The organism is Marinomonas sp. UCMA 3892 (assembly GCF_012726345.1).
Taxonomy (GTDB): domain Bacteria; phylum Pseudomonadota; class Gammaproteobacteria; order Pseudomonadales; family Marinomonadaceae; genus Marinomonas.
Map to the genome: position 1 here is coordinate 1 of NZ_PTXN01000001.1, position 57,671 is coordinate 57,671.

Below are 57,671 nucleotides of genomic sequence, written 5' to 3' on the forward strand. Positions count from 1 at the left end.
TTATCAAAAAGAATTACAACGTAATAAAATACGACCGTCGATGACAGATGGCTATGACTGCTACCAAAATGCGTTAGCAGAAAGGGTGAATGGCATATTGAAGCAAGAATTTTTGATTGGAAGATGCAGAACTTTTAAAGAGTTAGAAAGGCATATTAGTGAGTCTATTGATATTTATAATAGGTATCGACCTCACTTAAGTCTAAATATGAAAACACCAGAAGAAGTGCATGAAAAAGCCAGTATGGAATCCATACTGGCTTAACAAAAATCGTCAACGTATTTTAGGACGAGACAGGGGGCTTAAATTACCATGAAGTCGTTTTATTTGAACGAATTTTAATACAAGCACAGAGTCCAGGGTGTGTATTGCTTAAAACTAACTCACCATTATGCAAAGAGACTATAGCTCGGATCAGAGTCAGTCCTAATCCGTGTCCGAATACGTCCTTTTTGGAAGAAAGCCTTTTGAATCTCTGAGTGACAAATTGCAGACTCTCTTCTGGGATGCCTTTACCTTGATCTGAGACTCTTATAAAGGTATTTCCCAATGATGAATCTATTTTTAGAGTGATAGTTTCACTTTCTGGTGCGTATTTAATAGCGTTATCTAATAGGTTTGCAATAGCCTGAAAAATAAGGATTTTATCAGCACAAAAAACATGTTTTTTTTGTGCTTCGAGCTTTATGTTAATTCCATAGTTTTCTGCTAATGGCTGATAATACTCATAAACTTCATGCAATATGTCATAAGCATTAATGTGGTCTTTTTGGTGGCTAACTTGCCCTGTTTCGACTTCAGAAAGTCGCATGATAGAGCGAAAAAGTATTTGTATCTGCTCGGTTTCTTTAATTGCTTGCTCTAGTTCGTTGAGCTCTTTTCCTCCTACGCGTTCTAATAAGTTGATCAACCTATGCTGCAGGCGAGTGAGTGGGGTTCTTAGTTCATGTGCAACATGGCTAGTAATGTCTCGAACTTCTCCCATTAGCCTCTGAGTGCGTTCAAGTACAATATTAATCTCTTGACTCAGTTGATCGAATTCATCTTTATTGTCGTTTGACTTAATTCTAACGTCGTGTTTGCCACTGGCATATTGCTCTAGAGTGTCAATGATGTGATTAACGCGGTAGAGATTGTGTCGACTAAAGCGTAGGCTAATGACTAAAATCATGAGTTGTATTGCCAGCAGCCCAGCACCAGTCATAAGAGAGATTATTTGAGTTTGTTGGTTCATTGGTTTTACGTTGTATGCGTTAAAATACATACCGCCATCATTTAAAGGTACTAATAGTCCCAATAACTCGACATTATTATCTTTTAACGAAACAAAGTTTGGCGAATTTATATTGTGTTTTTGTAAGTATTGGATTTGACTATCTGATACGTTCTGCTTATTTCCTAATAAAACTTTTCCATAAGCGTCAAAAATAAAGGTGAAGTGATCTTTTCTGCTTTCTTTATAGTTTTCATTTTTTAATTGTATTGATAAATCATTGCTGCTGTTAAATTTATTATTTAATTTTTGATTATCTATATTTTCAAAAATCATATTTTTAACATGACTTTTCATGATGTTGTCTAAAATGTAGTCACAAATAAAAATAGAAGCAGAAGATATCAATAAGCAAATAAAGGCAATGATAGTAGCTTGCCTAAAGCTGCTACTATGGGACAACGATTTAATAAACACAGAATCATCCTAAAGCATAACCAACTGAACGAATAGTTCGAATGATTGGATTTTTAGATCCACCATCTAGCTTATGTCTTAATTTGGAAAGGTGAACATCTAGGATGTTAGTTTGTGGGTCGAAGTGATATCCCCATGCTTTTTCTAACAACATGCTGCGAGTAACGGTTTGTCCTGGATGTTCGGCAAGTACATAGAGTAATTTGAATTCTTTGTTGGTTAAGTCAATCTTTTGTCCTGAACGAGTTACTTCGTGTAATTCAAGATTTATCATCATATCTTTGATTTTTATAAGATTGCTTGAAGCTACTTTTTTGGTACGGAAGTACAATCGTTCTAGGCGTAAAAGTAGCTCGGTAAAATCAAATGGTTTGCCTAGGTAGTCATCAGCACCTGCTCTGAGACCTTCTATTCGATCCGATATTTGATCGTTCGCCGACAGAATAAGTATAGGTGGGTGAGGAGTATCTCCTAGTAAACCGAGCAACTGGATACCGTCTAGTTTAGGAAGGACACGATCCAATAAAATGACATCAAAAACTTCTTTTTTTATCAAGCTTAATGCGTCTTCACCATTATCTACTAGCTTGCATATATGACCCGATACATGCAGCTTGCTGCTAATCCAATGGCTAACGGAAGCATCATCTTCTACAACGAGAATTCGCATATCTTCTTATCTCTATAGAATAAAAGTGGTAATGAGTGTTCAAAAGAGCATCAACATACTAGCATCAGTTGATAATGGTTATCAATATCGTATGGTTTGTTTTTTTGCTTTCCTTCTTTCTTACAATCTTGGTTGTTTTTTCTGTAAAGATTGTCCATCCTAGCAATTGATTGGTAAAGAGCTAGCTTTTATTTATTAAGCATTCTTAATACATTAATGGTTGAGTTATTAGATAGAATGAATGTTAATAATTGGTCTTGATATTTAATTTATTAATATTTGATAGATTAAATGTTAATAAATAATGTTTTCTGGAATTGAATGCATGTTTGTAAAAAATAAAATTTTCATGTATCAAGTTATTTCTTTTCTTAGCTTGATTATGGCCTTCGTGGGAATTATGGTTCCTGGTATTCCAGCTACTGAGTTTATATTGCTTTGCGCTTGGTCGTCATCAAAGGGCTCCCCTAGGATTCATCGATTCTTAAATAATAATAGATTTACAGGGCCTACTTTATATAATTGGAATAACGGTAAGGTGATTTCTAGAAGTAATAAAGTGATATCGTCAATAAGCATGTTTTTATGCGCTTGTTTGCTAGTATATAGCGGAGTTAGTTCATACGTTTTGTTTTTTGCTTTATTAGGAATGCTTGTTGGTTTTTTATGGATGTGGTCTAGGCCAACAGAAGTTAAAAATAAAATAAAGAAATGTTAGCTTTTCTTAATATAAATGAAGTGGCTATTTGGTAAGTTAGTTTTTATGATTGTTTAAGATGGATTTTGAATGAGGTCACATATGAAAACTATAGATAAAGAGCAAGAAATAGTAACTTTTTCAAAGCGTTTAAAATATTCCACACGCACTAATCACGATAGTGTTGATTCACTGGTGATGCAGTCTGAGCCATTTGCAAACGAAGAAAATTACAGAAAATTTTTGCGTTTACAGCATATTTTTCACCTGTCGGTTGCTCCCTTATATCAGCATGATGATCTGCAGGCATTGTTTCCTGGATTAGCTGAATTACCTAGGTTGTCTGCTGTTGAATCGGATTTGAATGACTTGGGCTTAAAGGCGGATGTTGATGCATCTTTGTTAGCTACGCCAACAGATCTGTACCAAGCCATTGGCTGGCTTTATTGTAGTGAAGGGTCGAATATTGGTGCAGCATTTTTGTATAAAGAAACACAGAAATTGAGCTTTGATGCAGACCATGGCGCTAGGCATTTAGCAGCACATCCTGAAGGACGAGCGCCGCATTGGCGTAAGTTTGTTGCTCAGTTAGATGCTTTGTCGCTAACGGAAGAGCAAGAAGCTCTGGCTATAAAAGGAGCGATGGACGCTTTTGCTTTTTATAAAAAAACACTGGCGAGCTTGAATTCCTAAGTGTTTCTCCGAGGCCAGATGAATATTATTTTTCATCTGGCTTTTTTGCTTTGGTATAGGATTTTGATAATTCGCGAATGGTCTCCATTTGTTTACCAAACTGACGACAAGGAGTGCAAATTGCAGTGTGCATTGCCAAGTTTATTTTTTCTTTGGCGGATAATGTTCGATCGAGTTTCTCCGAGAGCATTTGGGTCGCTTGTTTGCATTTTATCATTTACGACTTCTCCTTTTGAAACCAGTGATCTTCTAAACATTCCCGTAAACGTAGACGAGCACGATATAAAGTGACATTTAGGCTACTTACCGACACATCTTCGTTATGACAAATCTCAGGTGTATCCATTTCGAGAAATTCGCGCATCATAAATAATCGACCATATTTAGCTGGTAAAGCATCCAAACAAGCATCGAAAATACGCCAGAAGTGCTCGTTTTCAACACCATGCTCTGGCTGATCCCATTTTTTAGGGCGCTCGTCTTTTTGCCAATGGCCATTTTCCTCGAACAAGTGCTCGATTAATGCTTCACCGCTTAAATTGGGCCCCTCTTCGAGCTGACTGGCTGCCGTATGGCGTTTTTCCTTACGCAACAAATCTATGATCTTGTTTTTCAATATGGAAAATACCCAAGTCTTAAACGCCGCTTGTCGCGCAAAACGATCAATATTTTGATACGCAGAGAACATGGCTTCTTGTACTGCGGCTTCGGCTAATTGATTGTCTCGTACTTGAAGCTTGGCGAACTTCAGCATCTGCGTACGTAACTCTTCAATAAAAACAGCATCCTGAAAGACGTTAACTGCTGCTGAAGAGTCCATCTCAACAGAGAGGTTCGCATTGCTCATTTAAGCCTCGGGTTGTTTGTCTATTGTTAGACGAGGTTAGTTGGGACTTTATTACCACTCAACCGTGATGTTTATTTGTCTATTTGCTCGTGGCTGCTTCTGCCAAATACTCATCTTTCAGTTTGACGTAGTTAAGCCCGGCATACTGAAAATATTCGATTTCTTTGTCGTTGAGTGGACGGATTTGTTTCACAGGAGAACCCATGTACATAAAGCCTGTTTCTAAACGCTTGCCAGGTGGCACCAAAGAGCCTGCGCCTATGATGACTTCGTCTTCAATTACCGCGCCATCAAGGATTGTGGTGCCCATGCCGACTAATACTCGGTTGCCAATGGTGCAGCCGTGTAGCATGGCCATGTGTCCAACTGTCACGTCGTCACCAATGTTCAAAGGGTAGCCTTCTGGCTTGTAAGTGCTGGCGTGAGTAATGTGTAGGCAGGAATTATCTTGGACGCTAGTGCGCGCTCCAATACGAATGCTGTGCATATCGCCACGAATAGCCACTAATGGCCACACAGAGCTGTCTTCACCTATGGTAACGTCGCCAATAATAACGGCACTGTCATCGACCCAAACACGATCGCCTAATTGTGGTGTTTTACCACGGAAAGATTTCATCACCATAAATCCTCACTTAAAGGGGGTTTTGTTAAAACAAATGAAGGAACTATTAACACAATAGGCTTTTATGCATTGAAAAAGTGTTAAGACAACCTATCTTAGTAAGCATAGTATTGACCAATGCATTACAGCGTTCAATTAATATAAAAGGATATCACGATATGTCACAGTCTGTATGGGACGCGACCAGCTTACCGAATTTTAATGATATCGATGTTGCGAACATCGAAGCGGATCTAGAAAAACTACTCAAGTATAACCAAGAAGCGATTGATGCCTGTGTGAGTGAAAATACCAATCCAACATGGGAAAGCCTTGTTTTACCTTTGGATCAGTTGCATGACGATTTGAATAACTTTTGGTCTCCAATTAGTCATTTGAACTCTGTAAAAAACACCCCAGATTTACGTACGGCCTACAATGCTTGCTTACCAAAATTAACGCAGTTTTATACAGATCTTGGGCAAAACAAAGCCTTGTATCAAGCCTATAAAAACTTGGCGGAAAGTGAAGCTGCAAAAGATCTTAACCAAGCGCAAAGCGAAGCGCTTACACAAACCATCCGTGACTTTGAGTTATCTGGCGTTGGTTTGGAAGGCGAGGCGAAAAAGCGCTATGGTGAGATCAGTCAGCGTTTATCTGAATTAAGTAGCCAGTTTGGTGAAAATGTGTTGGATGCTACTCAGGCTTGGAGCAAGCTTGTTACCGATGAAAATGAGTTGTCAGGTCTACCCGAATCTGCTCTGGCACAAGCGAAGCAAATGGCCGAAGCCAAAGAAAAAGACGGTTGGTTGTTCACCCTAGACTTCCCATCTTACATGCCAGTAATGAGTTATGCTGACAACGCGGCTTTACGCGAAGAAATGTATCGTGCTTTTGCTACTCGCGCTTCTGATCAAGGTGGTGATATCAAATTTAACAACGCACCTCTGATCGACGAAATTTTAGCATTGCGACATGAAATGGCACAGATTTTAGGCTTTGATAATTATGCTGAATTGTCGGTTGCTACTAAGATGGCGGACAACGGTCAGCAAGTTATCGACTTCCTAGAAGACTTGGCGGCTAAGTCAAAAAGCTCGGCAGAACAAGATCTTGCACAGTTAACTGCGTTCGCAAAAGATGAAAATGGCGTGGAAAAATTAAACGCGTGGGACATGACCTATTACGCTGAAAAACTGCGTCAGCATAAATACAGTATTTCCCAAGAAGAACTGCGTCCTTACTTCCCAATGAATAAGGTTTTGTCAGGATTGTTTCACGTGGCACAAACCTTATTTGGCGTCGATATTCGTGAAGAAAAAGAATTTGATAGCTATAACAAGAGCTTGCAACTGTTCACTATCAGCAAAGACGGCGAAGACGTTTCTCGCTTCTATCTAGATCCTTATGCTCGCGAAGCAAAACGCGGTGGCGCATGGATGGATTCTTGCCGTACTCGTCGTCGTTTGAGCGATAACCGCTTGCAGCTGCCGATTGCTTACCTTGTGTGTAATTTCACTCCGCCAATTGGCGACAAGCCAGCCTTGTTGACTCACGATGAAGTCACTACCTTATTTCACGAATTTGGTCATGGTTTACATCACATGTTGACGCAAGTGGATGTTTCATCCGTATCCGGTATTAACGGTGTGGCATGGGATGCCGTCGAGTTGCCAAGTCAATTTATGGAAAATTGGTGTTACGAGCCAGAAGCGCTTGCCCACATTGCAGGTCATTACGAAACGGGCGAACCATTGCCTCAAGATTTGTTAGACAAGATGCTGGCAGCGAAGAACTTCCAATCTGGTATGCAGATGATGCGCCAGCTGGAGTTTTCTTTGTTCGACTTCCGTTTGCACATGGAATACCAAAAAGGCATTTCTGTTCAATCAGTTATCAACGACGTACGCAGCAAAGTAGCAGTAACGACGCCACCTGAATTTAACCGTTTCCAAACTAGCTTCTCGCATATTTTTGCAGGTGGTTACGCGGCGGGTTACTACAGTTATAAATGGGCGGAAGTCTTGTCGGCTGATGCATTCTCGAAATTTGAAGAGGACGGCATCTTCAATAAAGATACCGGCGCACGCTTCCGTGATACCATATTAGCCAATGGTGGTTCTCGTCCAGCTGCGGAGTTGTTCGCTGAATTCCGTGGTCGTGAACCAAGTACAGATGCCTTGTTAAGACACAGCGGTATCGCAGCTTAAGTTTTTATTCTGCAAGGAAGCAGCGTCTTATCTGATGATTAGACGCTGCTTTTTTATAACGTCGTTCAGGGCGTTACTTTATTAAAGGTAGCTAGGGTTATGACAGTAAAACGTTTTATCGCAGGGGCGGTGTGCCCTCGTTGTAGTGAGATGGATAAGATTCGTGCATGGCGTGATGATGACGCTGAAAAGCAATATCGTGAGTGCATTTCCTGTGGTTACACGGATGAGCAGTCTACGACGGTTCAAGCGCAACCAACTGAAATTCCAACGCGAGTGAATACGCCTCACAGCAGCGCTCCTCAAGCGGAAGAAATGGTGATTAATTTTATCCCGAATCCGGGTTCGACCAAGCACTAGATTATTACAAGTTAGAGGGATCTTTATTGTGAAAATGATAGTGGAAGTGATTGGAAAGGTTGAGCAAGGTTATAGCAATCCATATGAGTGTCTAGATGAGGATGGGAATTCTTTTATTGTTAAAGGCTTGCCTCGCTCGAGTCAAATTAATGAGTGGATATGTGCTAATTTAGCATCGGCATTTGGTCTTCCTATTGCAGAATACGAGCTGGTTGAAATACCTGAAGAACTCTATTTTGAATTAGATTTTGATACTCAGTTTGACCTAGGATGCGGCCCTATTTTTGGTTCGAAGAAGATCCAGTTGGCGCAGTGGTTTGAGCCTAAAACGATGCAGCATATCGTCACTGAAGAGGAAAAGTTAAAGATTTTTCTTTTTGATTATTGGGTGAAAAACGCTGATAGAAATAGTGATAATACGAACCTTTTGGTTAGTGATAGGCGTATCCGAGTTATAGATCACAATAATGCTTTTGATAAAAAATACACTAGAGATGATGTTTTTGGTCATCTTTTTTATGATCAGATTGACAGAAAATTGCTCAGCGATTTGGTTTTTAGAGCTGAGTTAAGTGGATAGATTGAAGATATTTTACTTAATTTAAATAACATTATTGGCTCTCTGCCAGAAGAATGGCAGTATAGTGATTCACCTATAAATACACTTAAAGCAGATGTTGATCTTGTTGCCATAGAGAACACTTTAAGCCGTTATACTGACGATGATTTTTGGTTTTTTGTATGAAAAAATATGCTTGCAAATACGTTGTTCTACGCTTTGCTCCCTATAGTGAAACTGGTGAGTTTGCTAATGTGGGCGTACTTCTTTATTCAAAAAACCATAACTCCTTCGTATTCAAGTTAGATACTACTGATATTGGTGCTAGGGTCTCAAAATTTTTTCATATTGATGATAGGCAAGTGTTCAAATTTGCAATGACATCTTATCAAAAAGAGTTGGCTTTTGTTCAAGAACAAGTCGTTCATCATCACATGACTGCAGAAGAGGCATTTGATTTTTTGGTTAAACCTCGTGCAACTTTGTTGCGTTTCAGTGAAGTTCGAACTGTTATAACGGACTCAATTGACGGAACACTTAATAGTGTATTTGCTCGTATGGTCAGTCATAGCTCAGCCTCTCAGGTCAAAAGTAGGCTAAAACTAGCTGGTATCTTAAGATCTCAACTTGATTCGCTTTGTCTTGAATACCCTTTTAAACGGCATAAGTTTTCAAAAAGCGTCTTTGAAGTAACCTATGACTTTACTCAGTTAAGTGAGCAAGGTGAGCCATTGAAGTTGATACAGCCTATTGAAATAAACGACAAACTTACTGCAAAAGAAATTTTTGAGGTAGTAGGTAACAATGAAGTTCGTTTAAATCGTATGGCTAGCTTAGACTTACTTCCTAAGAAGGTTCTTCTTCCGTTTTCTTTGAGTGAAAATAGGACTAAAGAAGCAGATGAGGCTTGGTCTATTGTTAAAAGCGAGTTGATAAATATTGGTGAATTAGTCGACATTCATAATAAATCTGCTATTGAGAAATTTGCAAAGCATTGATTAGATGTAGTCGAACATAAAAAAGCGGATCTACTTTATAGTAAGTCCGCTTTTTTGTATCCGTGAGAAAGCACTTAGTTATTAACCAACCAAAGGATATCTAACGGTTGAATAAGGCTTAACGATGGCAAATCAATGAATTCCTTGTTTAACAAGTTCATTGCAGTGTCTTGTCCGATCAGTTCGCTTAGTGATTTCCCAAGTGGTAGATGTTCGAGCGGTACTAGGTGTTCGCTCATGTTGGCGATGACTAATAGTGTTTTGTCGTCCATTTGTCGCCTAAAGGCGAATAGGTGTTCGCTGCCTAGGGAAACCAATTCAAATTCTTGCGCAGCGAAAAGTGGATTAGCTTTGCGGATCTGAATCATCTCTCGGATCATTTGAGCGATTTTACCCTGTGGTGCGCTAGTATCCTCTGCAAGGGTGAAGTCTTGCTTGGTGAGCTTCTTACGGTGCACCCAGCGGCTATCGTCTACTTTTGTCGGGTCGTTTAGGTAATCATCATTATTAAGCACGCCAAGATCGTCACCTTGATACAGCAATGGAATGCCCGGCATAGCGAAGTTGATACCGTTGAGCACTCGTATGCGTCTGATAGCATGATCAAGCAACAATGGATCGTTTGCAGCGATGGCATTTTCCACGCCCGCAAGAGACGCCAAGGTACCACAAACACGGCAATCGCCATTCACTGGGTTCTCTTGAAACGGCACACCTGCAGCAAAAGAGCCTTCGAATTGGCCAGTATAGAATTGATTCAAGAAGCGACGATGACCAATACCATCAATGCCAAGACGATCAGAAATGGCGTCATCCCATAACCAACCAATATCGTCATGACAGCGGATATAGTTGATCCAAGTCGTATGCTCTGGAATCGCGAAGCTGCGCTCAAGAGATTGGTACAACAAGTTGGTTTGGCGTGTCGCTAAACTTTCCCATAACAAGGCCATCATTAGTGGGTTGTAAGACAGTGTGCACTCATCGGCGCCAATGTATTTATTGACTTCATCAGGGTGAACAATTGCTTCGGATTTAAAGACGACTTGTGGTGCTGCGATGTCCAAGCAGGCTTTGAAAGCTTTGATCAGGTTGTGAGCCTTAGGTAAGTTCTCACACACTGTTCCTTTTTCTTTCCAGACAAAGGCTAAGGCGTCGAGTCGTAAGACATCACAACCGTTTAGAATGAGATGTAACATTTCTTCGACGACAGCGACAAACACCGCCGGATTGGAATAGTTTAAATCCCATTGGAACGAGTTAAAGGTGGTCCAAACATGGCGGTCTAATTCGGGCAAATAAGTGAAACTGCCGCGACGAATTTGAGGAAATATTTCGCGTACGGTTTGGTTGTATTCCATGGCGTCTTGCTCGCCCATGAAGTAGTAATAGCCTTGGAACTCTTGGTCACCTGATTTTGCTGCTTTGGCCCAACGATGTTCGTCTGATGTGTGATTAAACACAAAATCCAACACCATGCGTATGCCTTTTTTATGCAGTGCGGAAGCAAGATCTTTTAGGTCTTTGTTGGTGCCCAAATTAGGTGACACGGTACGGTAATCCGAAATCGCATAACCGCCGTCACTGTTGCCTTCTGGCGCTAAATAAAGCGGCATTAGATGAACATAGTTAATTCCTAAGGATTCAAAATAAGGGATCTTATCGATTAGAGAGCTGAGGTCGTCAGCTAATAAATCCACATATACGGCAATGCCGACATTTTGATTGGATTTGAACCAGAACTCTGATTTGTCTTTGATTTGGGCAGGGCGTTTTTTCTTATGAAAATCGATAAAGGATTGTAGCAACACCTTGAGATGATAATGAAGATCGAAGCACTGTCCATAAAGCGGGAAAAGCTGTTCGAAGAGTGGTGCAAAACCGTTCTCTAATCGCTTAACAAAGATCGCTTTTTGTTGAGAAGTCAGTTGGCTAAAATCTAATTCGGCTAACAAACGCTGTTGTGTTTTTTGTGCTTCAAAAGCGAAATTCATGACCATATTTTTGCCTTGTAAGACGTGCTCGTGAAAAACGACGAGTTCGGATTATTGTTACCTAGGCTGGAACCTTAGGCTAAAAGTTTGGTTGGAGAGTTCGCTTTAACAACAAGATCAGCGCGCTTCGTTTTCCATGGAGAAAACGTAGCCTAAGGGGTATGGCGGGTCAATATGGCGGCTTTCTAAATACTGACTTAATTTCCGATAAGCTCGCCCCTCGGAAATTAATCGTTAGGTTCGTTGTCAGCGTAACCGCTACCAATGGCATTAAAAGGCATATCAAGATTGAGTTCTGGGACCTGTAAGCCAATCCAGGTTGGGAAGGTGTTGCTGTTTGGACCAGGGAATACCGTGTATTCGTTTGCCCAAGGATAACGTTTCACTGCTTCGTTGATTTTTGGAATCAATGCTTCCGCTTTTGGGCCAATAATTGAAAGAATTTTTTCTGGTTTTGCGCCAAACCAATAGCGATCTGGTGTTGTGGTTTTATATTCAGATAAGGCTGAAAGTCCTCTATCTACTCTCCAACCAACAACTTCATGAACAGTATAATCGGACGCGTTCTTCTCTTTGGTTGCCACCCAAGTATGGACTGCAAACCAACCGCGCCAGCTGAAAGCATCGGCGGCATAAAATTCTATAACAGCGTTTTTTTCTTCTTCTGGAGATGGGGCTATGCCTGCGGGTTCTCGGCTTGCAGTGCGCCAGCTATCGTTAGAAGAGCAAGCGCTTAACAAAAGGGTAATGAAGAAGGGGCCTAGATATTTCACCATGCTTTGTCCTTATGCTGTTGTTGAGTTGTATCCCTATAACATACGCAAGTTTTGGTGTGTTTGGTTCATCATTTTTTGTCTATTGAGTGAGTTTTCATGCTTTTGCTAAGTTCAAATAATAGACAAAAAAAACGCCAGAAGACTGACGTTTTAGGTTTGTTGTTTCAACGAAACAGCAAATTAGTTCATTTCAGTAATAAAGTCTTCTGCTGAACGACGTACTTTTTTCAGGCCTTTTAACCAGTCGCCTTCATCTGCGCGGTAGCCTAAAGGAAGTAGAATCACAGAGCGAAGTCCGCGTTCAGTTAGACCTAGAATTTCGTCTACTTTTGCAGGGTCAAAACCTTCCATTGGTGTGCTGTCTACGCCTTCTTCGGCGGCCGCGATTAGTGCTGTTCCAAGACCTATGTAAGCTTGACGAGCAGCGTGTTGGTAATTCACTTCGGCATCACGAGGAGGGTAAGCGCCTAAAATCATTTGACGGTAGTTTTCCCAGCCTTCGTTTTTAAAGCCACGTTCGTCGTTTACTAAATCGAACATCTTGTTGATGCGTTCTTCTGTGTAGTTATCCCACGCGGCAAAAACTAATAGATGAGAACCATCAGTAATTTGCGCTTGGTTCCAAGCGTGAGGCACGATGGCTTCACGTAATGCTTTGTTTTTTACTACGATGACTTCATATGGCTGAAGCCCGCTAGATGTTGCTGTAAGACGAATCGCTTCTAGAATTCGGTCTACTTTTTCTTGCTCAACGGCTTTGCTTGAGTCCATTTTTTTAGTGGCATAGCGCCAGTTCAATTTATCTAACAAATTCGACATTTCAATTCCTTAGTAAGGTTTTTATATGTAAGCAATATGGGTCTAATGTCAGTTAAGTACAAGTGTTGTTTTAAGTAGAAAATGAGGAAGTTGAATGATCGGTTAAATGTCGAACTTGGTTGATATCGTGCAATAATTTCTCGAATAACGCCCTAAAATGGTTCATTTTTTTATCTAGATGCAGTAAGGTGCGATTCCGAAAACTTCAATGGACCCCTTTATAATGACGTTAGATCATAAACCATCATTACTACAGCGTTATTTGCGCGGTAGCTTAGTACTACAAATTGCTATCGGTATTATCTGTGGTGTCGTATTGGCATACATTTCACCTAACACCGCTCTATCGGCTAGTTTGCTTGGTGATTTTTTTGTTAAAGCGCTAAAAGCTATTGCTCCGATTTTGGTGTTTTTATTGGTAATGGCATCTATTGCTAATCATAAGCAGGCTCAACAAAGTCATATTCGTCCGGTACTTGTCCTTTATTTTTTTGGCACCTTTGTTGCGGCATTAACGGCGGTGGTATTTAGTTTTGTCTTTCCTACCCAGTTAAACCTAGTCTCACCAGATTTGAGCCAGAGCGCGCCTCAAGGCATTGGCGAAGTCTTGCATACATTAGTATTTAAAATGGTTGATAACCCCGTCAATGCCCTTGTTCAGGGAAATTATGTAGGCATATTGACTTGGGCTATTGGCTTTGGATTGGGGTTGCGTCATGCCTCCGAAGCTACAAAAGCATTGCTGCAGCATTTGGCGACCAGTGTGACAAGTATTGTGTCGGTAATTATTCGCTTGGCGCCGTTTGGTATCTTTGGTTTGGTTGCCAGCACCATAGCTGCGACAGGTTTTGATGCCCTGTTTGGCTATTCACACCTGTTAGCTGTGTTGATTGGTGCTATGTTGTTTATTGCTTTTGTTACCAATCCATTATTGGTGTTCTGGAAGATTCGTCGTAACCCCTATCCATTGGTCTTTAAATGTTTAAAAGAGAGTGGCGTGACGGCATTTTTTACGCGTAGCTCTGCAGCTAACATTCCGGTCAACTTAGATCTGTGTAAGCGTTTAGACTTGGATGAAGATACCTATTCTGTGTCTATTCCATTAGGCGCGACCATTAATATGGCTGGCGCTGCGATTACCATTACGGTTTTAACTTTAGCGGCTGTACATACCTTGGGTATTTCATTGGATTTTGGTACAGCGTTATTGCTTAGTGTGATAGCGGCTGTGTCTGCATGTGGCGCATCGGGCGTGGCTGGAGGTTCATTATTATTGATCCCATTGGCGTGTAGCTTATTTAATATTCCCAATGAGATTGCGATGCAGGTTGTTGCTGTCGGTTTCATTATCGGCGTATTGCAGGACTCCGCTGAGACTGCGCTGAATAGTTCGACGGATGTACTGTTTACCGCAGCTGCTTGTCTTTCGAATGACAAGAACTAGTCAGCTAAAGATAAGTATAAAGCAGTAATAGAAAGGGAGGCGGTTTGCCTCCCTTTCTTATTTCTATGATTTTCTTGTCAATTAGCTGTTTGTTTTAAAGCTTAAACTGGGTAACCAATTTATCAAGTTGAACCGACAGTTTTTGCAAGTTAGTACTTGATGCTGTCAGTTCATCAGCTATCTCAGAAGTTTCTGTTGTTAGCAGGTTAATCTCTTCGACGTTTTTGCTCATGTCATTTACCACAAGCGATTGTTCTTCTGTGGCGGTAGCAACCTGTATGTTCATATCGCTAATCTGACCAATATGCTTGGTGATTTGTTCAAGCGAGCTGTTTGCTTCGTTTGCTTGATCAACTACTGTAGTGCTTTGGTCTTGTCCTGATTGAATGGTCGCGACAGTTTTTGCTGATTGCTCTTGTAGCTTATCGATCATTTTTTGAATTTCATCGGTGGAAGCGGCAGAGCGGCTTGCAAGGTTACGAACTTCATCGGCAACTACTGCAAATCCTCGACCTTGTTCGCCTGCACGAGCTGCTTCAATGGCTGCGTTTAAGGCTAACAAGTTAGTTTGTTCAGAGATACTACGAATAGTGTCTAGGATGCTACCAATCGAATCTGTCTGCGTTGCTAATGAACCGATATCTGAACTGATGTGCTGTATTTCTGTAGATAACGTTGTCACGCCTTGGCGGGCACGTGCAACCAAACCTGCACCTTGATGAGCTTGTTTGTCGGCTTCTTGGGCAGCTCTTGCTGCTTGAGATGCATTTTCTGCGATATTTTCTACTGTAGCCCCCATTTCATGAATTGCCGTGGCAATCTGAGTAGTACGATCGCGCTCATTTAGACAATTTGTGTGTGTAGCCTTTGCTTTTGCTGCGACATCATTTGCGGTGTGAGCAAGCTGACGTGAGTTCTCGGCTACATTTTCGATGGCGGTACGTACTTTGGTAATAAACTGGTTAAAGTGCTGAGCAATGTCGCTCAGTTCATCTTTGCCATCTAGTTTCATTACGGTGCCAAGATCAAGTTTGTCACTGGCACTTGAAATGTGTTGCTGAAGGTAAGAAACACGGCTATTAAGACGGCGTAATATGAGCCAAGCTAAGATAATGGAAGCCGATAATGCTATGATGATTAAGGTAATCATGTTGTTGCGACTGTTTTCGTAATTGACTTGGCTTTGAGCATAGCCTTGCTGACCTTGTTCAAGTAAGTCATCAAGTATTTTATTGACGGCTTTACGCATTACACCATAGCTGTCCGCGTATTTTGTTTTGTATATTTCTTGAGCTGTGGTTAGGTCATTGTTTTCTATTGCCGTTAGCATTGGTGCTAGCTCATCACTTTTGACTTTAGTAAATATATCTATGACCTTTTGTACTTCTGCGCGCATTTTTGGGTTAACTTGAGAGTCCAGGGCTTGTTTGAGAGCCATATCCATCTCAGGAATATCCTCTGCGCGGGTTTCTTTTACGCGAGTGAGTGCGCCTCGTTTATCCTGCATGGCTGGGATTTCTTGCAGCAAAATAATATCGATACCAACACGCATGCGTGGAATACGTGAAGCAACTTCCGCAAGGGATCTCATTGGTGCGCTGGTGTTTTGGGCAAGCTGTTTTGTTTGCTCTTGCACGCTAGAAAGGCCGCGTAACCCCGCCCAACTGACAAGCAAGAGTACAAGGCAGGGTAGTGCGATCACGGATATAAATTGTGTTTTTAGAGACATTTTGTTGAAGATCACGATGTATTACCTGCTGATTATTTTTTGAATGTGAAATTACTGTGAAACTTTAAATCTTCTGTCGTTTTACAGGATAGGATGTGCTTCGTTAATTGTACAAGAAAGTATCTTTAATAAATGTTTTTACTCTCTGTTATTAGTTTGTCTTATGTTATATCCAATAAATGACACTTTTTAAGTGATAAAAGGATATTTCGTTGAATAGTCAAAGGAGTTTGAATTGAGCAGTACATTTCGGTCTCTATCCAATCCGAATTATCGGCTTTGGTTTGGTGGTGCGGCGATTTCGAATATTGGTGCTTGGTTGCAACGTACTGCTCAGGACTGGATCGTCATTGCTGAGTTGTCGGATAAAAATGCTTCGGCGGTTGGTTTGGTGGTCTTTTTACAATTTGCCCCGCAAATTCTTTTATTGCCGCTTACTGGTTGGACGGCAGACCGTATGGATCGACGTAAGTTACTCTTTATTACTCAATCCTTAATGGCGCTATTGGCTTTAGTGCTGGGCGTGTTGGTTCTGAGTGGACAAGTGGTGTTGTGGCAAGTTTGTGTTTGTGCGTTTGCTTTGGGTTGTGTTGCTGCATTTGATGCGCCTGCGCGCCACGCCTTTGTGTCTGATATTGTCAGTGAAAAAGAATTATCAAACGCGGTGGGGTTAAACTCGGTGGCGTTTAACTCGGCTCGTTTGGTTGGGCCTGCGATTGCTGGGATATTGATCGCGTTGATCGGTAGCGGTTGGGTATTTATGATCAATGTGTTGTCTTTTATTCCGTTATTAATTGCCCTGCATAAATTTAAAACACGCCTGCCAGCGGTTGTTGCTGATAACAGCAAAGCAGCGCCTGATATGGCGAAATTTTTTGATGGTTTTCGTTATATTTGGCAGCATCGAGAAATGGCTGTCATATTGGTAATGTCTTTCTTGATTTGTAGCTTAGGGATGAATTTCTCTGTGTATCTATCGGCGATGACGGTGCATGTATTTCAAGGCCACGCGGATCAATATGGTTTCTTAATTTCAATGATGGCAATTGGTTCTATTTCTGGTGCCATGGTGACAGCGAGCCGTCGCTCTTCGCCGTCATTTCGCTTTATGATTTATGTGGCAGCCATGTTCGCAGTTAGCTGCTTTTTGGTTGCTATTAGTACGTCGTTTTGGGCGTTTGCTGCGTTGCTTATTTTCCTTGGGCTCAGTTTGCAGTTGTTTACCACTTCTACTGCGTCTTATATGCAGGTTACAACGGAAAAACGTTATCGTGGCCGAGTAATGGCTGTGGTCTTAGCTACTGCATTGGGAAGTACCGCATTAGGTGCGCCTTTAGTTGGATGGATTGCAGACGTATTTGGTGCCCGATGGGCGATTGGCATGGGCAGTATTTCGGGTATTATCGCGGCCTCGTTAGGTTTTTGGTTTTTGCGTCGACAGGCTCAAACAGAGTTGAAAAACAAAATGCTTTAGTTCAGCGTGAATAACTTAAATAAATTGCAGTCGTCTATAGTGATTATTTAGTGTACTTTTTATGGATAGCATCGCATGAAGTGATTCACCCTTTTGCATAATTCTAAAAATATTGATGGAGAAAGCCATGTCACAGCATCTTGTACTGAGTTTTATCGGAGACGACCGCCCAGGTCTTGTTGAAAGGTTATCCGATACTATCGCTCGCCATCATGGTAATTGGTTGGAAAGCCGTATGGCGCATCTAGCCGATAAATTTGCCGGAATTTTGACTGTAACTGTTCCGTTGGAACATCAAGAAGCTCTAGTTAACGCATTACGTAATTTCGAACAACTTGGTCTGCATGTCACGGTAGAAATGGCAAAACAGAGCATGATGGAAGGATCAACTTTGTCGTTGTCTGTTGTTGGCAATGATCGTCCCGGCATTGTCAAAGAAGTATCTCAAGTGTTGCATTCCTTGATGGTTAACGTCAAAGAACTCACTACCACTTGCGAACCTGCGCCGATGAGTTCCGATATGCTGTTTAAAACCGACATGGTGTTGGCTGTGCCGAAAGATCTACCTTTATCAGAATTGGAAGCTGCACTAGAAAAAATTAGTAGTGATTTAATGGTGGAACTATCCGTTAATCAGTTTGCCTAGTAGCTTAATTTATATACATTTTCGTTGGTCTAGAGCGGTTTTTCGTTAAACCGCTTGATCATAAAGTCGATTAACAAGCGTAACCGAAAGGGCATGTTATCTCTGTCACGATAGAGCATTTGGCAACCGCGAGGTTGGTTGCTCCACTCAGGTAAAACTTGTTGAAGCTCTCCCGAATCGATCAATGGCTGCGCATGATAATCAGGCATAAAACCGATACCTAAGCCATCTTGTATGGCGCGCGTAAGTAAGCTGATGTCGTCTACTTTTAGGCGAATATTATGGTTTGGTTTATGGGTTTGCATCTCTCCAGAGATCGTGTGTTGCAGCTTCCAGGTGGACATGGGCGAGCACAAAACAGTAGGAAAACCTTCCAAATCACAAGGCGTTTTTAGGCTAGACATGTCTAAACGGACAGAACCACAAATAACAAAGCGAATGTTCGTTAAGTGCCTGCCAATCCAATGATCTGCATTATGGTCACCGACACGAAACGCGATGTCGATGGCTTCTTCTTCAATATCAATGTTTTGATTGGAAAGTCGCAAATCCAAATGGATGTCAGGGTATTCGATCAAAAAAGCATTAAAATGCTGAGCTAAAACTTGCACGCCAAAATTCACCGGCGCAGAAATTCTAATCGTGCCTTTGGCTTGAGTTTTGTCCTGCAGAAGACAGACTGCCACGTCATTTAATTCTTCAAATAGGGGTAAACTTCTTTCGTAATATCTTTGTCCTGTATGAGTTAGTTGGACTCTGTGGGCGTCACGGTTTAGCAATCGTATCGCCAAGTCCTCTTCTAATTTAGCGACTCGTCGACTCAATGTAGAAAGAGGAATCTCCAATGCCGTCGAAGCTTGTTTAAAACTGCCGTATTGGGCAACAGCACAAAAACAACGCATATCATCTAGTGAATAGTTAAATTTCATATTTGGGATCTATTGTCTCAATTTTGTCTATTTATTCCGTATTTAAAATCTATACACTGCGCCTTATATTTTCAAGTTTTCTTTTAATGGAGAAAGATATGAACCGTTCGGCGAGTACTAATGCCGTATTACTATTGTTGCTATGCACGTTTTTCTGGGGAGCGTGTTTTCCTGTGGGTAAGCATGCGTTGGGAGAAGTGCACGCGCTGACTTTGGTCATTTGGCGTTTTGCCATTGCTGCTGTTTGTTTGTTTATTTATGCCAAGTGGAAAAACATGCCAATGCCTAGCTTAACGGCAAAACAATGGGCGTGGGCTATTAGCGTTTCTATCATTGGTGTTGGTGGATTAAACCTGGGTTTGTTTACTGGTTTGGCGCAAACAGATGCCAGCAATGGCGCCTTGATCATGGCGCTTAGTCCATTGGCCACCTCTTTGATTGGCTCTTTGTTGCAACGTAAACTGCCAGCTCGCGGCGCGGTTTTTAGTTTGGTGGTTTGTTTATCCGGTGTGTTGCTGGTGTTAACCAATGGCGAGCTAAAACGCTTGTTGGGTTTTGAGTTTAACCACGGCGATCAAATGATCTTTCTGGGTATGTTGTGCTGGAGCCTTTATACCTATTTAACACAAGGCGTGAGCCGCTGGATGCCGATGATTCCTTATACTTTGGTAGGTATGCTCTCGGGGCTAGGAGTGATCTCTTTAGTCACGACGTTTAGTGCTGAGGTTCATCCCTTGCAAGAAAGTTTGGTGATCAGTGGTTATGTGTTGGGTGACTTATTATTCATCGGTGTGTTTGGTACAGTTGGTGGTTACTTGTTGTGGATTTCAGGTGTGAAGCAGCTTGGTGCCGCGAATGCTTCTTTGTTCTTCAATTTTGTGCCTGTTTTTGCGGCGTTGACGGCATTTGCGTACGGTCAAACCGTGACAAGCTTGCAACTGTTAGGCGTGGCGATTGTGATTGCCGGTTTGTTGCTGCCAAGAATCGTAAAATGGCAGCAACAGCGTTTTAATCGACAAGAAGCTGCGTCGACTAATTAAACGTCTAATCAGAAAGTAAAAAATAGAAATTAGAGCGCTTCAATGTTTTCTAAACACCATTCAGCCCTTTCTAAGACGGCTCGCTTTTGCGCGTCGTCTTGTTTATCCCAGTTACCATAAATCATGCCGATGCGATGATTCTTCGCAAGACGTTCTCGATGCTTTACCATAAAGTGCCAATATAGACTGTTTAGCGGGCAAGACTCCGCGCTGGTTTTCTCTTTTACCTTGTAATGGCAATCACCGCAGTAATCGCTCATTTTCTGCATATAGCTGCCGCTCGCCGCATAGGGTTTGGAGGCAATCCAGCCACCATCAGCAAATTGACTCATGCCTCGGGTATTGGGCAATTCCACCCATTCCAACGCATCCACGTAAATGCCTAAATACCATTTGTCGACTTGCTGCGGCTGGATTTCGGTTAACAAACAAAAGTTGCCTGTCACCATCAGACGTTGAATATGATGAGCATAAGCATAATCAAGAGATTGCCCAATGGCGCTAGCGATGCACTTCATTTTGGTTTGTCCATTCCAGAAATATCTGGGTAAAGCTCGTTCGGCGTTTAGGGCATTTTGTTGTTGATAATCCGGCATATTGATCCAATACATGCCGCGTACATATTCACGCCAGCCAAGTATCTGCCGCACGAAACCTTCGATTTGGGCGATGTCGATATTATCATTTTCTTGATAAGCCGAAACAGCGGCTTTTATCACATGCTTTGGGCTGATCAATTTGGCGTTGAGTGCAAAAGACAAACGTGAATGGTACAAGCTCCAGCTGTGTGGTGTTTGGTTTGTCATCGCATCTTGGAAACGGCCAAAATTTGGCAGCAAATGCTCGCAGAAAAAGGTGAGTAAATTCAGCGCATCTCGGCTGGTGACAGGCCAAAGTAAACTGGATTCTGCTTTGCCAAGGGAAGGAATATTGTGACGTTGGATGCGTTCAAGCAAATGCGTCACATCATGCTGAAAACACAAAGGTGTTGGTATATCTGCTAGATCTTGCGCTTTGAGCTTATTACGATTAGCTAGATCGTAGTTCCATTGACCACCTTCAGGTTCTCTTTCATCAGCCATCAATATATTAAACCGCTGGCGCATTTTACGGTAAAAATGCTCCATACGAACGGTACTTTTGGCCTGAAAAAAGTTCGGGATTTCGTTAAAGGGTAGTAAGAAGTGCTCGCTATCGACCATGCTAAATTTCGGCTTTGAGTCACTAACGATCAACTGATGATATTGCTGTAAAATGCGGTATTCATCTGGACGTTGTAGTTCTACATGGTCAATATTATGTAGCTTGGTGAGGCTTAAAATTACTTCTTCTAGGCTCTGATTGTGAGTGTCATCCAAAGTGAGGTAACACACGTCATGGCCGTTTTCTTTTAAGGCACTAGCAAAGCGTTCCATCGCGAGGAAAAACGCACAGAGCTTTTGAATGTGATGTGTGACATAAGTGGCTTCTGGGTGCAGTTCTGCGATCAGATACAGAACACCTTGATCTTGTGCTTTAAACCAAGAGTGAGCGGCGTTTAATTGATCGCCAAGGACGACACGAAGTGTGTGATAAGTTTTGGTAATCGTCATTAGTCATTTCTTCTGCGTTGTTTTATTTACGGTTATTACGTATGTGATTGCTGTTTGGTTTAGCGCTTTGCAGATCCTTCGCCATAGAAACCTTAGTCGATATTATGGTGCGCGTAACATTAAGCGTGAAATGTATCGATTTGTAATCAAACGATGCTCTTAAAATTGTTGTACATAAAACAACAATTAAAACAATGATAGTTGTTTGTATTTGTGTGTGATAAAAAATGATCTATGTCAATAAAACGGATTTTTTCTTCTGATTTTCTTTGTTTTTTTGTTAATGACTATATAGTGCAACTTACTAATATAAGCCAGAATAATGACACTATTTTGGCGAGGTTATAACTTAAAAATAAGCAAAATAGTTGAGAGAAAATGAGAAAAAACTTGCCTGTTACAAACACAGAAAGAACTTTTTCGGAAGGTGTGAAACTCATTTCCGTGACGGATATGAAAGGAAAAATAGTAGATTGTAATAGTGCTTTTGTTGAAATTAGTGGTTTCCGTAAAGACGAATTGGTTGGTCAACCTCATAACCTTGTTCGACATCCAGATATGCCTCCAGCAGCGTTTGCCGTAATGTGGGCCCAGCTGAGTGTAGGTTTGCCATGGATGGGCTTGGTAAAGAATCGTTGTAAAAATGGAGACTTTTATTGGGTAGACGCTTACGTCATGCCCATTACTGAAAATGGTAAAACGATAGGTTATGAATCCGTACGTACGTGCCCCAATCGAATAGATGTAAAACGAGCAGAATCGCTATATCGACGTATAAATGAAAATAAGTCGAGCCTCACTTCTGGAACAGTGTTCAATCTAGAAAATGTCACGCTGCTTTTGGCGGGAATACTTATTGGTCTGACGTTGTTATTTTGCTCATTCGAATACGCAGTATTTTTATTTGCCGTTCTTATGTCCATTTATGTTGTGATATTAAAATGGCAGCAAGGAACATTCTTAAATTATTTACAGCATAAGCTTGGTAACGCTGCATTTAAACATCCCCTTGCAACGGCGACTTATACAAGTCAAACCTCTTATATAGGCGATATTTCCGTAGGAATTAAAAGCTTACATTCTCGCTTAGGAACGATTTTAACTCTCATCGAAAACGGTGCTGCAGATGTAGAAAAAGAAATGAATGCATCCCATAAATCTATTTCAAGCACCAAAGTAAAAATACTTAATCAGCAGTCAGAAACGGACTTAATTGCAACATCAATGACAGAAATGTCTGCAACCATCCAGGAAGTTTCGCAGAACATTACTGAAACCGCAGATTTTGTGGGCAAAGTATCTGAGATCACCAAAAATGCAGCTTTCGCAGGTAATGAAGCTAAGTTATCAATCGAGAAGTTAAATGCAACAGTAGTGAGCATTGGAGAATCGGTAAACCGTGTATCCTCTCTGGCGGAAAAAATCTCGGTCTCGACCAATATGATCGATCAAATTGCCGAACAGACGAATTTGTTAGCACTAAATGCAACCATTGAAGCCGCAAGGGCGGGTGAACACGGTCGTGGTTTTGCCGTGGTTGCCGATGAGGTTCGTCACTTAGCATCAAAAACACAGACATTAACTCAAGAAATAGACAAAGCCATTGAAGGCTTATTGAATGGCGTAAAAGCCACCTCAAAGGTAGCCGAAGAGGGCGTTCTTCTCTCTCGCGAAAGCTTAAACAGAGTTGAATTTGAAGATAAGTTGGTGAAAGAAGTAAACCTTGTTGTCGGTGAAATTGCAGATCGCTCATTGCAAATGGCTGCAGTAACTCAGCAGCAGAGTATCGTGATTGAAGAAACAACTTATCAAGTATATAACATCGCAAAAATCGGACATGAAAATACACAAGAAATGGAAGTGACTGAAGCGTCTATTTCACGTTCTACCGAATCTACTAAAGCATTATACGAATTGGTTAAAAGGTTCAAATAACACATTATGGCTATCAACAAGGAAAGTTCTTTGTATAAAGCTCTGTTTGAAGCTGCGGCCGACGGGATCATTATTATTAATGCTCGAGGAATTATTCAATCTTTTTCACCTTCAGCAGAGAGGTTATTCGGCTATTCAGAGATTGAGGTGTTTGGCAAGAATGTTTCGATTTTGATGCCGAAAAGTGAAGGAGATAAACACGATGGCTATTTACGCCATTACTTAGATACTGGTAGCGCCTCTATTATTGGTAAAGGTCGAGAAGTGACTGCAATGAGAAAGAGTGGCCAACTTTTTCAAATGCATTTATCTATAGGACGTGCTGAGACAGCAGAAGGTGAGCCTTTTTTTGTGGGTATTTGCCATGACTTATCTATGTATCAAAACGTGGTGGAGCAATTGGAACGAGTCGATATTCGATATCGGAATGTCTTTGATTCAGAAGGCCTTTTTATTGTTCGTGTTACCCTAGATGGTGCCATTATTTTATCTAATAAATCCTTCACGCAACAATTTCGCGACGCTACTATTACAGCTGATGACTTTATAGATAGTGTGGCTGGGTCTTCGGCTAAAGACGCTAAACTATTGTTCTCGTTGTCTGAAAGTGGCTTTAAAAATGAAATAAAAATGTCCCTGATGATGAAAGGTATATCGTCCCATATAGAAGTAGAATGGCGCTTTAAATTAGTAAAAGACAATATCGGTTGCCATATCCAAGGGGTGGGAATTGATGTGTCTGAAAAAGTCGTAGCCGCCAATGAAGCTTTTTTCCTAAGAAACTTCGACCCTATTACTAAGCTCCCGCAACTAGACTATGTGAAACAGTTATTTGACGGCAATCAGGCTGAAAATACTCTGTTCTGTTTTATGACATTTGAACTGACGGACTTTGATCGAATTCGTAAGCTTAATGGTGAAGTGCTAGCCAATAAAATGCTGGAAGAGCTTGCTCGCTCACTAGAAACCAACATTGGCTACCTACATTGCGCTCGTCTTCAAGCTAGTCGCTTTCTGATGGTTTTTGATATTGATGTCGCTGGTAATATTGAACAACAGACAAAAGACAAAGCCATTGCGTTACAAGCAGAACTGCAACGTACTATTGGTGAAATTAGTTCCGAAATTCGTATAGGCAGTGCTTATCACAACAGGGCAAAAAGCACTTTTAACGAAACTGTTGAATATGCATTGATGGCGATAGAGTACTCTCGTCAAAATATGCTCTTTGTATCCTGTTATAACGATTCAATTCATCAAGCAGCAGATCGTAAGAAAGGCCTACAAAAAGCGCTCATTGAAGCGATTAGAAATGCCGAAATAGATGTGTATTTCCAGCCGAAAATTGAGCTTAAACGAAATCGCGTTTTTGGATATGAAGCGTTAATGCGTTGGTTTAGTAGCGACTACGGTTTCGTTTCACCATGGGAAGTGATCGAAACTGCGCAAGAGTTGAATCTACCGCTCGAATTAGATAAATGTCTGATGGATAAAACCATGTCGATTGTTAAAGCCAATCCATCGATATTTAATACCGATACACCAGTGGCGATTAATATCTCTGCGAAAAGCTTTGGTGTGAAGCGAGTCATCGATGCTTTGATTGATAACATAAACTCTCAGAACATTGACCCTAGATCTATTGAGGTCGAGGTGACAGAAGATGCCTTGTTGACTATTGGTGATCAGGTGAAATCAAACGCCAATGCACTCAGAGCGGCGGGTGTGAAAATTTGCTTGGATGACTTTGGTACGGGCTATTCTGCTTTGAGTTATTTAGGGAAGTTACCATTAGATAACTTAAAAATCGACCGCAGTTTTGTGATCGAATCGAAAGAAAAAAGTGGACGATTAATGTTGGAAGCGATTGTATCCATTGCAAAGTCATTCCATTTAACGGTCACGGCTGAAGGTATTGAAACGTCAGAACAGCAAGCATTTCTAGCAAAGATTGGTTGTGAATACGCTCAGGGCTTTTATTACTCAAAAGCCATTCCGGTTCAGGACATTCCACAATGGATAGCGTCTTATCAATAAACGTAATTCATTTGGGTCAGTGCTTCATGAGGATTTCCTCGGTTTCGATTGTCTGGATTTTCCCCGACTCTTCGAACGAACATGGGTTGCTAAAATACGGTGTTTTTCTTGTTGTACATTTGGCTGTTCGCGATATCCCCAAAGACGATCACGAGCAGCTTTTGCCGCCTCTTTCAGGCAGACAATGGGCGCAGGATAGTTTTCACCAATTTTGAATTGATATAAAGCCTCTTCCATTGGTGACATTTCCCAAGGGGAGTGTATTAGTGGAGCGGGTACTTCGGCCAATTCAGGTACCCAACGGCGAATAAACTCGCCATCTGGATCTTGGTCTTGCGCTTGCTTTACGGGGTTATAAATTCGAATGGCATTTGAACCAATGACACCAGCTTGCATTTGAAATTGTGGGTAGTGAATTCCGGGTTCAAAGTCGAGAAATAGCCTTGCTAGATGGTGCACGCCTAAACGCCAATCGATATTTAAGTGATGACATAGAAAGCTGACGAGCATGGCTCGCATACGAAAATTTATGTAACCCGTTTTATGTAAGGCTCGCATACAAGCATCAACGATAGGGTAGCCAGTGTGGCCTTGTTGCCAAGCGAGTAAATCTGCCTCGACTTGATTATCTTGCCGATAAGGAAAGTGCTCGTAAGCACGATTAACATGCTGAAATTCCATGCGGCATTCGCTTTCGAATTTTTGCATAAAATGGCAATGCCAATGTAATCGAGAGCTGAGTGCGATGAGGGTGCGTTTCCAGCCAACGGTTTTCCAGCGTGACAGCAGATCTTGGTAAACTTCTCTCATGCTGATATTTCCCCACGTTAAATAGGGCGAAAGCCGAGTGCAGGCCGATCGACTACTAAGAGGACTGGAAATAGATCGATAATAGTCTTTGCCGCGCCCTTCATAGAAGCTGTCTAAGGTTTTCCACGCCAATGTTGGACCGCCTGTTTGAATGCCTTTTTGCGGTGTTTGCCATGGGGCTGGAATCGTAAGCGTTGGCGTGTTTATCTCATACCAAGTTATCGCTTCAAGTTCGATGTTTGCCAAGGGCGCGCGCATGACTTTTTGCCAATCTTCATCCCAGTTTTTTCTGTTATCGAGTGGCCGTATCACCGCGCCAGTTGGAAATTCTTGCCAAGATATATTTCGTTGCTGACTCCAGGATTTAACCTCTATATCACGCTGAAAGGTGAGCCCAATGCCAATTTCTTCACTACTGAATAATGCATCAAACTGCGTAGTTACATAGAGCGCTTCAAGAGCCGGCAAGGCTTCTTGCCAAACAATATGTATGTGACCGCCATATTCGGCCAGCTGGCGGTTCATATCTTCTAAAGACTGCCAGACAAAGCGCCAGTGACGCTCACTATAATGTGGATCGACAATCAGGCTAGGCTCAAATATATATAACAGAATAATTGGTCTTTTTTGCTCTATCGCCGTGGCAAGTGGCAGATGATCGCTCAAGCGCAAGTCTCTTTTCAGCCAAACGACGACCGGTTTTACTGGCGTGTCGACAGTCATCTGATAGTCGTTCATTGGGCTGGATAAATCGGCCAGTCGGCAGCGTCGACCGAGTCCAATTGGGTATCAAATATTTGGCCTTGCCATTTATGAATAAAATGCAGGTTAGGGTCGTATTGTTCGGTTTGCTTTTGTAAATTGAAGTGACGACCGCCTCTTGGGTCAGCGCCAACGCCAGCTATGTATTGCCAATTACCCCAATTCGAACCGACGCTATAATCGATCAGTTGTTCTTCAAAGTATGCCGCGCCATAGCGCCAATCGATGCCTAATTCATAGATCAAACAGCTGGCGACAATTTGGCGACCTCGGTTGCTCATAAACCCCGTTTCATTGAGTTGTTTCATGCAGGCGTTCACTAATGGATAGGGTGTATTGCCTTGGCTCCACTTCCGAAAACGCTCGGCGTAATAACTGCCTTGAGTTTGTTTACCTGATAAACCTCCCGGCAAGAAAAGTTGTTTGCCGTAACAGGTTGCGTACCAATGAAAATACTCGCGCCACAACAGTTCGAAATAAATCCAATACGTCGATTCATTTGCACCATGATCGCGCTCGTAAACATCAATACTGGCTTTGATTTGCCTGACTGACAAACTACCTTGTGCTAACCAAGGAGAGAACTTGGTTGAGTTTTCCCAACCGTCTAATTCATTACGCGTTTCTTTATAATGACTTGGTAGATTGGTCGAGAAGTAATCACTTAGTTGATCAACCGCAGCGCGTTCTCCACCTGTAAACATGCTATTGTCTTCTATTTGCTTAAGCTGCCATGGGCGAATACATTGGATATCGAAAGTCGGTGCAGGTGGCAGTTTTTGTAAGGCTGGCAAGGGGGGGAAAACGTCTAGGTTCTCGACTAAGCGACGGAATTTTGAAAAAGAATCCGGTAACTGCGCTATATCAAATGGCAGCTGGGATGGTGTAAATAAACTCAAACCATGGTCTAGGTGAATACGCACGTCAGAGTATCTGCTTTCGATGCGATTAAGAGTTTGCTGTTCGTCCCAACCTCCATGATGATTGCGATAAAGGTGTGAGATTGGTATTTCGTTAAGAAGCAAATTTAAGCTGGTGGCCGCATCCATGGAACTTACGAACAAAGTTTGACCCAACGCTTGTAATTGTAGAGCCAAGTCTTGAAGGCCTTGGTTTAAAAGTCGACGACGATTTGCTGACATGCCTTGAGTTGCATAACGGCTGGGGTGATTGTTATGAGGTTCATCGCAATAAAGGCAGATAAGATAATCCACCTCCTGTACTGCTCTCCATAGCATGTTCTGATCTGCACAACGTAAATCATCCCCGAACCAAACCAATCCTAGTTTCATATAAGTACTCCTATTCCATCTTTATCATTTGAAGTCTAGTACGTTTTATTCAGGAATTTAGATTGGTTTCAGTCAAGTTCGTTAAACAGGTCCGAAAAGTTAAAGTGATCTAGCAAGGCTGTTACCTTTTGGGGAGAGTATTTTAACTTGCCTGAATACGCATAAAGGACGAGATCTTCCGGTGTCTTTTCAAGCTCGATAGCAACCAGTGTGCCTTGGTGTATTTCTTTTTGGCACGATGGTTCGGCTAAGATCGCCATGCCTAATCCCGCTATAGCGGCTTCTTTTGCCATATTGGCGCTGTTGGCCCGATACTGTGATGTGACATGTACTTTAGTCGAATGTCGGCTGTCTTTGAATATCCATGGCGAACCTTGTAATGCACTGAGGGTCGTGATGCAAGGTAAGGAAGGTAAATTCTGAAATGACAAATGACTATGATGCCGCTCAACAAACTCAGGTGAGGCGACAATGACACTGGGCCAACGAATCAGTTCTTTTGCCACCCAGTCGGAATCCATTAACTCTCCGCGGCCAAACTGCATCACCAAATCGAAACCATCGAGTAAGCCTTGATGTGGAACTAGACCTGTTTCACAGCTTAACTTGAGCTTAGGGTAAAGCGCACAGAAATTAGCAATTTGCTGGGCGATAAAGGGTAAATCCGGCATTAATATACGTAAATGGCCAGAGACCTTGTCACTCTGATCGCTAATGGCTTCGAGCTGATCATCAAGAGAGCGAAGCAGCGGCAAGCTTTGCTCATACAGTGTTTGCCCTGCCTCAGTGGGCGACATTCGTCGAGTGGTGCGTTCTAATAAACGCACGTTTAGTGTCTCTTCAAGCTGGATGATATGGCGGCTGACGGTAGAAGAAGGCTGTCCTAGCTTCTCTGATGCCAGTTTAAAACTGCGCTCCTCAAATACTGTATGAAAGCTAAGTAGCCAAGAGAGTTCTATTTTTTCAATCATAATTATTGCTCTAAATGGGATAGTTAATCCAATAGTCCCATATTTATCATTTTAAGATGCTGGTAGATACTGCAGATTCATTTTTATTATGGAGTGCTCAGTATGTCGAAACGGATTGCCATCGTAGGTGCGGGAGTGGCTGGTTTAGCCTTTGCTACGTTGGCGGCAAAGCAAGGTAATCAAGTCGATATATTTGAACGTCGCTCCCAAGTGGGCAGCGACCTAGGGGCAGGTGTGACACTTTGGCCAAATGCCATTTTTGTTTTAACTCAAATGGGACTACTGAAGGCGATTCAAAAGGCATCTGGAGAGCCTATGACTATGACCCGCTATGATCTAACTACCGGTGTGCAAGGTGATCTGTCGCTTCGTGGCCTGAACCAATCTGCGGGTTTTAACACACTCACCATATTGCGACGTGATCTAATGGCAATATTGTTTGCCGGTGCTGATCAAGCGGGTGTGCAAATTCATTTTGGTGAAGCGATTAATCTAGACAAGTTGTCTGAATTGGAGAATCAATACGACTGGGTGATTGGCGCTGATGGAAGGATGAATTCTACACTACGCAGGAAAATCAGTCCTGTCAGTCAGCCTGTTTATCAAGGATTTGTGAATGTCATTGGTATATCGCATTCAAGCCCGACAAGACCATTTAATAACCAGTCAATTCAAGATTATTGGGGGGATGGGGAACGTTTTGGCATAGTGCCGATTGATGCATCGACATGCTTTTGGGCAGCAGGTTGGGCGGAAGTTGAGAAACAGCCAAATAGGATGTTCACGCTTTCAGAGCTAGGCGAGCGTTTCAGAGAATGGCCAAGCGAGGTGCTCGCTGTGTTACAGCAGGCAGAGCAAAGCAGCTTGCATACCGTTTATGTTCATGACCTTGATCCAATGACATCGTGGTATCGAGGTAAATGCATGGTGATCGGCGATGCGGCTCATGCGGCATTGCCTACATCTGGGCAAGGTGCCTGCCAAGCTTTAGAAGATGCTTGGTGGCTAGCCAAACTTATGCAAGAGGAAGCCACCACAGACCGTCTGTTTGCTCGCTTTCAACAGCAACGTTTGGAGAAAACAGTTGCCATACAAATGACGGGAAGACATATTGCCCAAGCCATTTTTCATACCCCCGCCAACCAACGTCCTGCTCAAGGCAGTGTAACAGAAGCGTCACTTGATGCGATGGCTGCATTCTGGATGACAGGCTTGGTTAATTTAGAACCGGTAACCAAGAGCAAGATGAGTCAGGATCAACAAGGCGGCGATTAACATTACTAAGAAGGTCATCACCATGCCGCTTTGTCGATAAATGAGCGGCTCTTTGGGCTGACTTACACCGTAGGCGTGGGACAAGCGACCAAGACACAGCAAAATGCCCATTATGTTTACTAACAATGTAGAGCCCCCCGTACTTTCGTACATCCAAACCAGCAATAAAGCATAGGGAACGTTTTCCGCGAAGTTGCCATGTACGCGAATCGCTCTGGTCAACATGGACTGATCGCCATCACCAATGCCAACTTTGTACTTCATGCGCAATTTGATCACACGAAAACTCAAGAAAATGTAGAGAAAAACCAGTAACGCCGCGTAAATGGGAGTGATCATTGAGAATCCTTACCTTAACTGAAGGTCTGTTATTGTTGTGCACTCAGTGTTGAGAAAATCCTTAATTTTGTCTATGACTTTTTAAGGAAAAACATCTTTCCGATTAAGCCTAGTGATTAAATAGGATTTTTTTATTCGAGAACAAAAAACCATAGTGAAAATAGGGTTATAATAGGTCAAATTTTCCGTTTACGTTAGAAGGTAGTGATAAATATGAGTCTTCCTAATTGTCCAAAATGCGATTCCGCTTACGTGTATGAAGATCAAGCTATGTTGATTTGCCCAGAGTGCGCGCACGAATGGAACCCCAATGAAGTGGTTGTAGACGAAGATGCGCTTATTATCAAAGACATGGGTGGCAACTTATTGCAAGAAGGCGATAAAGTTACTTTGGCGAAAGATCTAAAAGTAAAAGGTTCTTCTCAAGTGCTAAAAATTGGCACCAAAGCGACTATTAAGCGCCTTGTAGATGGCGACCACGACATCGATTGCAAATTGGATGGCGGCGGGGAAATGATGCTGAAATCTCAGTTTGTGAAAAAATCGAACATTTAAACGACGAACAATCTGTTCGACGATCTAGATAATATATAGATAAGACAAAAATGCCTTCTCAGTCAGAAGGCATTTTTTTTGTGTTTTTACACGTTTTTAGATTCTTTTTGTCTTCGCAATACATGGCTGGTTTTTATTTGCTTAGCGGTTTATGCTGCCTGCCCTTGGTTGATGTTTAGTCAATCATGACTCTTTTTAAAAGGTGATGGATACTATGTTTAGCCAACTTAAAATTTCTCAGCGTTTAGGGTTAGGGTTTGCTTTTATCTTTGCTCTACTGCTGCTGATTTCAGTGGTGGGCATGCAACGTGTTAACGTAATTGATAACACCTTGACGAGTGTGCGTGATGGCGCCACGTTAAAGCAGCGTTATGCCATTAACTTTCGTGGCAGCGTTCATGATAGAGCCATTGCGGTGCGTGATGTGGTGTTGGCATCGGATCCAGTGCGTTTAAATCAAGAGCTTGCATCAATTAAAAATTTAGATGTGTTTTATCAGCAATCGGCGAAATCCATGAGTCAACTCATGTTGTCTGATGCTTCCACAGCAGAGCGAACCTTGTTAAAAGCGATTCAAGACATCGAAGTAACCACACAGAAGTCGACGGCAGCACTGTTGGATTTGGCTCAACAAGGCAACACAAGTATTGCGACTCAGCTTTTAATGCAAGAAGTTTCTCCTGGTTATACTGAATGGCTAAAACGCATTAACGCTTTTATTGATCATCAAGAAGAAGTCATTAATAAAGATATTGGTATCGTAATGAAGGTTGCCAGCACCTTTGTTAATTTAATGCTTGTAGTGACTCTTATTGCGGCGGTTTTTAGTGTTTTTGTGGCGATTACTTTGATTCGCAGTATACAGGCGCGAATTGGCGGAGAACCTGAAGACGTTGCCGCGTTGGTACAGCGAATTGCCGATGGCAACCTGAATGTCACAATAGAAACACACTATCCGAATAGTATGATTGGCAGTGTACGGGCCATGGTCTCACGCTTGCAGCAAATCATCCTAGATGTGCGTAGTGCGGCTGATGAACTCAGCATTGCATCGTCTGAACTGAATAGTACCGCAAGCGAAAACAACCGTCGTCTTCGTCAGCAATCTGCCGATACTACGCTGATGGCTGCTGCGATTAACGAAATGTCTGCCTCTGTTTCTGAGGTCGCCGGACATGCTGGGCACGCTGCCGAAGCCACACAAAAAGTAGATCGAGAAGTTGAAAGTGGTAATACAAAAGTTAATGCTACTGCAGAAGCCATCGTGCATTTGTCAGAAACGTTAGAGTTAGCGTCAAAAACGGTTGAGAAAGTATCTGTTGATAGCGGCAATATTGAAAAAATTACCGACGTTATCAGTGCCATCGCAGAACAGACGAATTTATTGGCGTTGAACGCAGCCATTGAAGCGGCGCGAGCCGGTGAACATGGTCGAGGCTTTGCGGTTGTGGCGGATGAAGTGCGTTCGTTGGCGACACGGACACAGCAGTCGACCAGCGAAATCAGCAACATGATTGTTCGTTTACAAGAAGGATCCAGCAAAGCCGCTGAGATCATGAACACCAGCCGTGAGCGAGCACAAAAAACCGTTGAACAGACTCAAGAAGCTCGTGCTGCCTTGGCGAGCATTCGGACTGAGGTCATGGCAATCAATGATATGAACACACAAATTGCTCAAACGTCCGCGGAGCAAGAGCGTGTGGCGGAAGACATGAACCTCAATATTACTCGCGTTCACGAAGCCACCATGGAAAGTGCTGCTGGTTCTGAACAAGTGGCTCAATCGAGTGAACGCCTTGCGCAATTATCGAAGAAACTGACCACAAAAGTCAGCTTTTTTAAAATGTAATAACATTAGCGAAATATAACTGAAGGGCCTTTGAACTGTTAAGGCCCTTTTTTTTAAGTGTACAAAGACTTTAATCTGACGTTGCAAAGAACACGACTATTTGTATTTATTTAAGATCTTCGCTTTAAAGACATAACTACCAAATGGTACCAATGACGCAACAAATCCTATCAAGGCGTGTTTTGACGACACCCCATATCGAGACACACTTAACATCAAAAGAATGTTAAACAAAATAAACAACCCACCATGAATCGGGCCAATAACGCTCACATACTCTGGCATGTCCATCAGGCGTTTTAATGGCACAGCAATGAAGAGCAGCAATAGAAGCGATGTGCCTTCTAAAATGGAGATAAAACGTAACATTTTCATACTATGTCTCTTTTGTTGAAGTGTGTTGAAAGAATGTATTCAGCCCTAATAAGACCCCAGAATAGCATTTTAATTTCATCATAAGGTCGGTTATTTAAGGTGTGGAATAATGCTGGCAGAGTCATTAAGTGTGAGAATCTATACAGTATGTTTTTTTCTATCCAAGCCTTAGTGCCATCACTGCTTTTTCGACACCTTTGTCATTTATTCTGTGTATCACTTCAAAATCATGCTTTAAATACAGATCGATATTGTGTTGTTCGCATTGCAGATAAAGGTCTGGAATACCTAGGTTTTTAGCATGATTGAGCGTGTGTTGAAGAATTAGGCAGGAATAACCTTGCCCACGTTTATCAGCTGGAACGAAAACACCACCGAGCCAATGCTTGTAATTGGGAAAATCAGGATGTTCATGGAACTTCAGTTCTGCCACCGCAAGCAGCTCGTCATGGTCATGCAAGACAAAAGAGATGGGGGGCGCGGCTCTACTTTTCGCCATCACCGTGACTTTTATTGCAATATCCTCTAGCGATCTGTTGGGCGTTAAACGTCCCCACTCATTGAAATACCACTGAGCAATGGTGGGAATGAAGTGTTTCTGGTCGGCGAGAAGTGAGACTTTCATCATTGTCCTTAAAAGAATAATGGTATTGAATGATATAAAGAGTATTACCATCAATCGTATAGATTAAATAATGTTCTGTACCTATTCATCTTTATTTAGCCCAATCATTTATGGATTGCCGTAAATCAAAAACAAAAAACCGACTCTCAGTGTTACCTGATGTCGGTTTTAGTCTTTATAGTGTTCGTTTTAAATTAGATGTTATTTTTTGGTTTTACAAGTTGAAAAACCAAACGGTAGATAAGCTGGGCAGATGCTAAATACGCCTGTGGCAAGCAGCACAATGCCGATTACCCCCCACCATGAATTGAAATATACACCGATTGCTATGACGACGGCGCCCATTGTGATTCTGACCACTCTATCTGTTGTACCTACGTTATAAATCATCGTCTTCTCCTGTTTTTGTTGCCTTAAGTCGTGCGACGAAAAGCGGTATTGCTTATGCACTAGAGTGCAATCGGGAAGATTGGCGTTTTTTAAACGAGGTTTGCGGAGCGTGTTTGCCAATATCACCTTTCTTAGTGTTGCATCGACCATACGCCCTGTTGATGGTTTAAGCTAAGGCTTTAAAATTTGTTTGATTGTTTTTTGATCTGTGTGCTGATTTAGCAACAAATTCCATTATTGATATAAAACGGTCATTTCTTATTTTCAGCCCATTTAAGTAAGGCGTCTAAAGCAGGGCAAAGCTCCTGTCCCCAATCCGTTAAACTGTATTCTACTTTGGGCGGTACTTGATGATAGATAGTACGCTTTATTACCCCGTCTACTTCCATCTGACGAAGCTGTTGGATGAGCATTTTTTGTGTGATTGCTGGAATGGCTTTCTCTAATTCAGAGAAGCGTTTTACTTGTCCGCCAAAGAGATGGAAGAGGATTAGCAACTTCCATTTTCCTTCTAGAATCTTTAGTACTTGCTCTACGCCATCGGCTGCAGAGGCTGGCGTCCATTTTTTTGTCATTTTTTTTATGGCCTTAGCCCTTATGAGATCAAAAACTTACTTCAGAGTAAGTACCCTACTTTTTTGTCGGTTCTTGTTTTCCAGATAGCTTAACGCCATTCTTTTCAGACAGCAATTTGGCGAGTTCTAAGAAAATGATTTTAAGTAGAGGTGTTTTATGATGACTATTGATCTTCCAAGACCAATCGCAAATTATTTTAAAGCAGATAAAGGGGATAGTGAGGCAATTGTTGCCTGTTTTTCCGATGAGGCAGTGGTAAAAGATGAAGGGCAGACTCATACGGGGCTGGACGCAATTAAACAGTGGAAAGCGAATGCATCGACGAAATATACCTATACGGTTGAACCGCAGTCATTAAGCGAAAGCGCAGAGCAAACGATAGTCACGGGTTTAGTGACAGGGAACTTTCCTGGGAGCCCTGTGAATCTTCAATACGCTTTCACGCTGGATGGCGACAAAATCACGGCACTGGAGATCTCCTTATGAGTTTTGATCTTGAATTAAATGGGCGCATAGCTTTGGTTACTGGCGGAACTAAGGGCTTGGGAGCGGCGGTCGTTGAGTCGTTTCATGGCGCGGGAGTGCATGTGATTGCCGTGGCTCGTTCAGTGCCCAACGATGCGCCAGAAGGCATTTCATATATAGAAGGGGATCTGCTGACGGCAGCGGGTTGTAGCGCACTAGTAAGCACCGTATTAGAGAAGTTTGGTGGTGTTGATATTGTTGTCAATGTGCTGGGCGGTTCAAGCGCTCCTAGTGGCGGTTTTGCGGCGCTTGATGAGCAAGAGTGGGAAAACGCATTGAGTCAAAATTTACTGTCTGCGGTACGCATTGATAGGGGGTTATTGTCATCAATGATAACAAAAGGCTTAGGTGTTATTGTCCATGTTACATCGATACAGAACAAACTTCCTTTGCCAGAGTCGACCACAGCCTATGCCGCAGCGAAAGCGGCGTTATCCACTTACAGTAAAAGCTTATCGAAAGAAGTGGCGCCAAAAGGCATTCGTGTTGTGCGTGTTTCCCCCGGTTGGATAGAAACGGAAGCATCGGTTCGACTTGCTGAACGGCTTGCTGACCATGCTGGTACGGATTATGAAGGAGGTAAAAAGATTATTATGGATTCGCTTGGTGGCATTCCTTTAGGACGTCCAGCTCAGCCTTCTGAAGTGGCTGACTTAATTACTTTCCTAGTGTCGGCGAGAGCGTCCTCTATCACAGGTACGGAATACATTATTGATGGTGGTACCGTACCTACGGCCTAATTTAGTTAAGGCGAAACAAAAAACGCCCCTTTTGATCGATAGGGCGTTTTGTTTTCGGTCTTTTAACCGACTATTATGAATTAGTTGATGTGGTTGAGTGTTTTTTTGTCTTTCTGTTGCTAGTAAAGATAATCTTCCCAAGTTTGCTCAGCCCAATATAATATCATTCCTCAATCTGTTCCCTTGTCTGTGTTCTGCCAGCTTCCATTTCGGCAATAGCAGCGTTTAAACGAGAAGCATTTTTCGGACTCGCCATTAAATAGGCTGTTTCTTTATAGGTCTGGAAATCTTCTAAGCTTATCAGCACAGCCGGCTTCCTGCCCTGACGAGTAATGAGGACAGGCTTATGATCGTCATTTACTTTATCAAACGTGCTAGCAAGATTTGCCTTAAAAGCTGAGTAACTTAACGTATCCATATTTTACTCCTGCAAGTCAGTGTTTAATTTTTTTCTGTAAGCAGAGATTTTAGCCTGTCTTAGTGGCCGTGAAGCACGAGTAACACTTAGCCATACTTAAAATGAAGAGAGTATTAAACAAGCTCTAATTTGAGCTTTTTACCTAACGCTTTCGCGGCATTATCCAAGGTATGCAGCGTGACAGATGTGTTGTTTGGATCAAGTAGTCTATCCAATCCAGAGCGACTTGTTTTCATCAGCTGCGCCATTTTTGTCTTAGACAAATGTTCGTGTTCGATTTTCTGTTGAATCTGCCATGCTACCACTCGTTTTATAGCCACAGCGTTGGTTTCAGCTAAGATTCCTTCCTCTTCAAGGAAGTCATCAAAGGAAGAACCAATGTGTTTGTTAGTCATTTTCAGCCTCACGTTTTCGTTTTTTAGCCAAATCTAATTCAGACTTAGGTGTCTTTTGGGCTTTTTTCATAAAGCCATTCAGTAAAATTAATTCGTTGCTTTTAAAGAAAAATAACACCCTCGCAATACGGCCACCTTCTAAGTTAGTGCGTACTTCCCACAGCCCATCTCCCATAGAGCGACATATGGGCATACCGACAGGCCAACCGTATGCTGCTGTTTTGATATCCTGTCCTATGGCACTTCTATCCTCTTTTGTAAGAGACAATAACCATTCCCTGACAGGTTCACCTCTCGACGCAGTTCGGAAAAAGTGAACAGACACTTTCTTGTGTTTTATGTTTTTCACAAGTTCATTTGTACCATAAATGGTACAAATCTGTACAGATATTTTTAACTTTGTGGCTTAGACTGGCGAAACTCAGCTTGGAGCTTAAAACTTACCAGCAGAATTTTGAGACAAAAACCGCCATCTCGCTAAGCCAGATGGCGGTTTGTGTGGTCGGTTCGGATGTTGCTGAAGACAGGCTCTCCCCGTTGCCTAGTTACGAATCAAGTAATCAAATGCACCAAGAGCAGCGGTTGCGCCAGATCCCATGGAGATGATGATTTGCTTGTATGGTGTTGTGGTCACATCACCAGCGGCAAATACACCTGGGATAGAGGTTTCGCCATGAGCATTAACGATGATCTCACCACGGTTGCTCAGTTCCAATGTATCCTTCAAGAACTCACTGTTTGGCACCAAACCAATCTGTACGAAGATGCCCGCTACGTCGACAAGGTGAGATTCGTCGGTTAATCGGTCTGTGTATTTTAGGCCGATTACTCGTTGTCCATCTCCCATTACTTCTGTGGTCATCGCGTTTTTGATGATAGTCACATTCGGCAAAGAGTTGGCTTTTTTCACCAATACATCGTCGGCACGTAAGGTGTCACTAAATTCCAGTACGGTCACGTGCTCTGTGATGCCTGCAAGGTCGATTGCCGCTTCAATACCTGAGTTACCACCACCGATAACGGCTGTTTTTTTGCCTTTGAACAATGGACCATCACAGTGTGGGCAGTAAGCTACGCCCTTGTTACGGTATTCTTGTTCACCTGGCACATTCATTTCTCTCCAACGAGCGCCCGTTGCTAATACCACAGATTTACTTTGTAGAATGGCACCGTTTTCCAATTCCACTTCGATAAATTCTTTCTTTTCGAGGCGAACGGCTTTTTGCAATTTCATTAGATCAACATCGTAATCTAGTACGTGTTGTTCAAGACCTGCGACCAATTTTGGGCCGTCTGTGGCTTTGACCGAAATGAAGTTTTCAATGGCCATGGTATCACTGACTTGACCACCAAAGCGTTCTGCTACAACGCCTGTGCGGATGCCTTTACGAGCGGCGTAAATAGCGGCGGCTGCGCCAGCTGGACCACCACCAACAACGAGCATGTCGTAAGGGGCTTTTTCAGCCAATGCGGCGGCTTGTTTGTCAGCGGCGCCAGTGTCTACTTTGTTAACGATTTCCGCTAATGTCATGCGACCTTGGCCGAATAATTCGCCATTTAGGTACACAGAAGGTACGGCCATGATGTTGCGCTCGTTCACTTCGTCTTGGAACATGGAGCCATCTATCATGGTCGCGGTGATGTTAGGGTTTAGTACCGCCATCAAGTTGACGGCTTGCACCACGTCTGGACAGTTGTGGCATGAGAGGGAAATGTACACCTCAAAATTCAATTTTGTGTCCAGAGACTTAATTTGCTCTAGGGTTTCTTGCGCGGCTTTTGATGGGTGGCCGCCTGCTTGTAATAGTGCTAGCACAAGCGAAGTAAATTCGTGACCCATTGGAATGCCAGCAAAGCTCACTCGTGGTGTTTCTCCCTTTGGCGCAATAGCCATCAAAGGTGCACGACCAGTCGAGTTTTCATTGACTGTTAATGTAATTTTGTCGCTTTTTAGCTCGGTGATCTCGCGAGCCAATTCAAGTAATTCGTTTGATTTTGCAGAACTGTTTGTGGACACAGTAATTTCAATCGGATTAACGATATTTTGCAGGTATGTGCCCAACTGCTGTTTTAAGTTTGCTTCTAACATGATGATGAAACCTGTATTTGATTGAGTGATTTACTGTGCTGAGAGTAAAAAGGGGTCAGGTGTGACCCCTTTATTGTTCTTTGTTCGACAGTTTAGATTTTGCCAACTAGGTCTAGAGAAGGCGTCAATGTTGCTTCACCTTCTTTCCATTTAGCTGGGCATACTTCACCTGGGTGAGCGGCAACGTATTGCGCTGCTTTTACTTTGCGAAGTAGGTCTTGAGCATCACGACCAATACCTTCTGCAGTGATTTCCATCGCTTGGATAGTACCTTGTGGGTCGATCAAGAAAGTCGCGCGGTCTGCAAGACCTTGGCCTTCACGCATCACACCGAAGTTGTTAGTGATGTTGCCTGTTTGGTCGCCAACCATGTAGTACTGGATTTTGCCGATTGTTTCAGAGCTTGCGTGCCATGCTTTGTGAGTGAAGTGAGTGTCTGTAGAAACAGAGAATACTTCTACGCCGCGAGATTGTAGTTCAGCATAGTTGTCAGCAACATCGCCAAGTTCTGTTGGGCAAACGAAAGTGAAGTCAGCTGGGTAGAAGAAGAATACAGCCCATTTGCCTAGCACGTCTTTTTCAGAAATCTCTACGAATTCGCCGTTTTTGAAAGCTGTTGCGTTGAATGGTTTGATTTGAGTGTTGATCATTGTGTTTCTCCTAATATGTGTTTGAGTGCGTTACCAACAGGACTCATATTAGGGAAAACGGAAATATAGTTAAAATTGTTAATAACTAAACAATCAATTGTTAAAAGCTATTTAGAGATTAAGTCTTTGTCACTATCTGGAAATTGCTGTCGAATCGACACAATTTGGGTTTGAAGGTTTTTAATGATGGGGACGAGATTGGGGTCAAAATGGCTGCCTGAGTTTTCTTCAATGTAAGCAAGCGACTTTTCTAGCGTCCACGGTTCTTTATAAGGGCGTTTAGACATTAGAGCGTCTAGCACGTCGGCGATAGCAACAATACGACCTTCTAATGGTATTTCTTCGCCTTTTAGACCTTTAGGGTAGCCACTACCATCCCATTTTTCGTGATGAGTGAGTGCGATGCTTCTGGCAAGCTTTAGCATAGGGTCGTCTTCCTCGGAAAAGATTTCACCGCCATATACCGTGTGAAGTTTCATTTTTTCCCATTCTTCTGGTGTCAGCTTTCCGGGTTTTAAAAGAATGGCATCGGATATGCCGATTTTGCCAACATCATGCATGGGGGCTGCTTGAAAGATTTGATTAACCCATTCGTCGTTGCCGCCATATTCTTGGGCAATCATACGAGCATAGTGACTCATGCGAATAACATGGGCGCCAGTTTCATTGTCTTTAAACTCTACTGCACGACCAAGATGATGAATGATGCGAAGTTGGCTGGCTTGCAGCGCTTTGGTGCGTTCGTCGACTTTTTTCTGTAATTGTCTATTTTGATCGTATAGCGCAAGGTGGGTACGAACTCTGGCTCGAACAATTGGTGGACTAATAGGTTTGAGAATGTAATCCACAGCGCCAATAGAGAGTCCTTTCTCTTCATCTTTGATATCGTGTTTGGCCGTCACAAAAATGACTGGAATATTCGCTGTTGTTGGATTGTTTTTTAATTGATGACAGACATCGTAGCCATCCATTTCTGGCATCATCACGTCTAGCAATATGATGTCTGGACGTGGCGCTAAAGACGCAATAGACAAAGCTTTCATGCCATTTAATGCTACTTTTATGGTGTATTCATCTGACAGAGAGGCAACCAAAACATCGATATTTTCTGGCGTATCGTCAACGATTAAGATAGTCGGCTTATTTAACAGCTTTCCAGTTTTCGATTGTTCAATCGTCGTTTCTATCATTGTGTCTACTGCTCAAAGTTTTCAAGATTAATACTAAGACTTTTGAAGTGCTTCGCCGCCTGCTCAAAGTCATAAAGTTTTAGGGCCGAGATGACTTTCACCATACTTTTATTAGCATTTTTATCGGTGATATTTGGAAGCAATTTTTGCGCGAGAGAAAGTGCTTCAACAACATTTTTATCGATATAAGTAGCTAATATTTCTATGTTATTTCTAAATTCATTTAGCTCCATCGGCGATGTAGTTAGGACATCTTTTGCTGAATTTACATTATTGACCGCATGCCACGCTCTAAGGTCGTTCAAGATGATATTCAAATCATGTTCCACGGATATCAGTATAGGCGCTATATTGATATTTTTTTCTTCGAAAGCTTTTTCTAGTCTGGCTGCTGATGCTGCTAGTTCAATCATGCCTAGTGTCGCTGCAGTTCCCTTTAATGTATGCGCCAGTCTATTTGCTAATACGAAATTGTTGGCTTTTATAGCTGTGTTACATTCATCGATGAAGGTCGTTTGCGTTTCCAAAAAGCGTTTTAATAATCGGCTGTAAAGTGGTTTTGTAAGTGTTCTCAACAAGCCTAATTCAGTATCAATATGGATGCTGTCTGGTAGCTCAATTCTATTTGTATTATCTTGCAAGGCTGTGGTTAAAGTGGTGTTGCTATTGTCTTGCATGGCTGTAGTTAAAGTGCTGGTGCTATTGTTTACGCTGGTTTTGACCCAAGTACGCAACGTATTAAACATGGTTTCAAAATGAATGGGTTTGGCGATGTGATCATTCATGCCAGATGCTTTTGCATATTTGATGTCTTCCGGCATGACATTGGCGGTCATGGCGATAATAGGAATATCTTTATATTGCGTCATGGTTCGTATTTTTTTGGTCGCAGTATAACCGTCCATTATCGGCATTTGGCAGTCCATTAAAATACAATCAAAGTCATCAGATCCTAGTAAGCTTATTGCCTCTTGACCATTTGTCGCAGAGGTAAAAAGAATGCCACTGCGCGATAGTAATTCCTCGGCCAATTCTCGATTGATTTCGTTGTCTTCAACCAATAAAACTTTTGCTCCTGCGAGCTCATAAGAGAATGAAATGTCATTGCCATTGCTCCTATGATCAATGAGAGAAACCGATTCAGGGCCACATAGCTGTATGATCTGATCGAACAAGCTTGATGTGGTGACGGGCTTGGTCAAATAGGCTGAAATAGGCAGACCATAGCCGGCTTTTCGAGCGTCATCTTGTCGATGAGCGGTTACCATGATAATGGTTAGAGGAGTATCGTCGCGGGTTTCAGCAAGGATGGCTTTACATGTGTCTATGCCATCAAGTTCAGGCATTTTCCAATCAATTAGCATCAGCGGGTAAGGCTGCGAGGTTGCTTTTAATGAAGCTATATATTGAATGGCTTCATGACCACTGCTGCAGGTATGGCAACTGAGCCCGAGAGCTTCTACGCTGGCTTTTAGTACCTCTCTTGCGCTGTTATTGTCATCAACGACCATGACTTGGCTCAAATTGGTATGATTGTTTAAGGCGTATGGAGAAGGCACATTGCCGGCGGATTGAAGGTTTATCGTAAAGTGAAAGGTACTTCCTTTATTTTCTTCACTTTCTACCCAAATATCCCCACCCATTAGCTGAATAAGTCGTTTAGATATAGCGAGCCCAAGACCTGTGCCACCGAAGCGTCGTGTGGTTGATGTATCCGCTTGAGAAAAAGATTGGAAGAGGTTGTTTTGCTTGTCTTTACTGATGCCTATTCCAGTGTCTTGAACCGAGAAGTGGATAATATTGTCATCCTGATTGTTTTTTGAATGCGCGGCGCGGATGATAATTTCACCTTGTTGAGTGAACTTAACTGCATTATTGCCGAGATTAAGCAAGATCTGTCGTAGTCTAGTGGGATCTCCAACGACTTGCTGAGGCACTTCAGCATCAATATCTATAATGAGCTCTAAGCCTTTTTCTTCTATTTTTAGCTCCAGTACGTGCGCTACTTTGTGGATCAAGCTAGGTAGCATGAAAGGCACGTTCTCAATGTCCATTTTGCGCGCTTCAATTTTTGAAAAGTCCAAAATGTCATTAATAATATTGAGAAGCGATTCGGCAGAATGACTGACTTTTTCGATATAACCACGTTGTTTATCATTTAACGGTGTTTGCAGTGCTAAAGACGACATACCAATAATGGAGTTCATTGGTGTGCGGATTTCATGACTCATGTTGGCAAGGAATTCGCTTTTTGCTTGGTTGGCGTTTTCCGCCGCTTCTTTTGCCGTTTGAAGTTCTGTTGTTTGCAAGGCGATATCGTGCTCTAGCTTTTCCTTATATTGTGCGAGTGACTGCTGTGACATGACTCTTTCTGTCACATCTCGCCAGGAGATAATAGTGGCGGGATGGTTATTAAAAGCAATCGATAGAATAGTCATATCAGCGTAGATCGGCTCGCCATCATAGCGCTGGAAAACCCATTCAGTTCTAGTGTTTCCACATAAGGTAACTTGTTCAAAGTGACTATTTAAACTTGATGATGAAAGCATTCCAGTGGTTTGTTTTTCTGGAGAAATATCACACATTTCTAGGCCTAATAAGGCTTCTTTTGCTGGGTAGTGAAGTGTGTTTATAGCGGCATTATTGCATTCCACTATTTTTTGATTCATCAGAATCCATACAGGGTCTGGTGTGATCTCAAACATGGAACGGAAGCGTTCTTCACTCTCTATAAAACCAGAAAGTTGGCGAGTGACCTTACGAGAAATAGCCCAGGCTAATAGCAATAATATGGTGATAGATATGCCACTAATCCAAAGGATACGAGTTTTAACTGCCGTTAATTGATTTTCGATTTTTTGTTCTAAATTTTTTGAATTAAGTTGAACGAACTCACCAATTTGATCCATTAATCTCGGTAAGGGTAAAAATGTTATTTCTAATAAGTTGATGAGATCAATTTTTTCTTCCTCAAGAGAAATGTGTTCTATGCGTTCTTCAAAAAGACCGCTTTTACCCAATTTTATGACCTGCTTCGTATTATCAAAAAAGTATCCTTCACCAAAAAGTGTATTACCTAAAGCATTTCTTTCTTGTTGTAATTTTTTGGCCGTTTCTGGATGGATTTTTGCTGACTCTGCAATGACGTAATCGAGGCGGTCTAGGGAAGACTTGATTTGATTATCTTTGAGGTCTGTAATCACACTCAATGAATTTGAGGCAATCATGACATTGAGCGCCACTTCAAGGGTACTGATGTCCTCCATCGCGGTATTTAATGCTGACTCAAGTCGTGACAAACGTAACTTCAAATACTCTCTCGCAAGAGCATCTCTTTTGTCATAGGAAGAGGTATTGTATTGGTAGATGAGGAAGTTTTCTTGTAAACGATTTTTACCTGTTATGGCGTAAGTTAAACTTTTTAATTGGTTCAGATGATTTAAGGCTTTGTCTTTATAGTTGAGTTGTTCTTCTTCCGAATAATGATGAGATCGGCGCTTGTACCAGTCAGTAATTAGCTTTGTTGTGTCTAATATTGTTTGTCCGCGGTTTGCTAATTGCGAACTGATGATCTGCGTCTGGATGTCGTCAGATTCTGATTCAAGCGTAGCAATAGCTTGATAATAAAGGTTGATATTATATTTGTTATTTGCTGTGGGATCTGAGCCTTCGAACAATGCCTGGCGAAGTTGACTGCGGTAAGCTGGGACTATTTCTCTCAACTCTGCGGACGCATTTAATAGTTCTGTTTGCTGTGTTTTTAGGCCTAATCTTTGTTTTGTGAGTTCTTGTACAGTAATAGTTAGTATCGTTGCGCCGATAATTGAGGATATTAAGGCGACAAAGGCTAAGAGCCACACTAAAGGAGAGATGGATAAGTGATGCCTGTCTAATGTCATCATAATGTGAATCTACTAAGTTTCTCGTTTAATAACTGGTTACTGCATATCAGCGTAAGAGAATTCTTGTAATGCGCCATTGATAATAAGCTGTACCCAAATATGTCGTTTTTTGATGTTTAAAACATACAGTTCGTTTTGTTCCTGAGAGTCATAATTATCCTTCGCGAGTTTTTTTAAGCTGTCTTCAATTTCTTTGCTTGTAGGAACGTCTTTTAATGGCAAAAGAGCTTGTCCAACAATGAGAGCATTGATGTAACCTTCCAGTTGCATTGTCGTTGGAGGAGCTAGGTCGCCAAAGCGTGCCATGTCTTCTTTCAGTTGTTTGATGATTGGTGATTTCGAGTTATTTAGCGAAGGGGTTGTTTGAGTTATTAGCATTTTTGCCTTAGTGTCGCTAATTTGCGCTTGTAAGGCCTCAAGCCCAGTAAATGAAAAGGCAGCAAACAGTGGTGAGATGTCAAAGACCTCAAGCTGCTTAATAAAGTTGGTGCTTGTGTCATAAGTACTGATCATAATAATGACTTTTGGTATCGGAAAAACACCCAATACATCGGCAACAGAATGGCTTATTTCGCTACTATTTCGCTGATGTCGAATCTGTAATATTGATGCGGGATCTTTTAGTCCAGCGCCCGTTAAAGCTTCTATTGTGCTGGCTAATCCTGCATCACCGTAGCTGTCCTTCTGTGCAAAAATCGCAATCTCATTCGGCTTTATACCTAAATTATTTACCAGAATGTTGATTAAAAAATGGGCTTCTTCGGTGTAGCTTGCCCTAGTATTAAAAATGAAGGGTGACGACCTTTCGGCGCGAATAGATTGTGCTCCAGTGAAAGGCGATATAAGCGGTATCTTGTGTTTTGATAAAATACTAAGAGAGGCAAGGTTTGTTGGTGTTCCAACGCTGCCCAATATGGCTTTTATCCCATAATCATTGATCAGAGTAGAGACTTGGGAAGGTGTTCGACTTGGCTCATAGCCGTCGTCTAAGGGAACTAATAAAAGTTGATAGTTGAGTTTCTTGCTGTCATTGATACGTTTAAAGCCTAACTCAATGCCGCGAACCACCTGAGTTCCCGTAAAGGCATTTGGACCTGTCAACGGGCCAGTAAAACCAAAACGTAACTCGGATGAATAGGCTTTTTCACCCAATAAAAAAAGCGACAGAGTTAGGCAAATAAGAACTCTTAATATCATAAACAGATTTAATCCCGCCGATACGATAAGCAAAGTAATGAATCATCAGTCTAAGACAAAAATGTAGGAATGAAATGAGAGTTTGGTAAGTAAATGTCAAAGCTGGTTATCCAGCTTTGACATGATATGAAAATATCAACGCCACTGCGCAAGTCGAGCCATTTGGAGATGGCGTTCTTGCTCGGCTTGATCGACAGTGATGGGAGTAAATTGGATTATATCGCCCGGTTTTTGTTGAGCAAGAATGCCGCCACCAACGTGGGTTACGCAACCCATTTTTGGGTAGCCACCGATGGTTTGTCTGTCTTGTAATAGGACAATAGGTTGGCCATCTTTAGGGACTTGAATTGCGCCATAAGCAATACCTTCCGAAATAATGCCCTTTAGGTTACTGTGTACTTCTTTACCTTCTAATCGATAACCCATGCGATCGGAGTTTGACGATACCTTGTAATCGCTAGAGAAGAAATTGGCTCGTTCCAAAGTTGAAAAAGATTGATATTGATAACCTAAAATGACCGGAATGTCTCGATTACCATAATTTGGGATTGCTAAGCGAGGCACTGATCTTTTTTCATGGAGAGAGGTTGCTTGATAAGCTAACAAATCGCCTTTTTGCAGTTTGTCACCTTTGCCGGTGAGTCCACCGATTTTCTCACGCACTACCGTGGCAACACTGCCTAATGTCGGTTCGCAAATGAAACCGCCTTTAACCGCGAGATAAACACGTAAGCCCCAAACTGGCTGGTGGAAGGCTAATACATCGCCTTTTTTAATGGCATAGGTTTGCCAAGGAGTAATGCTTTTATCATTCAGAGTTGCCGCAAGATCTGCACCTGTGATCGCAATACTGGTATTGGCTTGCGCTTCCAAGGTGAACATACCAAAGGTGATTTCGATCTGTGCACTATTACTGTGGTTATCAAGTAGGGCATTGGCCCAACGAAAGGCGACTTCATCCATTGGGCCGCCAGTGGTTAGACCAATAGATTGATGACCATGACGTCCTAAATCTTGAATCAGTGCCAATAAACCGGGCTTGATTACTTTAAAAGCCATCGAGTTGACCTCCTTGCACTAAAAACTCATCCCGAGAAATAGGCTCGAATCGCACCGAATCTCCCATTGCTATTAGTGCGAGATTCTTGCTGTCCCAATCAATCAAATTGACTGGTGTGCGACCAATAATTTGCCAGCCACCGGGAGTGACGCTGGGATAAACCGCAGTTTGATTTTCTGCTAACGCCACGCTGCCTATCGGCACTTTTAAACGCGGTGTGGTTTTTCTTGGAACGTGTAGTTCATCGGGTGTATTACCCAAGAAAGCGAACCCAGGGGTAAAACCAATGGCGTAGGCGCGATAGGTTGTTTCGCTGTGGCGTTGAATCACTTCGTCAATGCTCAACTTGCAATGTCTGGCAACGTCTTCGATATCCGGTCCGACTTCCTTACCGTAATACACCGGGATCACCACTTCGCGCTGATCTTTGACCGAAAAGTCATTAGGGTCAATGGCTTTTATTGTCTGACGAATCGTTTTAAAAATAGCAAAGCGGTCATAATGGTCATCATCAAATACCACCAGAAGCGTGGTGTAAGATGGCACCAAATCAACAATACCCGTCAGTTTCACCAAGTGTTGCGTGACTTGAGCAATGTAATTGGAGGTCGCTTCGCTAATCACCTGACTAAAGGTTAATAAGCAGGCCTGATTACTGACCATTTCTATGTTAGGGAACTCTTCACGGCTCATAATTTATTTCGCGCTTTTCTTATTTGGTGGATTCAGATTTAGTCGATCAACCAGAGTCCTAATGCGTGTGACCGCGTCTACTGCATGAGCACCATCACCATGAACGCAAATAGTATCGGCATGGATCGCTAGCTGTTGACCTGAGGTCGTCGTTAATGTGCCTGTTTCACATAATTGCTCGACTTGTTTTTCGATCAAATCAAAACTGGCGTGAACCGCATTTGGCTCTTTGCGTGGCGTCAGGCGACCTTCGTCTGTGTATAAACGATCAGAAAAGGCTTCAAACCAAACGCGAATGCCATATTTTTTTGCCATTTTTTGGATTTCAGGCGCTTCTGGTACCGCCATCACCATCAATGGCATGGTCGCGTCTAGTTCGCTTATCGCTTGCATTACTGTTTCTAGCACAGAGAAATCCGCCATCATGGTATTGTACAAAGCACCATGTGGTTTGACGTAATCTACTTGGGTGTTTTGGCTTTCACAGATGCCTTTTAGAGCGCCGATTTGGTATTGAATTAGCGCTTTCAATTCAGCTGGCGCAATGTCCATGTTACGACGACCAAAACCGACTAAGTCTGGATAAGCTGGATGTGCGCCTATGGTTACATTGTGTTGTTTTGCCAAGGCAACAGTTTTTGCCATGGTGAGTGGATCAGAAGCATGGAAGCCGCAGGCGATGTTTGCCTGATCGACAAATGGCATGATTTGATCGTCTAACCCCATTTTCCAGGCGCCGAAAGCTTCGCCCATATCGCAATTTAATTTCATCATTGTTTCCTTCCCTTTTTAGTTCTGAGACATGGTCATTGGTAAATAGGTATACAAGATTTTTTAAAATGGCCGACTGTGATTATTCTCCCTTTGACGCAATGCTTCAAGCGGGGTAATTTTCTACGTCAAATTAAGGTGTTATCAAGCTGGTAATTTGTTCAATAAATATCCAAATATATAGTAGCGAGTAAATATATGACTCAATCAACTACATCGACTTTTGCATGGCAGAATCGCGAACTGGTCACCCACTGGAAGAGCGCTTTAGATATTATTGAAACTAAAGGGCAAGCTGTTTTTACTGAACTTTTTGACTATGTTGAGCCTCAACAAGGTCCATTGAATGGGGCCATTATTTCGATTAAAGACCTATTTCAGGTTCAAGGCTATAAGACGCAAGCAGGGTCTGTTTTTCTTGATGGTAGCCTCGCTCAAGAAGATGCCGAGGCTGTGGTTGCCTTAAGAAAGGCTGGGGCGAGTTTGTTGGGTCACACTAATATGACTGAGTTGGCGTACTCAGGGCTAGGACTGAATCCCCATTATGGAACACCGGACAACCCGATAAATGCGGGGCGTATTACTGGCGGGTCGACCAGTGGTGGTGCTGCGTCAGTTGCCTTGGGTGTCGCTGATGCCACACTCGGTACAGACACGGGAGGCTCATTACGTATTCCGGCGGCATTTTGTGGCTTGACCGGCTTTAAGCCATCACAACAAACGGTTTCTAGAAAAGGCTGTTTGCCATTATCAAACTCGCTTGATTCAGTTGGCCCTATTGCCAAGACTGTAGAAGAGTGTGAGTTGCTGTGGCAGATATTGTCTGGAACAACGACTTCATCTGAGGCAGCAAAAAGCTCAGACGCTGATGAATTACGCATTGTCGTACCAACTAACTTTGGTATGAATGATTTGGATCCCTTGGTAGAAGAAGGTTTTGTTGCGAAGCTGGCTCAGCTAGAAGCCGCTGGCATCACCATTGAGCATCGTTTTATTGAGGCTCTGGAGTCCTACAAGAACTTACCAGTTTGGCAATTTTCTGCTTTTGAATGTCATACTTTTTATGGCAAAAATTATGATCCAGATAACGCCGAGATTGATCCACGAGTCGCGTCGCGTATCGCCCGAGCAAAAACCATTAATGAAGAGGTGTTTCAGCAGACTCAAGCCGCTCGCCAAGCCTTTATTCAGCAAATGGCAAACGAAGAAGCTAATACGCTGATTTTATTGCCGACGGTGGCGGTTGCTGCTCCTAAATTCTCGGATTTGGAACAGGATGCCGACTATGACCGACTTAACTTATTGTGTTTGCGTAACACGTCGCTAGCCAATGTGTTAAACGGTTGCAGCATATCGTTGCCCTTTTCATTTAAACAAGAGCCGATGGGGCTGATGTTAACCGCAGCTAATGGTCAGGATCAGGCATTACTTAGTTTGGCGAAAAAATGGCAAGCCATTCTTAGTCGGTAGTTATTGAGCTTGCTTCTTGCTGTATTCCTATGTAGCGATTACAGCGAGATCTGTGGCTACTTAAGTAAAGAGGCCTCTCTTTCGAAAGCTATTAAGCGTTACTCCTTATTTAGCCACTTTAATTAAGTAGAAATTGCGTAAGAAAGTATAAAGCGGACAGTGTTTCGGCAATCTTTTCGTTAAGTCATATCTGAGTAATAGGAGTGCCACACAGCTTGCGGTATGCTGTGAACAATTTTATAGGATCATTGTAAACATGAACAAATTGATTACGTTATTGCTTAAAGGGTTAGTGGCAGTTTTACCAATTGGTTTGACTGTGTATTTGATCTATTGGTTGTTGGCGACAGGTGAAGCTATTGCCCAGCCGTTGTTATTATTGCTGATTCCAGATGTTCTCTATTTTCCAGGATTAGGCTTAATTGCCAGTTTGGCGATGTTGGTCTTGACTGGCTTTTTAGTGAATTTATATGGCTTTCGTTATTTGGTGAAGTTGAGCCATAATATTTTTGAGCGTATTCCGTTAGTGAAGTCCATTTATGGTGCCATTAAAGACATGATGATGGTGTTTAATTTAGCGGAAAAAAAGGAAATGAAGAGCGTTGTGTCAATCGAATGGAATGGTGCTCAAGTGATAGGTTTTATTACCGGTGAACAGACCGGCCAGCAGTTGTTTGGCGAACAAGACCTTGTCGGTGTTTATGTTCCCCTGAGCTATCAAATTGGTGGCATGACACTTTATATTTCCCGTGATCGTTTGACGGAATTGGACATTGGTGTAGAAGAAGCAATGCGCCTTGCTTTGACGGCTGGGGTGCAGAGTCGACCTAAGTCTTAACTTTTTAATATGTGTTTTTTGCTAGAAATCATTGGGGCTTGAGTCAAAATTCTTTATCATGCACTTCTTTTTTTCAGTAACTCTTTGAAGTGATATTGGTGAGTATGCAAGAAGCGGCGCAAACGCAAAAAACAGTCATTGTTGTTGGTGCTGGCCCTGCGGGCTTGATGGCAGCGGAAGGTATTTGTGCCTTAGGTCATCAGGTTCATGTGTACGATGCCAAACCCAGCGCATGCCGTAAGTTTTTATTGGCAGGTGTGGGTGGTATGAATATTACCCATTCCGAAGCCTATCCAGAGTTTATCCAACGTTATTATGATAAAGCAGAGTGGCTGAATACGTCGATCAGTCAATTTGATGCCGATGCATTGTGTGAATGGATTCATAATTTAGGTATCGAGACATTTGTCGGCACGTCTGGCCGAGTTTTCCCCAAAGACATGAAAGCTGCGCCTTTATTGCGCAACTGGCTAAAGCGTTTACGTGAAGCGGGCGTACAATTTCATATGCGCCACAAAATGGTTGGCTTGTCGGCCAATAAAGTGATGTTTGATCATGTAGGAGAAAGTGTCACGGCGCAGGCTGATGCGATTGTATTGGCTATGGGTGGTGCAAGCTGGCCGAAGCTAGGTTCGGATGGTGCGTGGCTGCCGATATTGGCTGAAAAAGGCATTGATGTGGCGCCTTTGCAAAGCGCTAACTGTGGTTTTTATAGCGAATGGAGTGAGCACCTAAAAAACAAGTTTGCCGGTACTCCTCTTAAAGATGTGGCGTTTTCTTTTACCCTAAAAGACGGACAAGTGGTGACGAAAAAGGGTGAATGCATTGTCACACAAGATGGGATGGAGGGCAGTTTGATTTATGCTTTTTCTAAATACTTGCGAGATGGCATTAATGCGTCCGGTCAGTCGTCTTTGTTGATGGATTTTCTGCCTCTGCAAAGCGAAGCGCAAGTCATCAAAAAACTGCGCAACACCAAGCCAAAAGAATCCTTTAGTAAATACTTAAAACGTACGCTGAGTATCACTGGCGTGAAAGCTGTTTTGTTGCATGAATCCTTTCCTAAAGAAGCCTTTCAGACGCCAGAAAGTTTAGCTCGATGTTTAAAAGCTGTGCCTGTTAGCTTTTACAAAACTAAGCCGATAGAGGAAGTTATTTCGAGCGCTGGTGGAGTATGTGAAAGCAGTGTTGATGACAAGCTGATGCTAAAAGCTATGTCTGGTGTTTTTTGTGCTGGTGAAATGCTGGATTGGGAAGCGCCAACTGGCGGATATTTGTTAACGGCTTGCTTTGCGACAGGTCATTTGGTCGCACAGGGTGTTGGTGAATACCTAGCGTGAAATGATACGCTTGAATCTTAGCTTGTTCGCATGAACATTACGCATGAAAAAAACGCCCAATGTTGTCATTGAGCGTTTTTTATTTAACTTTCTATTTCACTGTCTACTTCGGCAATAGAAGACATCAGAAGACATCCATGTCCGAGAATGATTTGATTATCTTGCGGCTAATTAATTAGACGCTTGTTGGTTTGGCATACCGAAATTGTACTGCACACCAACAGAGGTTACGTTATCTAAATGGCTGTCTTCAATATCTTTCACCAAGCGGAAATCTGCTCGAAGATCCACATCGCTGTTAATTGCATATTTCACACCGCCACCAGCGTTAACTAGTAGGTTGTTTGAGTCACCATCAACATCTGTTACACCAACACCCGCTGCTACGTATGGTGTTAGGTTCACTGTGGTGAACTCAGGAAGGCTGTATAGGCCATCTACTCGATATTGGTCTAGGTCGTTATTGCGACCATGCTTACTGGCATTGGAATGTAGATAAACTGCCTCTAGAGCCAATGGACTGTTTGTTTGGTAACCTACACCGATAGAGTAAGACGTATCATTGCCAGCTTGTCTATCGCTATCTGTGTTGTAGTAACCAATGCTTGGCGTGACAGTAAGGCCTTGTTTTGGTGTTTCAGCATATGCCATTGTAGCGAGAGATGAAGCAATTAGGACACCGCTAAAAAGAGTGCGTTTTTTAAATGATGTAGACATATTAATTTCTCCTAATGAACATAATGTTTTGTTGTTCGCTATCTAGGTTACGCGTTTTTTTTGCAGTGAAAAGCCCTCTCAAAATGCGTAAAAAATGGGACGTGAACCTCTGCTGCCCAATCATGACGCAAGCTTTACTGAAGTGGTGAGATTCAAGCAATTTGCTGATCAAAAAATGCTCTAAATGGTGTAGGAAATGCGCTGCTTATTACAGTAAGTTTTCACTTAAAAATGGCAAAAAGTAATTGTGACGAGACTAAGTACAATAAGGTCACAAAGTGCCAAATACTTAAACAAACGTCAGAGTAAGATTGTTGAGTTGCACTTAAGTGTTGTTATTCAGATAGTGAAAATAAAAAAACGCTCAATATAAAATATCGAGCGTTTTTTAAAGCATTAGGCTATTCAAGCGAATAAAAAATCATCACAAATAGGAGCCTAGACGAGAGTCTTATTTATACTTCGCTGGTTGAGATAATAGCGACAACTCGGCGATTAGCTTCACGATGTGCTTCGGTATCATTTTCAACAAAAGGTCTTTCTTCACCGTAACCAATTGCCTCAACACGTGTTGCTGAGATCTCAAAGGTATTTGTTAACACTTCAGCGATGGCTTTAGCACGCTTTTCAGATAGCTTTTGGTTGTAGCTTGCGGCGCCCGAGTTATCTGTATGGCCTTCAATCATCACAGTGCTTCCAGGGTTTTCTTTAAGGAAGATGGCGATTTTTTCTATTTCTGGATAAAACTTCTGCTCAACGTTGGTTTTGTTAAGGCCAAATTGAATATTAATTTTTCCTGGTGGTTCAGCAACTATCTCAGGCTGTTGGGTCGTTTCTTCCGCCATAGGTGATGCTGTAATAGGTTCTTCTTGAACCTGCTCCGCTGGTTCTGAACTAATTACTTCAGGTTGTACCGCTTGTTGTGGTTGTGCAGCTGGTTCAGGCTCTGGTTCAACTTGAGTATAAGATGTTTGCTCGACTGGTGTGTAGTCATCATCGTTAGATGTTGAGTTTCTTGACGATCCTCCGAAGGTCATTTGAACACCAAGTGAGGTGACATTATCTAGGTGGTGATCTTCCACATCATTGACCAAACGAAAATCAGCACGTAAGGATACGGTGTCATTGAGTGCGTATTTTAAACCACCACCAGCGTTTACTTGAACATTGTCATGGCCAGATGCATTACTAAAGTCCGTAGTACCAACACCTGCAGCCAAATAAGGCGTAAGGTTAACATTGCTTATGGTTGGTAAGTGGTAGAGACCATCTAAACGGTACTGATCTACATCAACGTTGTTTCCTGCTTGTTTGCTATCAGCGTTTAGGTAAACAAACTCGACCGCCCATGGGTTGTTGAATTGGTAACCTAGACCTAAAGAGTAGGCCTTGTCATCCTTGATATCTCTATCACTATCCATGTTGTAGTAGCCAATGCTTGGCGTAATAGTAAATCCTTCCTGTTGTTGTGCAAGCGCTAATGTTGATACTGAAGACGCTGCAATAATACTGCTGAGAAGCGTGCGTTTTGCGATGTTAAAAGACATGTTTTATCTCCTGATAAATATCTATGTTGGTTGTTCTTTTCATCATCATAACGCGATTTTTTATGCTTAAGAAATGACATGAAAAATGCCTATATTGCTTATGTCATCTGATATTGCTCAATCATGACGCGGTGTTTACTTAACAGGCGTTATCAACACGCACAAAGTAGGAAATGGTTGGTTAAAAGCGTAGCAAAGGAGATATTCATTACACGAGATTTTCACTCTAGTATCTAATAAAAGAAGATAGGAATAGAAGAATTAAGCCAAGGTGGATATTTATAATCCACCTCTAAGATAAACCAAAGGTTTAATCGTGCATTAATGATTGATGAGCTCCGACTCCAGCCATTACGCCAGAAGCCGATGCTAAGGTGGCATTTTGCATTGGGTTGGATGCATCACCAGCAGCAAAAACGCCCTCCACAGAAGTCTGCTTAAATGGATCGGTTTTAATCACCAGACCTAGCGGACCTTCTTCAAATTCGCATCCAAGTTGTTCGGCAAATGGGCTTGCCATGTGAGTTTTTGGCCCTACAAATAGAGCCGCTAAACGAATCGTACGACCGTCTGCAAGATAGACCGATGATATTTCCGGTGCTCTTCCTAATACTTCTATGACAGGCGTGCTTTCAATGGTTACACCACGTTTTAGTAAAAAAGCACGTTGCTCTTCATCCGGTTCGTATAGGCCTTGAGTAAAGTAGGTTGTTGGCCCCCAATCCGGAATCATTCCAGCCTGATGGGTAGATAGCGGACTGGTTGCTATAACTCCAAGTGGCTGGTTACGTACTTCATAACCATGGCAGTAGGGGCAGTGAATCACTGTAGCCCCCCAGCGTTCTTTTAGACCAGGAATATTGGGCAATTCATCTCTTAATCCTGTGGCTAATATGAGTTTTTTACTGTGAAGGCTTGTATTGTCTTCAAGCATTACATGGAATGCTGAAGGTTTTTTTTCGACCGCCACGGCTTTGCCTTTGACGATGTCCGCTGTGGGATATTTTAGTAGCTGACGATAGGCTTCTTGTTGAATGGCGAAAGGTGATACGCCGTCTAGTCCGAAAAATCCATGAGATTCATCAGAGAAACGATTTCTCGGTTCTCCAGCATCAATTACAGTAACTTTTCTTTGTCCTCTTGCTAGCTGCATGGCGGCAGACAATCCAGCAAAGCTTCCACCAATTACGATAACGTCAAGTTGCATTGAGTTATTCCTCATTCCTGTTAAACATAGAGACATTAAATAACATCATAAGTTACATGAAATATTAAAGTCAACTCACGACACTTTTAATGTTTCATGATAATCTGAGTTAGAATATACATATTGTTATTCGCCATGAGATTCTTGATGAGAAAAGACAGCCGTTTATCCCGCATGTTGCATGTACTGATTCACATGAATCAGCTGGATGCGCCTGCCACTTCCGAAAAAATTGCCAGTATGCTCAATACCAACCCTGTTGTAGTGCGTAGAACCATGGCTGGTTTGCGAGACAAAGGTTATGTCTCATCTGTTAAAGGTCATGGCGGCGGTTGGTCATTGGCCATATCCTTGTCTGATATCACCTTGTTAGATATCCATAATGCTATTGGCGAAAGCTCAGTGTTTACCATTGGACTGTCTGATGAACATACGTCATGCCCGATTGAAATAGCCGTTAACCAAGCTATTAGTGATGTATTGATTGAAGCCGAAGCATTATTGCTAGAACGCTTTCGAGACGTAACATTAGATATGTTAGCCGTTGGCTTTGCGGATTATCCACTTAATCAGCAAGCCTCTAGCGGAGAGTAACAAAGTGGTTCGTTCACAGCGTTTGCTTACTTTAATTGGTTTATTGCGTAGCCATCGATATCCGGTGTCTGGGAAAACGTTGGCTGAAAAACTCAATGTAAGTTTGCGGACTTTGTATCGAGACATTGCCTCCTTGCAAGAGCAAGGTGCGAATATTGAAGGCGAAGCGGGCGTGGGCTACGTGCTCAAGCCGGGTTTTCTGCTGCCACCCTTGATGTTCACCGAAGAAGAAATCGAAGCCTTGGTGCTTGGAGCCCGTTGGGTTACACAACGGACGGATAACCAATTAAGTAATGGCGCGCAAAACGCCTTGAATAAAATTGCTTCGGTACTGCCCGCAGAATTAAAAGACATTTTAGATGATACCTCCTTGCTGATCGGTCCAGGCAAAGAGTCGGCCACAGATACGGTGGATATGGCCGAAGTTCGCCAAGCGATTCGAGATGAAAAGATTCTCTCCATTGAGTATCGAGATTTAAAAGGCAAGCAGTCTCAGCGTCGAATCTGGCCATTTGCCTTGGGTTATTTTGATGAGGTTCGGGTGTTAGTGGCTTGGTGTGAACTGCGCCAAGAAATTCGTAATTTTCGGACAGATAGAATCTTATCTTGTGAGTTAATCAATACGCGTTACGCAACGCCTCGTCATGTATTGCTTAAACTATGGCGTGAGACATTGGGCAACAAACCTTCCTAATTCATTTACTACTGACAAGATCTGACACTCCGCTTGTTTATTCTCACTTTATCGGGCCAAAGCTTGATGAG

55 protein-coding genes and 1 pseudogene are annotated in these 57,671 nt (G+C 42.3%); 23 read left to right on the forward strand and 33 right to left on the reverse strand.

Annotated elements, in window-relative coordinates; translation table 11 throughout:
* Positions 1–265: integrase core domain-containing protein (locus B6N13_RS00005; protein WP_169458054.1), on the forward strand; the 265-nt coding region annotated here is incomplete at its 5' end.
* 43 nt (positions 266–308) lie between these two features.
* On the opposite strand, the gene B6N13_RS00010 is transcribed toward B6N13_RS00005, so the two are convergent.
* Together B6N13_RS00010 and B6N13_RS00015 are read right to left on the reverse strand one after the other, a co-directional pair.
* Positions 309–1,691 (reverse strand): HAMP domain-containing sensor histidine kinase, encoded by a 1,383-nt coding sequence (locus B6N13_RS00010; protein WP_169458055.1) that lies wholly within the window; start codon positions 1,689–1,691, stop codon positions 309–311.
* Between the two features lie 4 nt (positions 1,692–1,695).
* Entirely contained in the window at positions 1,696–2,361 is a 666-nt protein-coding gene (locus B6N13_RS00015) for a response regulator transcription factor (RefSeq protein WP_169458056.1), read from the reverse strand.
* A gap of 349 nt (positions 2,362–2,710) precedes the next feature.
* Between B6N13_RS00015 and B6N13_RS00020 the strand changes: the two genes are divergently transcribed.
* The gene (locus tag B6N13_RS00020; RefSeq protein ID WP_282434053.1) at positions 2,711–3,079 is read left to right on the forward strand and encodes a YbaN family protein; all 369 of its coding nucleotides are present in this window, start codon (positions 2,711–2,713) and stop codon (positions 3,077–3,079) included.
* Between the two features lie 81 nt (positions 3,080–3,160).
* On the forward strand, positions 3,161–3,751 hold the full coding sequence (locus tag B6N13_RS00025) for a biliverdin-producing heme oxygenase (protein ID WP_169458058.1): 591 nt from the start codon (positions 3,161–3,163) through the stop codon (positions 3,749–3,751).
* Between the two features lie 25 nt (positions 3,752–3,776).
* Here B6N13_RS00025 and B6N13_RS00030 read toward each other — a convergent pair whose 3' ends face one another.
* The 3 genes from B6N13_RS00030 to B6N13_RS00040 all read right to left on the reverse strand — a co-directional run bounded on the left by B6N13_RS00030 (position 3,777) and on the right by B6N13_RS00040 (position 5,223).
* Complete coding sequence (locus tag B6N13_RS00030) at positions 3,777–3,968, reverse strand: zf-HC2 domain-containing protein (protein WP_011978152.1); 192 nt, start codon at positions 3,966–3,968, stop codon at positions 3,777–3,779.
* Positions 3,969–4,598 carry an RNA polymerase factor sigma-70 gene (locus B6N13_RS00035; protein ID WP_169458059.1) on the reverse strand — a complete coding sequence of 210 codons (630 nt, stop codon included), beginning with the start codon at positions 4,596–4,598 and terminating at the stop codon, positions 3,969–3,971. It lies immediately after the preceding gene.
* Between the two features lie 79 nt (positions 4,599–4,677).
* Entirely contained in the window at positions 4,678–5,223 is a 546-nt protein-coding gene (locus B6N13_RS00040) for a gamma carbonic anhydrase family protein (protein ID WP_048813868.1), read from the reverse strand.
* A 158-nt stretch (positions 5,224–5,381) separates the two neighbouring features.
* Between B6N13_RS00040 and prlC the strand changes: the two genes are divergently transcribed.
* The 4 genes and pseudogenes from prlC (at position 5,382) to B6N13_RS00060 (ending at position 9,329) form a co-directional block, all read left to right on the forward strand.
* Positions 5,382–7,412 (forward strand): oligopeptidase A, encoded by a 2,031-nt coding sequence (prlC, locus tag B6N13_RS00045; protein WP_169458060.1) that lies wholly within the window; start codon positions 5,382–5,384, stop codon positions 7,410–7,412.
* A gap of 99 nt (positions 7,413–7,511) precedes the next feature.
* Complete coding sequence (locus B6N13_RS00050) at positions 7,512–7,772, forward strand: YheV family putative zinc ribbon protein (RefSeq protein WP_169458061.1); 261 nt, start codon at positions 7,512–7,514, stop codon at positions 7,770–7,772.
* A 34-nt stretch (positions 7,773–7,806) separates the two neighbouring features.
* Positions 7,807–8,517: pseudogene (locus B6N13_RS00055) on the forward strand (HipA family kinase).
* The gene (locus tag B6N13_RS00060; protein WP_169458063.1) at positions 8,514–9,329 is read left to right on the forward strand and encodes a DUF3037 domain-containing protein; all 816 of its coding nucleotides are present in this window, start codon (positions 8,514–8,516) and stop codon (positions 9,327–9,329) included. The pseudogene B6N13_RS00055 and the gene B6N13_RS00060 overlap by 4 nt, the downstream one beginning before the upstream one ends.
* Positions 9,330–9,403: 74 nt before the next feature.
* On the opposite strand, the gene B6N13_RS00065 is transcribed toward B6N13_RS00060, so the two are convergent.
* The 3 genes from B6N13_RS00065 to B6N13_RS00075 form a co-directional block, all read right to left on the reverse strand.
* Positions 9,404–11,329, reverse strand: coding sequence for an amylosucrase (locus B6N13_RS00065; protein ID WP_169458064.1), 1,926 nt, complete (start codon positions 11,327–11,329; stop codon positions 9,404–9,406).
* A 221-nt stretch (positions 11,330–11,550) separates the two neighbouring features.
* Positions 11,551–12,099, reverse strand: coding sequence for a DUF3750 domain-containing protein (locus tag B6N13_RS00070; protein WP_169458065.1), 549 nt, complete (start codon positions 12,097–12,099; stop codon positions 11,551–11,553).
* A 180-nt stretch (positions 12,100–12,279) separates the two neighbouring features.
* Positions 12,280–12,918 carry an NAD(P)H-dependent oxidoreductase gene (locus B6N13_RS00075; RefSeq protein WP_011978161.1) on the reverse strand — a complete coding sequence of 213 codons (639 nt, stop codon included), beginning with the start codon at positions 12,916–12,918 and terminating at the stop codon, positions 12,280–12,282.
* Between the two features lie 223 nt (positions 12,919–13,141).
* Here B6N13_RS00075 and sstT point away from each other — a divergent pair, with 223 nt between their 5' ends.
* Complete coding sequence (gene sstT / locus B6N13_RS00080) at positions 13,142–14,362, forward strand: serine/threonine transporter SstT (RefSeq protein WP_169458066.1); 1,221 nt, start codon at positions 13,142–13,144, stop codon at positions 14,360–14,362.
* Between the two features lie 94 nt (positions 14,363–14,456).
* On the opposite strand, the gene B6N13_RS00085 is transcribed toward sstT, so the two are convergent.
* Positions 14,457–16,106 carry a methyl-accepting chemotaxis protein gene (locus B6N13_RS00085; protein ID WP_211172718.1) on the reverse strand — a complete coding sequence of 550 codons (1,650 nt, stop codon included), beginning with the start codon at positions 16,104–16,106 and terminating at the stop codon, positions 14,457–14,459.
* A 220-nt stretch (positions 16,107–16,326) separates the two neighbouring features.
* On the opposite strand from B6N13_RS00085, the gene B6N13_RS00090 reads away from it, so the two are divergent.
* Together B6N13_RS00090 and B6N13_RS00095 are read left to right on the forward strand one after the other, a co-directional pair.
* Positions 16,327–17,565 (forward strand): MFS transporter, encoded by a 1,239-nt coding sequence (locus tag B6N13_RS00090; protein ID WP_169458067.1) that lies wholly within the window; start codon positions 16,327–16,329, stop codon positions 17,563–17,565.
* A gap of 127 nt (positions 17,566–17,692) precedes the next feature.
* Positions 17,693–18,211: an ACT domain-containing protein gene (locus B6N13_RS00095; RefSeq protein ID WP_011978165.1), complete on the forward strand. Its 519-nt coding sequence runs from the start codon at positions 17,693–17,695 to the stop codon at positions 18,209–18,211.
* Between the two features lie 29 nt (positions 18,212–18,240).
* Here B6N13_RS00095 and B6N13_RS00100 read toward each other — a convergent pair whose 3' ends face one another.
* The gene (locus tag B6N13_RS00100) at positions 18,241–19,140 is read right to left on the reverse strand and encodes a LysR family transcriptional regulator (RefSeq protein WP_011978166.1); all 900 of its coding nucleotides are present in this window, start codon (positions 19,138–19,140) and stop codon (positions 18,241–18,243) included.
* A gap of 98 nt (positions 19,141–19,238) precedes the next feature.
* On the opposite strand from B6N13_RS00100, the gene B6N13_RS00105 reads away from it, so the two are divergent.
* Entirely contained in the window at positions 19,239–20,180 is a 942-nt protein-coding gene (locus B6N13_RS00105) for a DMT family transporter (RefSeq protein ID WP_169458068.1), read from the forward strand.
* 29 nt (positions 20,181–20,209) lie between these two features.
* On the opposite strand, the gene B6N13_RS00110 is transcribed toward B6N13_RS00105, so the two are convergent.
* Positions 20,210–21,772 (reverse strand): cryptochrome/photolyase family protein, encoded by a 1,563-nt coding sequence (locus B6N13_RS00110; RefSeq protein WP_169458069.1) that lies wholly within the window; start codon positions 21,770–21,772, stop codon positions 20,210–20,212.
* 390 nt (positions 21,773–22,162) lie between these two features.
* Between B6N13_RS00110 and B6N13_RS00115 the strand changes: the two genes are divergently transcribed.
* Complete coding sequence (locus B6N13_RS00115) at positions 22,163–23,707, forward strand: PAS domain-containing methyl-accepting chemotaxis protein (RefSeq protein ID WP_169458070.1); 1,545 nt, start codon at positions 22,163–22,165, stop codon at positions 23,705–23,707.
* 30 nt (positions 23,708–23,737) lie between these two features.
* On the forward strand, positions 23,738–25,744 hold the full coding sequence (locus B6N13_RS00120; protein WP_169458071.1) for an EAL domain-containing protein: 2,007 nt from the start codon (positions 23,738–23,740) through the stop codon (positions 25,742–25,744).
* A gap of 24 nt (positions 25,745–25,768) precedes the next feature.
* Here the strand turns inward: B6N13_RS00120 and B6N13_RS00125 are convergent, their stop codons facing one another.
* The 3 genes from B6N13_RS00125 to B6N13_RS00135 form a co-directional block, all read right to left on the reverse strand.
* Entirely contained in the window at positions 25,769–27,292 is a 1,524-nt protein-coding gene (locus tag B6N13_RS00125) for a deoxyribodipyrimidine photo-lyase (protein WP_248280176.1), read from the reverse strand.
* On the reverse strand, positions 27,289–28,608 hold the full coding sequence (locus B6N13_RS00130; protein ID WP_169458073.1) for a DASH family cryptochrome: 1,320 nt from the start codon (positions 28,606–28,608) through the stop codon (positions 27,289–27,291). Before B6N13_RS00130 ends, B6N13_RS00125 begins: the two co-directional genes overlap by 4 nt.
* Before the next feature lie 68 nt (positions 28,609–28,676).
* The gene (locus B6N13_RS00135; RefSeq protein WP_169458074.1) at positions 28,677–29,579 is read right to left on the reverse strand and encodes a LysR family transcriptional regulator; all 903 of its coding nucleotides are present in this window, start codon (positions 29,577–29,579) and stop codon (positions 28,677–28,679) included.
* A 102-nt stretch (positions 29,580–29,681) separates the two neighbouring features.
* On the opposite strand from B6N13_RS00135, the gene B6N13_RS00140 reads away from it, so the two are divergent.
* A complete protein-coding gene (locus tag B6N13_RS00140) occupies positions 29,682–30,854 on the forward strand; it encodes an FAD-dependent monooxygenase (RefSeq protein WP_169458075.1) in 1,173 nt (390 codons plus the stop codon).
* Here B6N13_RS00140 and B6N13_RS00145 read toward each other — a convergent pair.
* Positions 30,801–31,193: an MAPEG family protein gene (locus tag B6N13_RS00145; protein ID WP_011978172.1), complete on the reverse strand. Its 393-nt coding sequence runs from the start codon at positions 31,191–31,193 to the stop codon at positions 30,801–30,803. The two genes, B6N13_RS00140 and B6N13_RS00145, sit on opposite strands and share 54 nt — an antisense overlap.
* Before the next feature lie 213 nt (positions 31,194–31,406).
* On the opposite strand from B6N13_RS00145, the gene B6N13_RS00150 reads away from it, so the two are divergent.
* Together B6N13_RS00150 and B6N13_RS00155 are read left to right on the forward strand one after the other, a co-directional pair.
* Positions 31,407–31,748: a zinc ribbon domain-containing protein YjdM gene (locus tag B6N13_RS00150; protein WP_011978173.1), complete on the forward strand. Its 342-nt coding sequence runs from the start codon at positions 31,407–31,409 to the stop codon at positions 31,746–31,748.
* A gap of 214 nt (positions 31,749–31,962) precedes the next feature.
* Positions 31,963–33,597 carry a methyl-accepting chemotaxis protein gene (locus tag B6N13_RS00155; protein WP_169458076.1) on the forward strand — a complete coding sequence of 545 codons (1,635 nt, stop codon included), beginning with the start codon at positions 31,963–31,965 and terminating at the stop codon, positions 33,595–33,597.
* Positions 33,598–33,693: 96 nt separating this feature from the next.
* Here the strand turns inward: B6N13_RS00155 and B6N13_RS00160 are convergent, their stop codons facing one another.
* The 4 genes from B6N13_RS00160 to B6N13_RS00175 all read right to left on the reverse strand — a co-directional run bounded on the left by B6N13_RS00160 (position 33,694) and on the right by B6N13_RS00175 (position 35,562).
* Positions 33,694–33,972: a DUF3817 domain-containing protein gene (locus tag B6N13_RS00160; protein WP_100186178.1), complete on the reverse strand. Its 279-nt coding sequence runs from the start codon at positions 33,970–33,972 to the stop codon at positions 33,694–33,696.
* A 157-nt stretch (positions 33,973–34,129) separates the two neighbouring features.
* Positions 34,130–34,597, reverse strand: coding sequence for a GNAT family N-acetyltransferase (locus B6N13_RS00165; protein ID WP_169458077.1), 468 nt, complete (start codon positions 34,595–34,597; stop codon positions 34,130–34,132).
* 201 nt (positions 34,598–34,798) lie between these two features.
* Complete coding sequence (locus B6N13_RS00170; RefSeq protein WP_011978180.1) at positions 34,799–34,987, reverse strand: DUF2892 domain-containing protein; 189 nt, start codon at positions 34,985–34,987, stop codon at positions 34,799–34,801.
* A gap of 251 nt (positions 34,988–35,238) precedes the next feature.
* Complete coding sequence (locus B6N13_RS00175) at positions 35,239–35,562, reverse strand: helix-turn-helix domain-containing protein (RefSeq protein ID WP_169458078.1); 324 nt, start codon at positions 35,560–35,562, stop codon at positions 35,239–35,241.
* A 157-nt stretch (positions 35,563–35,719) separates the two neighbouring features.
* On the opposite strand from B6N13_RS00175, the gene B6N13_RS00180 reads away from it, so the two are divergent.
* Entirely contained in the window at positions 35,720–36,049 is a 330-nt protein-coding gene (locus B6N13_RS00180; protein WP_211172719.1) for a nuclear transport factor 2 family protein, read from the forward strand.
* Positions 36,046–36,828 (forward strand): SDR family oxidoreductase, encoded by a 783-nt coding sequence (locus B6N13_RS00185; protein ID WP_169458079.1) that lies wholly within the window; start codon positions 36,046–36,048, stop codon positions 36,826–36,828. The genes B6N13_RS00180 and B6N13_RS00185 overlap by 4 nt, the downstream gene beginning before the upstream one ends.
* Positions 36,829–36,991: 163 nt before the next feature.
* Here the strand turns inward: B6N13_RS00185 and B6N13_RS00190 are convergent, their stop codons facing one another.
* The 11 genes from B6N13_RS00190 to B6N13_RS00240 all read right to left on the reverse strand — a co-directional run bounded on the left by B6N13_RS00190 (position 36,992) and on the right by B6N13_RS00240 (position 49,193).
* Positions 36,992–37,246: a type II toxin-antitoxin system prevent-host-death family antitoxin gene (locus tag B6N13_RS00190; RefSeq protein WP_011978184.1), complete on the reverse strand. Its 255-nt coding sequence runs from the start codon at positions 37,244–37,246 to the stop codon at positions 36,992–36,994.
* A gap of 113 nt (positions 37,247–37,359) precedes the next feature.
* Positions 37,360–37,641, reverse strand: coding sequence for a helix-turn-helix domain-containing protein (locus B6N13_RS00195; RefSeq protein ID WP_011978185.1), 282 nt, complete (start codon positions 37,639–37,641; stop codon positions 37,360–37,362).
* Positions 37,634–37,909, reverse strand: a complete 276-nt coding sequence (locus B6N13_RS00200; RefSeq protein ID WP_248280177.1) for a type II toxin-antitoxin system RelE/ParE family toxin — start codon at positions 37,907–37,909, stop codon at positions 37,634–37,636. The genes B6N13_RS00195 and B6N13_RS00200 overlap by 8 nt, the downstream gene beginning before the upstream one ends.
* Positions 37,910–38,182: 273 nt before the next feature.
* Complete coding sequence (gene ahpF / locus B6N13_RS00205) at positions 38,183–39,730, reverse strand: alkyl hydroperoxide reductase subunit F (protein ID WP_169458080.1); 1,548 nt, start codon at positions 39,728–39,730, stop codon at positions 38,183–38,185.
* Positions 39,731–39,822: 92 nt separating this feature from the next.
* On the reverse strand, positions 39,823–40,380 hold the full coding sequence (gene ahpC / locus B6N13_RS00210; RefSeq protein WP_011978188.1) for an alkyl hydroperoxide reductase subunit C: 558 nt from the start codon (positions 40,378–40,380) through the stop codon (positions 39,823–39,825).
* Positions 40,381–40,487: 107 nt separating this feature from the next.
* Positions 40,488–41,570: an HD domain-containing phosphohydrolase gene (locus tag B6N13_RS00215; RefSeq protein WP_169458081.1), complete on the reverse strand. Its 1,083-nt coding sequence runs from the start codon at positions 41,568–41,570 to the stop codon at positions 40,488–40,490.
* A 5-nt stretch (positions 41,571–41,575) separates the two neighbouring features.
* Positions 41,576–45,472: a response regulator gene (locus B6N13_RS00220; RefSeq protein ID WP_169458082.1), complete on the reverse strand. Its 3,897-nt coding sequence runs from the start codon at positions 45,470–45,472 to the stop codon at positions 41,576–41,578.
* A 36-nt stretch (positions 45,473–45,508) separates the two neighbouring features.
* Positions 45,509–46,669: an ABC transporter substrate-binding protein gene (locus tag B6N13_RS00225; RefSeq protein ID WP_169458083.1), complete on the reverse strand. Its 1,161-nt coding sequence runs from the start codon at positions 46,667–46,669 to the stop codon at positions 45,509–45,511.
* A gap of 135 nt (positions 46,670–46,804) precedes the next feature.
* Positions 46,805–47,728, reverse strand: coding sequence for a biotin-dependent carboxyltransferase family protein (locus tag B6N13_RS00230; RefSeq protein ID WP_169458084.1), 924 nt, complete (start codon positions 47,726–47,728; stop codon positions 46,805–46,807).
* Positions 47,718–48,422: a 5-oxoprolinase subunit PxpB gene (gene pxpB, locus B6N13_RS00235; protein ID WP_169458085.1), complete on the reverse strand. Its 705-nt coding sequence runs from the start codon at positions 48,420–48,422 to the stop codon at positions 47,718–47,720. Before pxpB ends, B6N13_RS00230 begins: the two co-directional genes overlap by 11 nt.
* A 3-nt stretch (positions 48,423–48,425) precedes the next feature.
* Positions 48,426–49,193 (reverse strand): 5-oxoprolinase subunit PxpA, encoded by a 768-nt coding sequence (locus B6N13_RS00240; protein ID WP_169458427.1) that lies wholly within the window; start codon positions 49,191–49,193, stop codon positions 48,426–48,428.
* A 198-nt stretch (positions 49,194–49,391) separates the two neighbouring features.
* Here B6N13_RS00240 and B6N13_RS00245 point away from each other — a divergent pair, with 198 nt between their 5' ends.
* From B6N13_RS00245 to B6N13_RS00255, 3 genes are all read left to right on the forward strand, one after another.
* Complete coding sequence (locus tag B6N13_RS00245; protein ID WP_169458086.1) at positions 49,392–50,663, forward strand: amidase family protein; 1,272 nt, start codon at positions 49,392–49,394, stop codon at positions 50,661–50,663.
* Between the two features lie 256 nt (positions 50,664–50,919).
* On the forward strand, positions 50,920–51,501 hold the full coding sequence (locus B6N13_RS00250; protein WP_011978196.1) for a DUF502 domain-containing protein: 582 nt from the start codon (positions 50,920–50,922) through the stop codon (positions 51,499–51,501).
* Positions 51,502–51,605: 104 nt separating this feature from the next.
* Positions 51,606–52,841: a TIGR03862 family flavoprotein gene (locus tag B6N13_RS00255; protein WP_169458428.1), complete on the forward strand. Its 1,236-nt coding sequence runs from the start codon at positions 51,606–51,608 to the stop codon at positions 52,839–52,841.
* 171 nt (positions 52,842–53,012) lie between these two features.
* Here the strand turns inward: B6N13_RS00255 and B6N13_RS00260 are convergent, their stop codons facing one another.
* From B6N13_RS00260 to B6N13_RS00270, 3 genes are all read right to left on the reverse strand, one after another.
* Positions 53,013–53,558, reverse strand: a complete 546-nt coding sequence (locus B6N13_RS00260; protein ID WP_011978198.1) for a porin family protein — start codon at positions 53,556–53,558, stop codon at positions 53,013–53,015.
* A gap of 455 nt (positions 53,559–54,013) precedes the next feature.
* The gene (locus B6N13_RS00265) at positions 54,014–55,105 is read right to left on the reverse strand and encodes an OmpA family protein (RefSeq protein WP_169458087.1); all 1,092 of its coding nucleotides are present in this window, start codon (positions 55,103–55,105) and stop codon (positions 54,014–54,016) included.
* Between the two features lie 310 nt (positions 55,106–55,415).
* A complete protein-coding gene (locus B6N13_RS00270) occupies positions 55,416–56,312 on the reverse strand; it encodes an NAD(P)/FAD-dependent oxidoreductase (RefSeq protein WP_169458088.1) in 897 nt (298 codons plus the stop codon).
* 147 nt (positions 56,313–56,459) lie between these two features.
* On the opposite strand from B6N13_RS00270, the gene B6N13_RS00275 reads away from it, so the two are divergent.
* A complete protein-coding gene (locus tag B6N13_RS00275; protein ID WP_169458089.1) occupies positions 56,460–56,906 on the forward strand; it encodes an Rrf2 family transcriptional regulator in 447 nt (148 codons plus the stop codon).
* Between the two features lie 4 nt (positions 56,907–56,910).
* Positions 56,911–57,600, forward strand: a complete 690-nt coding sequence (locus tag B6N13_RS00280; RefSeq protein ID WP_169458090.1) for a YafY family protein — start codon at positions 56,911–56,913, stop codon at positions 57,598–57,600.
* The last annotated feature ends 71 nt before the right edge of the window (positions 57,601–57,671 follow it).

What these genes read in the sequence shown, in the direction of transcription:
- B6N13_RS00015 (WP_169458056.1), bottom strand. Translation starts at nt 2,361, where the DNA reads ATGCGAATTCTCGTTGTAGAAGATGATGCTTCCGTTAGCCATTGGATT.
- B6N13_RS00020 (WP_282434053.1), top strand. Translation starts at nt 2,711, where the DNA reads ATGTATCAAGTTATTTCTTTTCTTAGCTTGATTATGGCCTTCGTGGGA.
- B6N13_RS00025 (WP_169458058.1), top strand. Translation starts at nt 3,161, where the DNA reads ATGAAAACTATAGATAAAGAGCAAGAAATAGTAACTTTTTCAAAGCGT.
- B6N13_RS00030 (WP_011978152.1), bottom strand. Translation starts at nt 3,968, where the DNA reads ATGATAAAATGCAAACAAGCGACCCAAATGCTCTCGGAGAAACTCGAT.
- B6N13_RS00035 (WP_169458059.1), bottom strand. Translation starts at nt 4,598, where the DNA reads ATGAGCAATGCGAACCTCTCTGTTGAGATGGACTCTTCAGCAGCAGTT.
- B6N13_RS00040 (WP_048813868.1), bottom strand. Translation starts at nt 5,223, where the DNA reads ATGGTGATGAAATCTTTCCGTGGTAAAACACCACAATTAGGCGATCGT.
- prlC (WP_169458060.1), top strand. Translation starts at nt 5,382, where the DNA reads ATGTCACAGTCTGTATGGGACGCGACCAGCTTACCGAATTTTAATGAT.
- B6N13_RS00050 (WP_169458061.1), top strand. Translation starts at nt 7,512, where the DNA reads ATGACAGTAAAACGTTTTATCGCAGGGGCGGTGTGCCCTCGTTGTAGT.
- B6N13_RS00060 (WP_169458063.1), top strand. Translation starts at nt 8,514, where the DNA reads ATGAAAAAATATGCTTGCAAATACGTTGTTCTACGCTTTGCTCCCTAT.
- B6N13_RS00065 (WP_169458064.1), bottom strand. Translation starts at nt 11,329, where the DNA reads ATGGTCATGAATTTCGCTTTTGAAGCACAAAAAACACAACAGCGTTTG.
- B6N13_RS00070 (WP_169458065.1), bottom strand. Translation starts at nt 12,099, where the DNA reads ATGGTGAAATATCTAGGCCCCTTCTTCATTACCCTTTTGTTAAGCGCT.
- B6N13_RS00075 (WP_011978161.1), bottom strand. Translation starts at nt 12,918, where the DNA reads ATGTCGAATTTGTTAGATAAATTGAACTGGCGCTATGCCACTAAAAAA.
- sstT (WP_169458066.1), top strand. Translation starts at nt 13,142, where the DNA reads ATGACGTTAGATCATAAACCATCATTACTACAGCGTTATTTGCGCGGT.
- B6N13_RS00095 (WP_011978165.1), top strand. Translation starts at nt 17,693, where the DNA reads ATGTCACAGCATCTTGTACTGAGTTTTATCGGAGACGACCGCCCAGGT.
- B6N13_RS00100 (WP_011978166.1), bottom strand. Translation starts at nt 19,140, where the DNA reads ATGAAATTTAACTATTCACTAGATGATATGCGTTGTTTTTGTGCTGTT.
- B6N13_RS00105 (WP_169458068.1), top strand. Translation starts at nt 19,239, where the DNA reads ATGAACCGTTCGGCGAGTACTAATGCCGTATTACTATTGTTGCTATGC.
- B6N13_RS00110 (WP_169458069.1), bottom strand. Translation starts at nt 21,772, where the DNA reads ATGACGATTACCAAAACTTATCACACACTTCGTGTCGTCCTTGGCGAT.
- B6N13_RS00125 (WP_248280176.1), bottom strand. Translation starts at nt 27,292, where the DNA reads ATGAACGACTATCAGATGACTGTCGACACGCCAGTAAAACCGGTCGTC.
- B6N13_RS00130 (WP_169458073.1), bottom strand. Translation starts at nt 28,608, where the DNA reads ATGAAACTAGGATTGGTTTGGTTCGGGGATGATTTACGTTGTGCAGAT.
- B6N13_RS00135 (WP_169458074.1), bottom strand. Translation starts at nt 29,579, where the DNA reads ATGATTGAAAAAATAGAACTCTCTTGGCTACTTAGCTTTCATACAGTA.
- B6N13_RS00140 (WP_169458075.1), top strand. Translation starts at nt 29,682, where the DNA reads ATGTCGAAACGGATTGCCATCGTAGGTGCGGGAGTGGCTGGTTTAGCC.
- B6N13_RS00145 (WP_011978172.1), bottom strand. Translation starts at nt 31,193, where the DNA reads ATGATCACTCCCATTTACGCGGCGTTACTGGTTTTTCTCTACATTTTC.
- B6N13_RS00150 (WP_011978173.1), top strand. Translation starts at nt 31,407, where the DNA reads ATGAGTCTTCCTAATTGTCCAAAATGCGATTCCGCTTACGTGTATGAA.
- B6N13_RS00155 (WP_169458076.1), top strand. Translation starts at nt 31,963, where the DNA reads ATGTTTAGCCAACTTAAAATTTCTCAGCGTTTAGGGTTAGGGTTTGCT.
- B6N13_RS00160 (WP_100186178.1), bottom strand. Translation starts at nt 33,972, where the DNA reads ATGAAAATGTTACGTTTTATCTCCATTTTAGAAGGCACATCGCTTCTA.
- B6N13_RS00165 (WP_169458077.1), bottom strand. Translation starts at nt 34,597, where the DNA reads ATGAAAGTCTCACTTCTCGCCGACCAGAAACACTTCATTCCCACCATT.
- B6N13_RS00170 (WP_011978180.1), bottom strand. Translation starts at nt 34,987, where the DNA reads ATGATTTATAACGTAGGTACAACAGATAGAGTGGTCAGAATCACAATG.
- B6N13_RS00175 (WP_169458078.1), bottom strand. Translation starts at nt 35,562, where the DNA reads ATGACAAAAAAATGGACGCCAGCCTCTGCAGCCGATGGCGTAGAGCAA.
- B6N13_RS00180 (WP_211172719.1), top strand. Translation starts at nt 35,720, where the DNA reads ATGATGACTATTGATCTTCCAAGACCAATCGCAAATTATTTTAAAGCA.
- B6N13_RS00185 (WP_169458079.1), top strand. Translation starts at nt 36,046, where the DNA reads ATGAGTTTTGATCTTGAATTAAATGGGCGCATAGCTTTGGTTACTGGC.
- B6N13_RS00190 (WP_011978184.1), bottom strand. Translation starts at nt 37,246, where the DNA reads ATGGATACGTTAAGTTACTCAGCTTTTAAGGCAAATCTTGCTAGCACG.
- B6N13_RS00195 (WP_011978185.1), bottom strand. Translation starts at nt 37,641, where the DNA reads ATGACTAACAAACACATTGGTTCTTCCTTTGATGACTTCCTTGAAGAG.
- ahpF (WP_169458080.1), bottom strand. Translation starts at nt 39,730, where the DNA reads ATGTTAGAAGCAAACTTAAAACAGCAGTTGGGCACATACCTGCAAAAT.
- ahpC (WP_011978188.1), bottom strand. Translation starts at nt 40,380, where the DNA reads ATGATCAACACTCAAATCAAACCATTCAACGCAACAGCTTTCAAAAAC.
- B6N13_RS00215 (WP_169458081.1), bottom strand. Translation starts at nt 41,570, where the DNA reads ATGATAGAAACGACGATTGAACAATCGAAAACTGGAAAGCTGTTAAAT.
- B6N13_RS00220 (WP_169458082.1), bottom strand. Translation starts at nt 45,472, where the DNA reads ATGATGACATTAGACAGGCATCACTTATCCATCTCTCCTTTAGTGTGG.
- B6N13_RS00225 (WP_169458083.1), bottom strand. Translation starts at nt 46,669, where the DNA reads ATGATATTAAGAGTTCTTATTTGCCTAACTCTGTCGCTTTTTTTATTG.
- B6N13_RS00230 (WP_169458084.1), bottom strand. Translation starts at nt 47,728, where the DNA reads ATGGCTTTTAAAGTAATCAAGCCCGGTTTATTGGCACTGATTCAAGAT.
- pxpB (WP_169458085.1), bottom strand. Translation starts at nt 48,422, where the DNA reads ATGAGCCGTGAAGAGTTCCCTAACATAGAAATGGTCAGTAATCAGGCC.
- B6N13_RS00240 (WP_169458427.1), bottom strand. Translation starts at nt 49,193, where the DNA reads ATGAAATTAAATTGCGATATGGGCGAAGCTTTCGGCGCCTGGAAAATG.
- B6N13_RS00245 (WP_169458086.1), top strand. Translation starts at nt 49,392, where the DNA reads ATGACTCAATCAACTACATCGACTTTTGCATGGCAGAATCGCGAACTG.
- B6N13_RS00250 (WP_011978196.1), top strand. Translation starts at nt 50,920, where the DNA reads ATGAACAAATTGATTACGTTATTGCTTAAAGGGTTAGTGGCAGTTTTA.
- B6N13_RS00255 (WP_169458428.1), top strand. Translation starts at nt 51,606, where the DNA reads ATGCAAGAAGCGGCGCAAACGCAAAAAACAGTCATTGTTGTTGGTGCT.
- B6N13_RS00260 (WP_011978198.1), bottom strand. Translation starts at nt 53,558, where the DNA reads ATGTCTACATCATTTAAAAAACGCACTCTTTTTAGCGGTGTCCTAATT.
- B6N13_RS00265 (WP_169458087.1), bottom strand. Translation starts at nt 55,105, where the DNA reads ATGTCTTTTAACATCGCAAAACGCACGCTTCTCAGCAGTATTATTGCA.
- B6N13_RS00270 (WP_169458088.1), bottom strand. Translation starts at nt 56,312, where the DNA reads ATGCAACTTGACGTTATCGTAATTGGTGGAAGCTTTGCTGGATTGTCT.
- B6N13_RS00275 (WP_169458089.1), top strand. Translation starts at nt 56,460, where the DNA reads ATGAGAAAAGACAGCCGTTTATCCCGCATGTTGCATGTACTGATTCAC.